At 60.0% G+C, this 54,475-nt stretch carries 57 protein-coding genes and 1 tRNA gene (1 of these 58 cut by a window edge); 37 read left to right on the top strand and 21 right to left on the bottom strand.

All coding sequences use genetic code 11. From position 1 onward, the window contains the following. The 4 genes from rpoE to ACW9HX_RS05920 all read left to right on the top strand — a co-directional run. Positions 1 to 192 carry the final stretch of an RNA polymerase sigma factor RpoE gene (rpoE, locus tag ACW9HX_RS05935; protein ID WP_003172477.1) on the top strand. The gene continues 390 nt to the left of window position 1, outside the view, so only the last 192 of its 582 coding nucleotides appear in the window; its start codon lies beyond the left edge, outside the window; its stop codon occupies positions 190 to 192. 31 nt (positions 193 to 223) lie between these two features. Further along, positions 224 to 811, top strand: coding sequence for a sigma-E factor negative regulatory protein (locus ACW9HX_RS05930; RefSeq protein ID WP_096819414.1), 588 nt, complete (start codon positions 224 to 226; stop codon positions 809 to 811). An 8-nt stretch (positions 812 to 819) separates the two neighbouring features. Next, positions 820 to 1,782, top strand: a complete 963-nt coding sequence (locus tag ACW9HX_RS05925) for a MucB/RseB C-terminal domain-containing protein (protein WP_457379844.1) — start codon at positions 820 to 822, stop codon at positions 1,780 to 1,782. Between the two features lie 206 nt (positions 1,783 to 1,988). Beyond that, on the top strand, positions 1,989 to 3,437 hold the full coding sequence (locus ACW9HX_RS05920) for a DegQ family serine endoprotease (protein ID WP_457379843.1): 1,449 nt from the start codon (positions 1,989 to 1,991) through the stop codon (positions 3,435 to 3,437). A 78-nt stretch (positions 3,438 to 3,515) separates the two neighbouring features. On the opposite strand, the gene ACW9HX_RS05915 is transcribed toward ACW9HX_RS05920, so the two are convergent. Beyond that, complete coding sequence (locus ACW9HX_RS05915) at positions 3,516 to 4,949, bottom strand: M48 family metalloprotease (protein WP_249485002.1); 1,434 nt, start codon at positions 4,947 to 4,949, stop codon at positions 3,516 to 3,518. A 97-nt stretch (positions 4,950 to 5,046) separates the two neighbouring features. On the opposite strand from ACW9HX_RS05915, the gene ACW9HX_RS05910 reads away from it, so the two are divergent. Both ACW9HX_RS05910 and ACW9HX_RS05905 read left to right on the top strand, forming a co-directional pair. Next, complete coding sequence (locus ACW9HX_RS05910; RefSeq protein ID WP_457379842.1) at positions 5,047 to 5,286, top strand: sulfurtransferase TusA family protein; 240 nt, start codon at positions 5,047 to 5,049, stop codon at positions 5,284 to 5,286. 32 nt (positions 5,287 to 5,318) lie between these two features. Then, a complete protein-coding gene (locus tag ACW9HX_RS05905; protein ID WP_096819410.1) occupies positions 5,319 to 6,389 on the top strand; it encodes an AI-2E family transporter in 1,071 nt (356 codons plus the stop codon). Between the two features lie 35 nt (positions 6,390 to 6,424). Here ACW9HX_RS05905 and ACW9HX_RS05900 read toward each other — a convergent pair whose 3' ends face one another. Together ACW9HX_RS05900 and ACW9HX_RS05895 are read right to left on the bottom strand one after the other, a co-directional pair. Further along, on the bottom strand, positions 6,425 to 6,898 hold the full coding sequence (locus ACW9HX_RS05900) for a peroxiredoxin (RefSeq protein WP_096819409.1): 474 nt from the start codon (positions 6,896 to 6,898) through the stop codon (positions 6,425 to 6,427). Positions 6,899 to 6,908: 10 nt separating this feature from the next. Further along, positions 6,909 to 7,469, bottom strand: a complete 561-nt coding sequence (locus ACW9HX_RS05895; RefSeq protein ID WP_169429258.1) for a glycine cleavage system protein R — start codon at positions 7,467 to 7,469, stop codon at positions 6,909 to 6,911. 312 nt (positions 7,470 to 7,781) lie between these two features. On the opposite strand from ACW9HX_RS05895, the gene dapA reads away from it, so the two are divergent. The 6 genes from dapA (at position 7,782) to ppk2 (ending at position 12,497) form a co-directional block, all read left to right on the top strand. Next, positions 7,782 to 8,660: a 4-hydroxy-tetrahydrodipicolinate synthase gene (gene dapA / locus ACW9HX_RS05890; RefSeq protein WP_096819406.1), complete on the top strand. Its 879-nt coding sequence runs from the start codon at positions 7,782 to 7,784 to the stop codon at positions 8,658 to 8,660. A gap of 17 nt (positions 8,661 to 8,677) precedes the next feature. Beyond that, positions 8,678 to 9,793, top strand: a complete 1,116-nt coding sequence (gene bamC, locus ACW9HX_RS05885) for an outer membrane protein assembly factor BamC (protein WP_085730009.1) — start codon at positions 8,678 to 8,680, stop codon at positions 9,791 to 9,793. A 4-nt stretch (positions 9,794 to 9,797) separates the two neighbouring features. After that, positions 9,798 to 10,556, top strand: a complete 759-nt coding sequence (locus tag ACW9HX_RS05880) for an MBL fold metallo-hydrolase (RefSeq protein ID WP_457379841.1) — start codon at positions 9,798 to 9,800, stop codon at positions 10,554 to 10,556. A gap of 28 nt (positions 10,557 to 10,584) precedes the next feature. After that, on the top strand, positions 10,585 to 11,298 hold the full coding sequence (gene purC, locus ACW9HX_RS05875) for a phosphoribosylaminoimidazolesuccinocarboxamide synthase (RefSeq protein WP_007963288.1): 714 nt from the start codon (positions 10,585 to 10,587) through the stop codon (positions 11,296 to 11,298). Positions 11,299 to 11,382: 84 nt separating this feature from the next. Then, positions 11,383 to 11,472: transfer RNA gene (locus ACW9HX_RS05870), tRNA-Ser, on the top strand. A 200-nt stretch (positions 11,473 to 11,672) separates the two neighbouring features. After that, on the top strand, positions 11,673 to 12,497 hold the full coding sequence (ppk2, locus tag ACW9HX_RS05865; RefSeq protein ID WP_457379840.1) for a polyphosphate kinase 2: 825 nt from the start codon (positions 11,673 to 11,675) through the stop codon (positions 12,495 to 12,497). 87 nt (positions 12,498 to 12,584) lie between these two features. On the opposite strand, the gene ACW9HX_RS05860 is transcribed toward ppk2, so the two are convergent. Continuing rightward, on the bottom strand, positions 12,585 to 12,776 hold the full coding sequence (locus ACW9HX_RS05860) for a YegP family protein (protein WP_064383113.1): 192 nt from the start codon (positions 12,774 to 12,776) through the stop codon (positions 12,585 to 12,587). 279 nt (positions 12,777 to 13,055) lie between these two features. Between ACW9HX_RS05860 and ACW9HX_RS05855 the strand changes: the two genes are divergently transcribed. The 7 genes from ACW9HX_RS05855 (at position 13,056) to ACW9HX_RS05825 (ending at position 19,906) form a co-directional block, all read left to right on the top strand. Beyond that, entirely contained in the window at positions 13,056 to 14,024 is a 969-nt protein-coding gene (locus tag ACW9HX_RS05855; RefSeq protein ID WP_457379839.1) for a glycosyltransferase family 2 protein, read from the top strand. A 3-nt stretch (positions 14,025 to 14,027) separates the two neighbouring features. Continuing rightward, positions 14,028 to 14,738, top strand: a complete 711-nt coding sequence (locus ACW9HX_RS05850) for a class I SAM-dependent methyltransferase (RefSeq protein ID WP_457379838.1) — start codon at positions 14,028 to 14,030, stop codon at positions 14,736 to 14,738. Further along, the gene (locus ACW9HX_RS05845) at positions 14,735 to 15,121 is read left to right on the top strand and encodes a GtrA family protein (RefSeq protein ID WP_457379837.1); all 387 of its coding nucleotides are present in this window, start codon (positions 14,735 to 14,737) and stop codon (positions 15,119 to 15,121) included. Before ACW9HX_RS05850 ends, ACW9HX_RS05845 begins: the two co-directional genes overlap by 4 nt. Next, entirely contained in the window at positions 15,118 to 17,226 is a 2,109-nt protein-coding gene (locus ACW9HX_RS05840; RefSeq protein WP_457379932.1) for a DUF6311 domain-containing protein, read from the top strand. The genes ACW9HX_RS05845 and ACW9HX_RS05840 overlap by 4 nt, the downstream gene beginning before the upstream one ends. A 70-nt stretch (positions 17,227 to 17,296) precedes the next feature. Further along, a complete protein-coding gene (locus tag ACW9HX_RS05835; protein WP_457379836.1) occupies positions 17,297 to 18,217 on the top strand; it encodes a LysR family transcriptional regulator in 921 nt (306 codons plus the stop codon). Between the two features lie 61 nt (positions 18,218 to 18,278). Beyond that, entirely contained in the window at positions 18,279 to 19,487 is a 1,209-nt protein-coding gene (locus ACW9HX_RS05830) for a low temperature requirement protein A (protein ID WP_457379835.1), read from the top strand. A 53-nt stretch (positions 19,488 to 19,540) separates the two neighbouring features. Further along, complete coding sequence (locus ACW9HX_RS05825; protein ID WP_457379834.1) at positions 19,541 to 19,906, top strand: 5-carboxymethyl-2-hydroxymuconate Delta-isomerase; 366 nt, start codon at positions 19,541 to 19,543, stop codon at positions 19,904 to 19,906. A 3-nt stretch (positions 19,907 to 19,909) separates the two neighbouring features. Here ACW9HX_RS05825 and ACW9HX_RS05820 read toward each other — a convergent pair whose 3' ends face one another. Further along, the gene (locus ACW9HX_RS05820; RefSeq protein WP_457379833.1) at positions 19,910 to 20,845 is read right to left on the bottom strand and encodes a LysR substrate-binding domain-containing protein; all 936 of its coding nucleotides are present in this window, start codon (positions 20,843 to 20,845) and stop codon (positions 19,910 to 19,912) included. Between the two features lie 211 nt (positions 20,846 to 21,056). Continuing rightward, a complete protein-coding gene (locus tag ACW9HX_RS05815) occupies positions 21,057 to 22,241 on the bottom strand; it encodes a cyanate transporter (protein ID WP_457379832.1) in 1,185 nt (394 codons plus the stop codon). Positions 22,242 to 22,548: 307 nt separating this feature from the next. On the opposite strand from ACW9HX_RS05815, the gene ACW9HX_RS05810 reads away from it, so the two are divergent. From ACW9HX_RS05810 to ACW9HX_RS05795, 4 genes are all read left to right on the top strand, one after another. Then, the gene (locus tag ACW9HX_RS05810) at positions 22,549 to 24,198 is read left to right on the top strand and encodes a phosphoethanolamine transferase (protein WP_457379831.1); all 1,650 of its coding nucleotides are present in this window, start codon (positions 22,549 to 22,551) and stop codon (positions 24,196 to 24,198) included. Positions 24,199 to 24,329: 131 nt separating this feature from the next. Next, on the top strand, positions 24,330 to 25,463 hold the full coding sequence (gene rnd, locus ACW9HX_RS05805; protein WP_085710266.1) for a ribonuclease D: 1,134 nt from the start codon (positions 24,330 to 24,332) through the stop codon (positions 25,461 to 25,463). Continuing rightward, entirely contained in the window at positions 25,460 to 25,753 is a 294-nt protein-coding gene (locus ACW9HX_RS05800) for a YcgL domain-containing protein (RefSeq protein WP_249484981.1), read from the top strand. Before rnd ends, ACW9HX_RS05800 begins: the two co-directional genes overlap by 4 nt. A gap of 106 nt (positions 25,754 to 25,859) precedes the next feature. Continuing rightward, positions 25,860 to 26,792: a D-2-hydroxyacid dehydrogenase gene (locus tag ACW9HX_RS05795; protein ID WP_457379830.1), complete on the top strand. Its 933-nt coding sequence runs from the start codon at positions 25,860 to 25,862 to the stop codon at positions 26,790 to 26,792. A 126-nt stretch (positions 26,793 to 26,918) separates the two neighbouring features. Here ACW9HX_RS05795 and ACW9HX_RS05790 read toward each other — a convergent pair whose 3' ends face one another. Next, entirely contained in the window at positions 26,919 to 27,512 is a 594-nt protein-coding gene (locus tag ACW9HX_RS05790; RefSeq protein ID WP_457379829.1) for a nitroreductase family protein, read from the bottom strand. A 282-nt stretch (positions 27,513 to 27,794) separates the two neighbouring features. Between ACW9HX_RS05790 and ACW9HX_RS05785 the strand changes: the two genes are divergently transcribed. Beyond that, positions 27,795 to 28,244 (top strand): YcgN family cysteine cluster protein, encoded by a 450-nt coding sequence (locus ACW9HX_RS05785; protein WP_025110643.1) that lies wholly within the window; start codon positions 27,795 to 27,797, stop codon positions 28,242 to 28,244. A 47-nt stretch (positions 28,245 to 28,291) separates the two neighbouring features. Beyond that, complete coding sequence (locus ACW9HX_RS05780; RefSeq protein WP_457379828.1) at positions 28,292 to 29,521, top strand: hypothetical protein; 1,230 nt, start codon at positions 28,292 to 28,294, stop codon at positions 29,519 to 29,521. Between the two features lie 134 nt (positions 29,522 to 29,655). Here the strand turns inward: ACW9HX_RS05780 and ACW9HX_RS05775 are convergent, their stop codons facing one another. From ACW9HX_RS05775 to ACW9HX_RS05760, 4 genes are all read right to left on the bottom strand, one after another. Then, positions 29,656 to 30,033 carry a YgaP family membrane protein gene (locus ACW9HX_RS05775; RefSeq protein WP_457379827.1) on the bottom strand — a complete coding sequence of 126 codons (378 nt, stop codon included), beginning with the start codon at positions 30,031 to 30,033 and terminating at the stop codon, positions 29,656 to 29,658. A gap of 81 nt (positions 30,034 to 30,114) precedes the next feature. Next, positions 30,115 to 30,585 (bottom strand): RNA methyltransferase, encoded by a 471-nt coding sequence (locus ACW9HX_RS05770; protein ID WP_007958066.1) that lies wholly within the window; start codon positions 30,583 to 30,585, stop codon positions 30,115 to 30,117. A 222-nt stretch (positions 30,586 to 30,807) separates the two neighbouring features. After that, positions 30,808 to 31,179: a YajD family HNH nuclease gene (locus ACW9HX_RS05765; protein WP_007944009.1), complete on the bottom strand. Its 372-nt coding sequence runs from the start codon at positions 31,177 to 31,179 to the stop codon at positions 30,808 to 30,810. A gap of 49 nt (positions 31,180 to 31,228) precedes the next feature. Continuing rightward, positions 31,229 to 31,915: a spermine/spermidine synthase domain-containing protein gene (locus ACW9HX_RS05760; protein ID WP_457379826.1), complete on the bottom strand. Its 687-nt coding sequence runs from the start codon at positions 31,913 to 31,915 to the stop codon at positions 31,229 to 31,231. Between the two features lie 79 nt (positions 31,916 to 31,994). Here ACW9HX_RS05760 and ACW9HX_RS05755 point away from each other — a divergent pair, with 79 nt between their 5' ends. Continuing rightward, on the top strand, positions 31,995 to 32,279 hold the full coding sequence (locus ACW9HX_RS05755; protein WP_457379825.1) for a hypothetical protein: 285 nt from the start codon (positions 31,995 to 31,997) through the stop codon (positions 32,277 to 32,279). Here the strand turns inward: ACW9HX_RS05755 and ACW9HX_RS05750 are convergent. Further along, positions 32,276 to 32,749, bottom strand: coding sequence for a cyclic nucleotide-binding domain-containing protein (locus tag ACW9HX_RS05750; protein ID WP_457379824.1), 474 nt, complete (start codon positions 32,747 to 32,749; stop codon positions 32,276 to 32,278). The two genes, ACW9HX_RS05755 and ACW9HX_RS05750, sit on opposite strands and share 4 nt — an antisense overlap. 108 nt (positions 32,750 to 32,857) lie before the next feature. After that, on the bottom strand, positions 32,858 to 34,912 hold the full coding sequence (locus ACW9HX_RS05745; RefSeq protein ID WP_457379823.1) for a S9 family peptidase: 2,055 nt from the start codon (positions 34,910 to 34,912) through the stop codon (positions 32,858 to 32,860). A gap of 99 nt (positions 34,913 to 35,011) precedes the next feature. Between ACW9HX_RS05745 and ACW9HX_RS05740 the strand changes: the two genes are divergently transcribed. From ACW9HX_RS05740 to ACW9HX_RS05730, 3 genes are read left to right on the top strand one after another with little or no spacing between them, the layout of a single operon-like run. Beyond that, positions 35,012 to 35,512, top strand: coding sequence for an MFS transporter (locus ACW9HX_RS05740; protein ID WP_457379822.1), 501 nt, complete (start codon positions 35,012 to 35,014; stop codon positions 35,510 to 35,512). Positions 35,513 to 35,528: 16 nt separating this feature from the next. Then, positions 35,529 to 36,305 (top strand): class II glutamine amidotransferase, encoded by a 777-nt coding sequence (locus tag ACW9HX_RS05735; protein WP_003222625.1) that lies wholly within the window; start codon positions 35,529 to 35,531, stop codon positions 36,303 to 36,305. A 14-nt stretch (positions 36,306 to 36,319) separates the two neighbouring features. Then, on the top strand, positions 36,320 to 36,862 hold the full coding sequence (locus ACW9HX_RS05730; protein ID WP_457379821.1) for a DUF2937 family protein: 543 nt from the start codon (positions 36,320 to 36,322) through the stop codon (positions 36,860 to 36,862). A 4-nt stretch (positions 36,863 to 36,866) separates the two neighbouring features. Here ACW9HX_RS05730 and ACW9HX_RS05725 read toward each other — a convergent pair whose 3' ends face one another. Beyond that, entirely contained in the window at positions 36,867 to 37,781 is a 915-nt protein-coding gene (locus ACW9HX_RS05725; RefSeq protein ID WP_457379820.1) for a LysR family transcriptional regulator, read from the bottom strand. 92 nt (positions 37,782 to 37,873) lie between these two features. Here ACW9HX_RS05725 and ACW9HX_RS05720 point away from each other — a divergent pair, with 92 nt between their 5' ends. The 4 genes from ACW9HX_RS05720 (at position 37,874) to ACW9HX_RS05705 (ending at position 41,640) form a co-directional block, all read left to right on the top strand. Then, positions 37,874 to 39,214 carry an MFS transporter gene (locus ACW9HX_RS05720; protein WP_457379931.1) on the top strand — a complete coding sequence of 447 codons (1,341 nt, stop codon included), beginning with the start codon at positions 37,874 to 37,876 and terminating at the stop codon, positions 39,212 to 39,214. Positions 39,215 to 39,275: 61 nt separating this feature from the next. Continuing rightward, the gene (locus ACW9HX_RS05715; protein WP_096819376.1) at positions 39,276 to 40,028 is read left to right on the top strand and encodes a 5-oxoprolinase subunit PxpA; all 753 of its coding nucleotides are present in this window, start codon (positions 39,276 to 39,278) and stop codon (positions 40,026 to 40,028) included. Beyond that, positions 40,025 to 40,729: a 5-oxoprolinase subunit B family protein gene (locus tag ACW9HX_RS05710; protein ID WP_457379819.1), complete on the top strand. Its 705-nt coding sequence runs from the start codon at positions 40,025 to 40,027 to the stop codon at positions 40,727 to 40,729. Before ACW9HX_RS05715 ends, ACW9HX_RS05710 begins: the two co-directional genes overlap by 4 nt. Then, entirely contained in the window at positions 40,726 to 41,640 is a 915-nt protein-coding gene (locus ACW9HX_RS05705; RefSeq protein ID WP_457379818.1) for a 5-oxoprolinase subunit C family protein, read from the top strand. The genes ACW9HX_RS05710 and ACW9HX_RS05705 overlap by 4 nt, the downstream gene beginning before the upstream one ends. Before the next feature lie 36 nt (positions 41,641 to 41,676). Here ACW9HX_RS05705 and ACW9HX_RS05700 read toward each other — a convergent pair whose 3' ends face one another. The 3 genes from ACW9HX_RS05700 to ACW9HX_RS05690 all read right to left on the bottom strand — a co-directional run bounded on the left by ACW9HX_RS05700 (position 41,677) and on the right by ACW9HX_RS05690 (position 44,966). After that, a complete protein-coding gene (locus tag ACW9HX_RS05700) occupies positions 41,677 to 42,855 on the bottom strand; it encodes a vWA domain-containing protein (RefSeq protein WP_007956512.1) in 1,179 nt (392 codons plus the stop codon). Between the two features lie 12 nt (positions 42,856 to 42,867). After that, on the bottom strand, positions 42,868 to 43,713 hold the full coding sequence (locus ACW9HX_RS05695; protein ID WP_007911294.1) for an AAA family ATPase: 846 nt from the start codon (positions 43,711 to 43,713) through the stop codon (positions 42,868 to 42,870). 176 nt (positions 43,714 to 43,889) lie between these two features. Further along, on the bottom strand, positions 43,890 to 44,966 hold the full coding sequence (locus ACW9HX_RS05690) for a DUF748 domain-containing protein (RefSeq protein ID WP_457379817.1): 1,077 nt from the start codon (positions 44,964 to 44,966) through the stop codon (positions 43,890 to 43,892). Between the two features lie 128 nt (positions 44,967 to 45,094). Here ACW9HX_RS05690 and cysK point away from each other — a divergent pair, with 128 nt between their 5' ends. Both cysK and ACW9HX_RS05680 read left to right on the top strand, forming a co-directional pair. Beyond that, entirely contained in the window at positions 45,095 to 46,069 is a 975-nt protein-coding gene (gene cysK / locus ACW9HX_RS05685; RefSeq protein ID WP_457379816.1) for a cysteine synthase A, read from the top strand. Between the two features lie 187 nt (positions 46,070 to 46,256). Then, positions 46,257 to 47,195: an aspartyl/asparaginyl beta-hydroxylase domain-containing protein gene (locus ACW9HX_RS05680; RefSeq protein ID WP_457379815.1), complete on the top strand. Its 939-nt coding sequence runs from the start codon at positions 46,257 to 46,259 to the stop codon at positions 47,193 to 47,195. 54 nt (positions 47,196 to 47,249) lie between these two features. Here the strand turns inward: ACW9HX_RS05680 and ACW9HX_RS05675 are convergent, their stop codons facing one another. Together ACW9HX_RS05675 and ACW9HX_RS05670 are read right to left on the bottom strand one after the other, a co-directional pair. Beyond that, a complete protein-coding gene (locus ACW9HX_RS05675) occupies positions 47,250 to 47,450 on the bottom strand; it encodes a hypothetical protein (protein WP_457379814.1) in 201 nt (66 codons plus the stop codon). Further along, positions 47,447 to 47,992, bottom strand: coding sequence for a hypothetical protein (locus ACW9HX_RS05670; RefSeq protein WP_457379930.1), 546 nt, complete (start codon positions 47,990 to 47,992; stop codon positions 47,447 to 47,449). The genes ACW9HX_RS05675 and ACW9HX_RS05670 overlap by 4 nt, the downstream gene beginning before the upstream one ends. Positions 47,993 to 48,440: 448 nt before the next feature. Here ACW9HX_RS05670 and ACW9HX_RS05665 point away from each other — a divergent pair, with 448 nt between their 5' ends. Next, positions 48,441 to 49,304: a DMT family transporter gene (locus tag ACW9HX_RS05665; RefSeq protein ID WP_457379813.1), complete on the top strand. Its 864-nt coding sequence runs from the start codon at positions 48,441 to 48,443 to the stop codon at positions 49,302 to 49,304. Between the two features lie 57 nt (positions 49,305 to 49,361). Here the strand turns inward: ACW9HX_RS05665 and ACW9HX_RS05660 are convergent, their stop codons facing one another. Continuing rightward, positions 49,362 to 50,270 (bottom strand): DMT family transporter, encoded by a 909-nt coding sequence (locus tag ACW9HX_RS05660; protein WP_192560042.1) that lies wholly within the window; start codon positions 50,268 to 50,270, stop codon positions 49,362 to 49,364. Between the two features lie 84 nt (positions 50,271 to 50,354). Then, the gene (locus tag ACW9HX_RS05655) at positions 50,355 to 51,980 is read right to left on the bottom strand and encodes a methyl-accepting chemotaxis protein (protein WP_457379812.1); all 1,626 of its coding nucleotides are present in this window, start codon (positions 51,978 to 51,980) and stop codon (positions 50,355 to 50,357) included. A 417-nt stretch (positions 51,981 to 52,397) separates the two neighbouring features. Between ACW9HX_RS05655 and aceK the strand changes: the two genes are divergently transcribed. Further along, a complete protein-coding gene (aceK, locus tag ACW9HX_RS05650; RefSeq protein ID WP_457379811.1) occupies positions 52,398 to 54,119 on the top strand; it encodes a bifunctional isocitrate dehydrogenase kinase/phosphatase in 1,722 nt (573 codons plus the stop codon). Positions 54,120 to 54,475 lie beyond the last annotated feature (356 nt).

Below are 54,475 nucleotides of genomic sequence, written 5' to 3'. Positions count from 1 at the left end.
ACCGTCCATCGAACCATTCAGCAACTGCCAGAGGATTTGCGCACGGCTTTAACTTTGCGCGAATTCGATGGTCTGAGTTACGAGGACATCGCGAGCGTCATGCAATGTCCGGTTGGTACCGTGCGCTCCCGGATTTTCCGCGCCCGGGAGGCCATCGATAAAGCCCTGCAGCCGTTGTTGCAGGAAAACTAAAGACAGCGGCGACAGCCAAGAGAGGAACGCCATGAGTCGTGAAGCCCTGCAGGAATCGCTGTCCGCAGTGATGGATAACGAAGCGGACGAACTGGAATTGCGTCGAGTGCTCAATGCACTGGACGATGTTGAAACCCGTGAAACCTGGGCTCGTTATCAGATCGCTCGGGCAGCCATGCACAAGGATCTGCTGCTTCCACGCCTGGATCTCGCTGCGGCAGTGTCTGCTGCACTGGAAGACGAAGCCACTCCAGCCAAAGTGTCCCGCGGTCCATGGCGCAGCCTGGGTCGTCTGGCCGTTGCAGCCTCGGTGACCGTTGCCGTTCTGGCGGGTGTTCGTCTGTATAACCACGACGAAATTGCCGGTGTTGAACTGGCGCAGCAATCCAATCAGCCTGCATTGGCCGTTCCTCAAGTGAAAGGTCCTGCGGTATTGGCAGGCTACAATGAGAGTTCGGAAGCCACCGGTCCTATGGCCAATGGTGTGCTGCAAGGTCAGCCAGGCTGGCACGATCAACGTCTGCCAGGTTACCTGCGCCAACACGCTCAACAAGCTGCCCTGAAAGGTACTGAAAGCGCCTTGCCTTACGCGCGTGCAGCAAGTCTGGAAAACCGTTAAGGAGGATCATGCGCGCCATACCTCTACTTTCGCTTCTGCTCAGTGGCTGGTTCATTGTTCCAGCCCACGCCGACGAGGCCCAGGACTGGCTGACCCGTCTGGGCCAGGCCGAGCAGCAGCAAAGCTTTCACGGCACATTCGTTTACGAGCGTAATGGTAGTTTTTCTACCCATAACATCTGGCATCGTGTCCAGAATGGTCAGATCCGCGAGCGTTTGCTTCAGCTCGACGGATCGGCTCAGGAAGTCGTGCGCGTTGATGGGCATACTCAATGCGTCAGCGGCACCCTGATTGCGGGGCTGGGGGACTCTCCCAACTCTGCTGCTCGTCCTCTTGATCCTCAAAAGCTGAAGAATTGGTATGACCTTGCCGTCATTGGCAAGTCGCGTGTGGCCGGGCGTGAAGCGGTGATTGTCTCGCTGACGCCACGCGATCAGCATCGCTACGGATTCGAACTGCATCTGGACAAGGAAACGGGGTTGCCGCTCAAGTCGTTGTTGCTCAACGATAACGGGCAGTTGCTTGAGCGGTTCCAGTTCACTCGGCTGGAGACCTCTGAGGTTCCGTCCGACAAAGATCTTCAAGCCGCTTCCGATTGCAAGCCTGTAAACCTTGAAGGCGACAAGGCTTCTGCCGTCAAGACCGCGCAGGTCTGGCGCTCCGACTGGCTGCCTCCGGGTTTTGAGCTCACCAGCAGTTCCTCGCACAAGGATCCCGAGACCAAGACGCAGGTCAACAGCCTGCTGTATGACGATGGTCTGGCGCGTTTCTCTGTGTTCCTCGAGCCGCTTAACGGTGCAACCGTCACCGATACCCGGACTCAGTTGGGCCCTACCGTTGCCGTATCCCGTCGTTTGACCACGCCTCAAGGTGAGGTGATGGTAACGGTTGTCGGCGAGATTCCAATCGGCACCGCTGAGCGGATTGCCTTGTCGATACGCAATGATGGCGCTGCAACCAGCAAGCAGTGAGCTGATTCCAGCTGTTTCCACCTCGTCATCGAGACGTGAAATGTTTGCTGAGCATTTTCATTTGCAAATAACCCGAAAATTTTTTATAGGTCAGAGCCTCTCGGCTCTGGCCTTGTTTGTTGTTCCCGGAACAAAAATGCCGGCCTGTGGTTTCCGGTGTTCCTTGCTCCATATCGCTTAACCCTGCTCGTCGTAACGGGAGCTGTATGTCGATACCAAGCTTGAAGTCTTATCTCTCCATCATCACCGCCGTGCTGGTGCTCGGTCAGGCTGTACCTGCAGCTAATGCGGCTGAAGCGGCCAGTCCGGCCAATCTGCCGGATTTCACCCAACTGGTCGAACAGGCCTCACCTGCGGTGGTGAACATCAGTACTACGCAAAAGCTGCCGGATCGCAAAGTGAACCAGCAGATGCCTGATCTGGAAGGCTTGCCGCCGATGCTGCGCGAGTTCTTCGAACGTGGCATGCCGCCGCAACAGCGTTCTCCGCGGGGTGATCGCCAGCGTGAGGCGCAATCGTTGGGTTCGGGCTTCATCATTTCGCCGGATGGCTACATCCTGACCAACAACCACGTGATTGCCGATGCTGACGAAATTCTCGTACGTCTGGCCGATCGTAGTGAAATGAAAGCCAAGCTGATCGGCACCGACCCGCGCTCCGACGTGGCTCTGCTGAAGATCGAAGGCAAGGATCTGCCGGTACTGAAACTCGGCAAGTCCCAGGATCTGAAGGCCGGTCAGTGGGTCGTGGCGATCGGCTCACCGTTTGGCTTCGATCACACGGTGACCCAAGGCATCGTCAGCGCCGTTGGCCGCAGCCTGCCAAACGAAAACTATGTGCCGTTCATTCAGACCGACGTGCCGATCAACCCGGGCAACTCCGGTGGTCCGCTGTTCAATCTGAACGGTGAAGTGGTGGGGATCAACTCGCAAATCTACACCCGCTCCGGTGGCTTCATGGGTGTTTCGTTCGCCATCCCGATCGACGTTGCCATGGACGTATCCAACCAGCTGAAAAGTGGTGGCAAAGTCAGCCGCGGCTGGCTGGGTGTGGTCATTCAGGAAGTGAACAAGGATCTGGCCGAGTCGTTCGGTCTGGAAAAACCGGCCGGTGCGCTGGTGGCGCAGATCCAGGATGACGGTCCTGCAGCCAAGGGCGGCCTGCAAGTGGGCGACGTGATCCTGAGCATGAACGGTCAACCGATCGTCATGTCTGCTGATCTTCCTCATCTGGTCGGCGCGCTGAAGGCTGGCGCCAAGGCCAATCTGGAAGTGATTCGTGAAGGCAAGCGCAAGAATGTCGAGCTGACCGTCGGCGCGATTCCTGACGAAGACAAGGAGCTGGATGCCCTGCCGAAATCCGGTGTCGAAACCAACAGCAATCGCCTGGGTGTTTCGGTCGCTGAACTGTCTGCCGAGCAGAAGAAAACCTACGACCTCAAGGGTGGCGTGGTGATCAAGGAAGTGCAGGACGGTCCTGCTGCCCTGATCGGCCTGCAGCCAGGCGATATCATCACTCACCTGAACAACCAGGCCATTGGTTCGGCCAAGGAGTTCTCCGAGATCGCCAAGGCGCTGCCGAAGAATCGCTCCGTGTCGATGCGGGTTCTGCGTCAGGGTCGTGCCAGCTTCATCACGTTCAAGCTGGCTGAATGATTCAATAGCGGTTGAGTAAAAAGAAACCGCCTCGAAAGAGGCGGTTTTTTTGTGTCCGGCATTTGCCTCGGGTCAGGCTTATCCCATCATGTCCTTGATCATCCGTTCCTGCTCCATCAGCTCGCGTTGACGTGCATCGATGCGCGACGATAGCGGGAAGTTGCTGCCGGCCTTGCGTTTGGCGAAGTCCAGTTGCTGGATGGCCTGGCGATAGTCACCAACCAGCGCGAAGTACTCGGCTCGAGCTTGATGCAGGCCGATGATATTGCCTGACAGGCCGCGCGTTTCAGCCACTTGATACCAGACGTCCGGATCGTTCGGGCGTGATTTCAACAAGCCTTCCAGGGCTTTTTCCGCATCAGCGGTACGGTTCTGCTTCAGTAACAGATCGACTCGCACCTGGTTCAACGGGTAGTTGCCCGGATACTGTGTCAGCATGCGGTCGACACGCGACTGCGCCTCCGCAAGACGATTGTTGGTGATATCCAGATCGACTTGCGCGAGGTTGTAGATAATCTCGTTCGGCGATTTCTCCAGCAGTTGTTTCAGGTTTTCCCGCGCCTCATTCAACTGGCCGCCCTTGATCTGGGCGATCGCCAGGCCGTAACGGGCTACGTCGTTTTTCGGGTTCTCATCAAGCTGTGCCCGGAAGCGCTTGGCGCCCAATCCAGGGGTTTCCTCATAGATCAGTTGCACCCGTGCGCGGATCAGTTGATAGCGCATGCTGTCTTCAATGCCGCCGGGCTTGGCTTGTTCGGCACGGTTGCGGGTGTCGGCGATCCGCGACTCGGTCACCGGGTGAGTCAGCAGGAATTCCGGCGGCTTGGCGTCGTAGCGGTATTGGCGCATCAAGCGCTCGAACATGGTCGGCATGGAGCGCGGGTCGTAACCGGCCTTCTCCAGGTTGAGGATACCGATGCGGTCCGCTTCCTGTTCGTTCTGACGCGAGAAGGTCCGTTGCGACTGGATCGCTGCGGCCTGGGTGCCGGCGATGGTCGCGATCCCGGCCTCGCCGCCACCGGCGGCCGCAATGACGATCCCGGCCAGCAGCGCGGCCATCATCGGCACCTGCATCCGCTGCGAAGCCTCGACACCACGAGCAAAGTGGCGCTGGGACAAGTGAGCCAGTTCGTGAGCCAGTACCGAGGCATATTCGCCTTCGGTCTGGGCATTGAGGAACAGGCCGCCGTTGACCCCGACAATTCCGCCCGGTGCCGCGAAGGCGTTGAGCTGCGGGCTGTTGATCAGGATGAATTCCAGGCGTCGGTCGTTGACCTGGCTGGTTTCCACCAGTTTATAGACGCTGGATTCGACGTAGTCCTTGAGTTGTGGATCGTTGAGCTGTGAAACCTGACTGCGCAGCAGCGCCAGCCAGGCGCGGCCCAGTTGGTATTCCTGTTGTGGCGAGACGATGGCAGAGCTGGCGTCACCGAGTGACGGCAGGTCGTCGGCGAAGCCCGGTGAGGCGAGCAGGCAAGCGAGCGTCAGCAGGGTAGGGCGCAAAAATGTCATGCACAAAGCCTTAGTCGACAAAGACCTTACTGTAGCCGGACACCGGGCTTGCGACCAGATATTCTAGGCAGTCTGACCACCTGATCCGGAGTAACGCATGACCGACGCTGTAGCCCATGACTGTGAACTGGACGCCAGCGGCCTGAATTGCCCGTTGCCGTTGCTCAAGGCCAAGATGGAATTGAACAAGCTGCCCAGCGGCGCGGTACTCAAGGTGATCGCCACTGATGCCGGCTCACAACGCGACTTTCGCACCTTTGCCCGGTTGGCCGGTCATACGCTGCTGCACGAAGAAGACGAGTCGGGCGTCTACCGATACTGGTTGAAAAAAGCCTGAAATCGACAGCGTAAAAGACCTAAGGATTATTGATGTTCAAAGTGTTACGCGACTGGATTCAGCGCTACTTTTCCGATGAGGAAGCCGTGGTGCTGGCAGTGCTGTTGTTTCTCGCCTTCACCGCCGTGCTTACCCTCGGTGGAATGCTCGCGCCCGTGCTGGCGGGGATGGTGCTGGCGTACCTGATGCAGGGGCTGGTGGTCACCTTGGAGCGCCTGCGAATGCCCGGTGGCGCAGCGGTGGGTCTGGTGTTTGCGCTGTTCATGGGTGTGCTGATGCTGTTCATCGTCGTTGTACTGCCGCTGCTCTGGCATCAATTGATCACCCTGTTCAACGAGCTACCGGGCATGCTTGCCAAGTGGCAATCGCTGCTGTTGCTGCTGCCGGAGCGCTATCCGCATCTGGTGTCAGACGAGCAGGTGTTGCAAGCCATTGAAGCGGCGCGTGGCGAGATCGGAAAGTTCGGCCAGTGGGCACTGACATTCTCGCTGTCGAGCCTGCCACTGCTGGTGAACATCATGATCTACCTGGTCCTGGTGCCGATCCTGGTGTTCTTCTTCCTCAAGGATCGGGTGATGATCGGCGAGTGGGTGCGCGGCTATTTGCCACGCGAGCGGGCCCTGATCACCCGGGTTGCCGAGGAAATGAACCGGCAGATCGCCAACTACATTCGCGGCAAGGTCATCGAGATCGTGATCTGTGGCGGGGTGACCTACATCGCCTTCGTCGCCCTCGGGCTGAACTACGCGGCGCTGCTGGCGTTGCTGGTGGGCGTTTCGGTGGTGGTACCGTATGTCGGGGCGGTGGTGGTGACTGTGCCGGTGATGCTGATTGCACTGTTTCAGTGGGGCTGGAGCGATCAATTCATCTATCTGATGGCGGTCTACGGGATCATCCAGACCCTGGATGGCAACGTGCTGGTGCCGTTGCTGTTTTCCGAAGCGGTCAATCTGCACCCGGTGGCGATCATCTGCGCGGTGCTGTTGTTCGGCGGGTTGTGGGGCTTCTGGGGTGTGTTCTTCGCGATTCCTCTGGCGACGCTGTTCAAGGCAGTGCTTGATGCCTGGCCGCGCAAGGAGCCGGTGGTGGCGCCACTGCTCTGAAAGCGATTCGGCGCCCCCCAAGGGCGCCGAAAGGATCAGGCCTTGTTCAGCGCCTGAGCAGCGGCCAGCACCGCATCCACGTGGCCCGGCACCTTCACGCCGCGCCATTCCTGGCGCAGTACGCCATTCTTGTCGATCAGGAATGTGCTGCGATCCACGCCCAGATATTCCTTGCCGTAGAGCTTTTTCAACTTGATCACGTCGAACAGCTGGCAGACGGCTTCGTCCTTGTCGCTGATCAGCTCGAACGGAAACTCCTGCTTGCACTTGAAGTTCTCGTGGGACTTCAGGCTGTCGCGGGAGATACCGAAGATTTCCGTGTTGGCAGCCTTGAATGCCGCGTACTGATCACGGAAACCCTGACCTTCGGTGGTGCAGCCCGGGGTGCTGTCCTTCGGATAGAAGTAGATCACCACTTGCTTGCCCTTGAGGGCCGACAGGCTGACGGTCTGCCCGCTGGTGGCAGGCGCTTCGAAATCGGCAACCGGTTGATCGATAGCTACGGCCATGAAAGCTTCCTTACATTGGGTTTTGTGGGCGCCACGGTTCGATCAGTGCGTCCAGGTTCATGGCATCGGCGAAGTCCAGGAACTGGTCGCGCAGCCAACTGATCTGAGTGCCGGCCGGCAGTGTCACGGTGAACGTGGCGTTGAGCATGGTGCCGCCGGTCTGTGGAGCCTGATAGGTGTCGCAGGTCAGGTTTTCCAGCTCGACGTTGTGATCCATGAAGAACTGGCACAGTTCGTTGATGATGTCCGGGCGGTAGGCCGAGGACACGTAAGCCACGTACGGCAGGGCCTGAGGACGGTTTTCAAGGGCGGCGCTGCGCACGACGTTAACGGTGAACGCATGCTTCTTGGCCAGCCCCGGCAGGCTGCCTTCCAGGCGCGCCAGGGCGTCCCAGCTGCCGGAGATCTCGAGGATCAGCGCGCTGCACTCGCCGTGACGGGTCAGGCGTGAAGTGACGACCGCGCAGCGGTTTTCATGGCTGGCGCGGCACAGGACGTTGGTCAGCTCCATGGGATTGGCGCCGAGGGCACTGATGACAAGGAATTGTTCGCGAACTGTGGGGGTGGACATGCAGCATTCCTAAAGCGATGAGCGGTCGGTAGGGTGAGGGCTTTGAGTGCCGGGACATACCTGTCCGGAAGGCCCGATTCGTGTATCGCTGCGGCTCCATTAATAATGAAGCGTATGGCGGCGACACTGGAACGGGGCCTGGGAGGCCGAAACGGGGGGCTGGAACCCGGCGTACAAGCTGATCAGTACCGATCAAAGTCTGAAGGGTAGCGAAAAGCGGCGCCAAGGGGAATGGCGGCGCAGTACTTCGCTTGTGCAAGCATCTTGGCGCCAGTACCATTACCGCTCTCTTTTTCCGGCAGGAGCGGTTTCATGATTGCGGGCAGTATGGTGGCACTGGTCACACCCATGGATGCACAAGGGCGTCTAGACTGGGACAGCCTCAGCAAACTCGTGGACTTCCATCTCAAGAACGGCACCCATGCCATTGTCGCGGTCGGTACAACCGGCGAGTCGGCAACCCTTGATGTAGAAGAACACATTGCCGTCATCAAAGCCGTGGTCAAACAGGTGGCAGGTCGCATTCCGGTCATCGCCGGCACCGGCGCCAATTCGACCCGTGAAGCCGTCGAGCTGACCCGCAACGCCAAGGCGGCCGGCGCCGATGCCTGCCTGCTGGTAGTCCCGTACTACAACAAGCCGACCCAGGAAGGCCTGTACCAGCACTTCAAACACATTGCCGAAGCGGTCGACATCCCGCAGATCCTCTACAACGTCCCTGGCCGCACTTCCTGCGACATGCAGGCCGAGACCGTGATCCGACTGTCCACTGTGCCGAACATCATCGGTATCAAGGAAGCCACCGGCGACCTGAAGCGTGCCAAAGCTATCCTCGACGGCGTGAGCAAAGACTTCATCGTGCTGTCCGGCGATGATCCGACCGCCGTCGAGCTGATCCTGCTGGGCGGCAAAGGCAACATCTCCGTCACCGCCAACGTCGCTCCGCGCGAAATGGCCGACCTGTGCGAGGCCGCGCTCAAGGGCGACGCCGAGACCGCACGGGCCATCAACGAAAAACTGATGCCGCTGCACAAGGACCTGTTCATCGAAGCCAACCCGATTCCGGTGAAATGGGCTTTGGTCGAAATGGGCCTGATGCACGAAGGCATCCGCCTGCCGCTGACCTGGCTGAGCGCTCCTTGTCATGAAACGTTGCGCTCGGCCCTGCGCCAGTGCAGCGTCCTGGTTTAATTGAGGAAGTACAACGCATGAAGCGAATGGCCGGACTTTCCGCACTTGCCTTGATTATCTCCAGCACCAGTGGCTGCGGATGGATCTGGGGCCCGGAAGGTTATTTCCGTGACCGTGGTAGCGACTACCTGGAAGCGAAACAGACTGCACCGATGCAACTGCCAGAAGGTGTCAGCACCTCCAAGCGCCTGGATCCGCTGCTGCCGATCCCGCGTAACGTAGCCGACGACACCGCCACCGGCGAATATGTGGTACCGCGTCCTCAACCGCTGTCGGCGATCGCTGACGCCAGCGACTACTCGCTGCAGAAGAGCGGTGATTCGCGCTGGGTCATGGGCCAGCATCCACCGGCCGAAGTCTGGCCAGTGGCTGTGCAGTTCTTCCAGGACAACGGTTTCCGTCTGGATGAACAGCGTCCGCAAACCGGCGAATTCACCACCACCTGGCAGCATTCCGACGAACTGTCCGCCGCCATGGCCAAGCGCCTGAGTGCCGCCGGCGTCGCCGCCGACAGCGAAACCCGCGTGCGGGTACGCATCGAGCCGGGCGTGCAGCGCAATACCAGTGAAATCTACGTGGTCAGCGCCGAGCGTCCTGCGGGCAGCACCGCCAATGTCGATTTCACCAACCGTTCGGTCAACACTGGTCTGGACGCTGCCTTGGTCGACGACATGCTCGCGAGCATGAGCCGTACTTCCGAGAAGGGTGGTTCGGTGTCGATGCTGGCTTCGCGTGATTTTGATACTCCTAGCCGTGTCAGCCTCAGCGAAGACGGCAGCGGCAACCCGGTATTGAACGTCGGTTCGGATCTGGACCGTGCCTGGTCGAGCGTCGGTCGTGCGCTGGAGCAAGGTCAGTGGCGCGTTGAAGACATCAACCGCAGCCTGGGCCTGTACTACATCAACCTGGCCGAAAAGGCCGAGAAGAAAGACGAGAAGCCTGGTTTCTTCAGCAGCCTGTTCGGCAGTGCGCCGACCAAGGAAGAAGTTGAAGCCCGTGCCGAGCGTTATCAGGTTCGCCTGAGCAAGGTTGGCGACAACGTTCAGGTCACCGTCGAGAAAAACATCAACACCGTTGCCCCGGCCGATGTGGCCCGCAAAGTGTTGAGCGTGATTCAGGACAACCTGGGCTGATCCAATGCGTTTTGCCGTTCTCGGCAGCGGTAGCCAAGGGAACGGCACGCTGATCGCCAGTGCTGATACGTATGTGCTGGTGGATTGTGGTTTTTCCCTGCGGGAAACCGAAAAACGCCTGTTGCGCCTGGGTGTGAACCCGGCGCAACTGAGCGCGATACTCGTGACCCACGAACATGCCGACCACGTGCATGGCGTGGGTTTGCTGTCTCGGCGCTACAATCTGCCGGTCTACCTCAGTCGCGGCACACTGCGCGGGATGCGCAAACCGATTGAACCCGCAGGCTTCGTGGCCGGCGGCGAGCAACTGCAGATCGGTGCACTGAACATCGGGGTCATTGCCGTGGCCCATGATGCGCAGGAGCCGACCCAGTATGTGTTCAGCGACGGTGAGCGGCGCTTCGGCCTGTTGACCGATCTGGGTTCATACTGCGAGCGGGTGCTGGACGGTTATCGGGACCTCGATGCGTTGATGATCGAGTCCAATCATTGTCGCGACATGCTGGCCCGTGGTCATTACCCGTACTTTCTCAAGCAACGGGTGGGCGGCGAGCTGGGACATTTGAACAACCATCAGGCGGCATTCCTGGTGGCCGAGTTGGGCTGGCAAGGCCTGCAACACCTGGTCCTGGCCCATCTGAGCAGCAAGAACAACCTGCCGCAGCTGGCCCGGCAATGTTTTGTCGACACCCTCGGGTGCGACCCGGACTGGCTGCAACTGGCCGATCAAGATTCAGGGCTCGACTGGCGCCACATCGCCTAGCCCATCTACTTAGCAAGCGGAGCCCATCATGGAAAAACGTGAAGAACTCTACCGCGGCAAAGCCAAATCGGTTTACAAGACCGACGACGCTGACCGCTTGATCCTGCTGTTTCGCAACGACACTTCGGCGTTCGACGGCAAGCGCATCGAGCAGCTCGACCGCAAAGGCATGGTGAACAACAAGTTCAACGCCTTCATCATGCAGAAGCTCGAAGCGGCCGGCATTCCGACCCAATTCGACAAGCTGCTGGGCGACAACGAATGCCTGGTGAAGAAGCTGGACATGATCCCGGTCGAGTGCGTCGTGCGTAACTACGCCGCCGGCAGCCTGGTCAAGCGCCTGGGCGTCGAGGAGGGCATGAAGCTCAACCCTTACACCTTCGAACTGTTCCTGAAGGACGACGCCAAGGGCGACCCGTTCATCAACGAATCCCACGTCGTGGCATTCGGCTGGGGCACCGCCGAGCAACTGGCGCGCATGAAAGAACTGTCGCTCAAGGTCAACGAAGTCCTGAGCAAGCTGTTCGACGACGCTGGCCTCCTGCTGGTGGACTTCAAGCTTGAATTCGGCGTGTTCAGCGACGGCTCTATCGTCCTGGGCGACGAGTTCAGCCCGGACGGCTGCCGTCTGTGGGACAAGGACACCAAGAAGAAGATGGACAAGGACCGCTTCCGTCAGGGCCTCGGTGACGTCATCGAAGCCTACGAAGAAGTCGCCAACCGTCTGGGCGTACCGCTTTAATCGACGCAAGCATCTGATAGCACGGAAAAAATTTCGTTTAGGGGTTTCCCATTCAACGAAAGTGTTGTTATGATGCGCGCCGTTGGAGAGATGCCAGAGTGGCCGAATGGGACGGATTCGAAATCCGTTGTACCTTCACCGGTACCTAGGGTTCGAATCCCTATCTCTCCGCCATACATGGAAAAAGCCCCGTAGCTGAGAAGCTACGGGGTTTTTTCGTTTCTGATCAGGCAACCCTGCACCCACGTACGGAGCGCAATGCTCCAACGTATCCAGGCCGCTCACATTCCGCATTAACTGACTAAACTCCTGCATTCCAGGTCCTGGGCCGCCAGCCATCCGGCGGTCCCCCCTTCAATGCATGAGGTTCGGTCATGGCAAAGGGAAAGAAGAAAGACTCGCCAAAAGACACCCCCGCAGATCGTCCGAAGCTGTCGAGCAAAGACTATCTGGCCGAGTTGCGTCGACTGCACGTTGAACTCGTCAAACTTCAGGAGTGGGTGAGGGCCGAGGGCATCAAGGTTTGTGTGATTTTCGAGGGGCGTGACGGGGCGGGGAAGGGGGGGACGATCAAGGCGCTCACTGATCGGGTCAGCCCGCGGGTCTTTCGGGTGGTTGCATTACCGGCCCCGAGCGAGCGTGAGAAGAGCCAGATGTATCTGCAGCGTTACCTGCCTTATCTGCCGGCAGCCGGTGAGGTGGTGATCTTCGATCGCAGTTGGTACAACCGCGCCGGTGTCGAGCGGGTGATGGGGTTCTGTACCGAGGATCAGGTCGAAAAATTTCTCAAGACAGTGCCTCTGGTGGAGCATGCCATCGTCGATTCCGGGGTGATTCTGCTCAAGTACTGGTTGAACGTCAGTCAGGAAGAACAGACGCGCCGGCTGGAGGAACGTATCAAGGACGGTCGAAAGATCTGGAAACTGTCTCCCATGGATCTCAAGTCGTACAGCCGCTGGTATGACTATTCGCGGGCGCGTGACGACATGATCAAGGCAACCGATACCGAATATGCGCCATGGCTGGTGGCCGATTCGAACGACAAACGGCGAGCGCGCCTGAACATCATCTCCGATCTCCTCAGCCGCATTCCGTACAAGAGTGTCTCGCGCGAGAAGGTTGAGTTACCCAAGCGGCAGAAGCCCGGGGGCTACAAGGAGTCGGATTATCCCTTCCGGCACATCCCCGAAAAATTCTGAAGACAGGTGTCCGCGTCAGTATCGCAAAGGCCCCGCAGATGAAAATCCGTGGGGCTTTTTCGTTTCTGCAGGGTTGTCAGCCAGCCCTCAAATCTCCTTGACCGGCGTATCCCCCTGCACACCCTTGATCAACTCGATCACGTGCAGACAATCCGCCTTGTTCACATACGACTCTCCACTGGCAACCGTCTCATGGTTTCCCGCCCGCAGGCGCCAGCGCCATTGGCCCTTGCCGGTGCTTGGGGTGCCCTTGGATTGCCTGTAAATCTCGAAATACATTCAGTTCGCTCCATGCGATGGGATATTGCGACAACCTGTTTGGCGCATGGTCGCAAGCCTAGCGGAGCCTTGTCATTTGGCTATCGGGGATGTGTTTCCAATCGTTGGCTAATGTTTCTGCGACATGCGGGGCAGAGCGTCGGGATCGGCCTTTTGATTGGCGAGTACGTCCTTTTTTCACCCTTGCATGACCTTCAGTGGTGCTGCTTAATACGGTGCGGCTCATGGCGTCGAATTTCGTTCGGCGACCGACAAACACTATAAGAAAAGAGCACTCCATTGACCCATTCGCACGGAACGCAACACGCGGGCCCGGTGACCTTGTCGCTGGTGGTGCCCGTATTCAATGAAGAGGACAGCCTCGACGGCTTTCTCCTGCGCATTCGTCAGGTGTTCGAGCGAGAGGAACAGATCCGCCTCGAACTGGTGTTCGTCAACGACGGCAGCACCGATACGACGCTGGAACGGCTGCTGCACTGCCAACAGAACGATGCGCGCATCCGTATCGTCGATCTGAGCCGCAACTTCGGCAAGGAGGCAGCGCTTTCCGCCGGTTTGCAGATTGCCACCGGGCAGATCGTGGTGCCGATCGATGTCGATCTGCAGGATCCGCCCGAGGTCATTCTGCAAATGATCGAGCGTTGGCGTGAAGGTTATGAAGTGGTGCTGGGGCATCGCCTCAGTCGTCGCAGCGATTCCTGGGCAAAACAGACGTCTGCCAGTTGGTTCTACCGCCTGCACAACAAAATCGCCGATCAGACATTGCCGGAAAACGTCGGCGATTTTCGGCTGATGGATCGCTGCGTGGTGGACGCGCTGCTGACGCTGCCGGAGTCGCGGCGCTTCATGAAAGGCCTGTTTGCCTGGGTCGGGTTTCGCACCACCCAGGTCGAATACGAGCGCCCGGAGCGGGCGGCGGGGCACAGCAAGTTCAATGGCTGGCGGCTGTGGAATTTCGCGCTCGAAGGCATCACCAGTTTCAGCACCGAGCCATTGCGGATCTGGACGTACCTGGGGGCGCTGGTGTCCCTGGTGTCGTTTGCTTTTGCCATGTTCATCGTGGTCCGCACGCTGATGCACGGCGTCGATTTGCCCGGCTACGCATCGCTGATGGTCGCCGTGACATTCCTCGGCGGCTTGCAATTGATCGGCATCGGCGTGCTGGGTGAATACCTGGGCCGCACTTATATCGAAGCGAAGCGCCGGCCGGTTTTCCTGGTGCGCCGCATTTACGAATCCAAGGACTGAAGCATGGATCTCAAGGAAACCGACATCCTCGGCGACAGCATCGGCGAGCATTGGTATTACTGCTCCAAAGCAGCGGCGACCCGCCGATTGCTGGGGGAAGCACCCATCAAGCGGATTCTCGATGTGGGTGCCGGTTCAGGGTTCTTTTCCCATCATTTATTGACCCACACGGCGGCGCGTGAGGCGTGGTGCGTGGACATCAGCTATCCGGCCGACTCCAGCGCCACCACCGCCGGCAAACCGGTGTATTACCGCCGCTCGATCGATACCGTGGACGCTGATCTGGTGCTGCTGATGGATGTGCTGGAGCACGTCGATGATGATCTCGGGCTGCTCAAATCCTACGTCGACAAAGTGCCGTCCGGCAGTCGGTTCCTGATGACAGTGCCGGCGTTTCAGTTCATGTGGAGCGGGCACGATGACTTCCTCGAACACAAACGCCGTTACACCCTCGGGCAATTCGAAACCCTGATCCAAAAGGCCGGATTGACGGTCGAGCGGGGCGCCTACTATTTCGGAGCAGTGTTCCCGATTGCCGTTGCGTCGCGCCTGATGCCCGGTGGTCCACGCGGTTCGGCACCTCGTTCGCAACTGAAAAAACATCACCCGCTGGTCAATACGCTGCTGAAAACCCTGTGCAGCCTCGAACTGCCCTTGATGGGCATGAACCGCCTCGCCGGCTTGAGTGTCTTCGTGCTGGCGCGCAAACCATGATGGCAACGCAACGGTCCGCACTGATCCAACGTGGTTTGCGCTTTGCCGTGACAGGGTTGTTTGTCACGGCCCTGCATGCGCTGGTGGCGGTGTTGTTCATCAACTTCGTGAGCCCTCAACCTCCGCTGGCCAACGGTGTGGCATTTGTCGTGGCGACGGTGGTGTCCTACGTGATCAATACCACTTGGAGTTTTTCCGCAAGGTTGCATGGCAAGACCCTGCTGCGCTTCCTGATGGTCTCGGCGGGAGGATTCGTGTTGGCGATGTTCGTGGCCTGGGCTGCCCAGGTGGCCGGTCTGCACTATCTGCTGGGCATCGTGGCCGTCGCGTTGACCATTCCGGCATTCACTTTTGTACTGCACAACTTCTGGACGTATCGATGAAGGATTCGGCAAAGCGCCTGGCTGTCACTCTGTTGCCGTTGATCATCGGCATTCTGGCCTTTTTCATCGTGGTCGGGCCCCGTGCGCTCAATCCGCAAAACATTGCCTGGCTGGGGCAGGGGGATCCTGCAACCCATTACCTGGGGTGGGTGTTCTTTCGCCAATCGCCCTGGACCTTTCCGCTGGGTCTGAACCCGACCTATGGGCTGGAGTTGGGCAATGGCCTGATCTTCTCCGACTCCAATCCGTTGTTGGCGCTCCTCTTCAAGCCTTTTGCCGGGCTGTTGCCTGAAACGTTCCAGTATTTCGGGCTATGGTTTCTCGGCTGTTTCATGCTGCAGTCCTGGTTCGCCTGGAAACTGTTGGGGCTGATCACGCCAAACGTGACCTTGCGCGCATTGGGCGCTGCGCTGTTTCTGTTTGCACCGCCGATGATCATGCGTATTCCGGTGCATCTGTCGCTGGCCGGGCACTTCGTGATCCTGGCGGCGCTGTACCTGGCGCTACGCCCGGGAGATGAGCGCCGGCGTCTGGCCTGGGGTGCGTTGCTGGGATGTACCGCGCTGATTCACGCCTATTTGCTGGCGATGGTGGCGCTTATCTGGCTGGCGGATCTTGCTGCCCGTGTCTTCAAAAGCAAATTGACCCTGCGCAACGCGGCGGTCGAGCTGGTTATGCTGTTTGCTCTGGTCAGTTTCTGTTGCTGGCAAGCCGGTTATTTTTCAGTAAGCGGATCTGACACGGCAGCCGATGGTTTTGGTATGTACCGTGCCAATGTCCTGACCCTGTTCAATGCCAATGGCTGGTCCTACGTACTGAAAGATCTCTCGAGTGCGGTGGGGGATCTGGAAGGTTTCAACTATCTGGGGCTCGGGCTCGTGCTGTTGGCCATTTGCGGTCTGACAGGCTGGCTGCAAGGGCAGACCGGATTGGGTCTGCGTTTGCGTCGGTATGCATTTTTGCTGGTCGCCTTGTTCGGGCTGATGATGTTCTCGGTCTCCAACAACATTGCGCTGGGATCGTTGACCTTTTCCTACCCGCTGCCGGAAAAAATCATCGCGATCGCCAGTGTTTTTCGGGCGTCAGGGCGAATGTTCTGGCCGGTTTACTATGCCACCATTCTGCTCATCCTCTTTCTGGTGATTCGAGCCAACAAGGTGCGCACGGCAGGTTGCCTCCTGGCGTTGACACTCGTGGTTCAGGTGACCGACACGCGTAGCGGATGGGCTGTCGGGCGCAAGCAGTTGATGGCGGAGCCGGCCGCTCAATGGGCCACGCCTTTTGTTGATCCGTTCTGGCAAAGTGCGGCTGCACATTATCCAAAGGTCCGCTGGATCTTCCCGCAAAACTATTCTGCGCAATGGTTCAATATCGCTGCTTTTGCGGCACGTCATGGGTTGTCGACGGATGCGATTTACCTCGGGCGAATCGGCAGCGATCAGTGGCGTCGCCTGGATGAGCATACGTCCGAAATGTTGAATTCAGGAAAGTACGAGGCCGATTCGCTGTACTTGCTCAGTGACCAGGCGCTGTTGCGAGCGGTGACGAGCATTGATTCCCGAACCGACCTGCTGACCCGAATCGACGGCTTCACGGTGCTGGCGCCAGGCTGGAAACAGTGTGGCAAATGTCTGCAAGCGTCTGTTGAAAAGGCACCGCAACAACTGATTCCTGAAATACCGTCCGGTCAGAAGACGCCGTTCGGCTTCGGTGCTGCCGGCTACGGGTTTCTGGCGCGTGGCTGGTCGGTGCCGGAACCTTGGGGCGTCTGGTCCAGTGGCCCTGAAGCTGAACTCGTGTTCCGGATCCCGGAGTCGGCTCGCTCCTTGCGGCTTGAGACTACCGCGTTCCTCGCACCGTCCCATGCCCGGCAGGGGGTTGTGGTCAAGCTCAATGGCCTGGAAGCATTGAGCACCACGCTGGACAAACCCGATGGCAACACACTCGAATTGACGTTGACCCCGGTAATCCGTCAACGCATCAGGGAAGAGGGGCTGCTGCGGCTGCAGCTGCAGTTCGCCGACGCCATCAGCCCTCAAGAACTGGGAATGAGCAAGGATCCCCGGCAACTGGCCATGGGGTTGAAGACGCTGACCGTCAACTGATCCATGGGCGCATAGACGATAGCGACGGGGCTTTCTACACTGCCCGCAATCTGGGGATGGGGGGCGATGGATGAACCGCAATGAACTTCGCAAGGCCGACATCAACCTGATGGTGGTGTTCGAAACCTTGATGCTCGAACGCAACGTGACCCGGGTCGCCGAGAAACTGTTTCTCGGCCAGCCAACCATCAGTTCGGCGCTCAATCGCCTGCGCACCATGCTCAACGATCCGCTGTTCATCCGCGTCGGTCACCGCATGGAGCCGACGGCCCGCGCCGAAGACATCTATCGCCATCTGAAACCCGCACTGGACTCGTTGTCGGTGGCGCTGAGCCTGACCCGTGATTTCGATCCCGCCGTCAGCACCATGACCTTTCGCATCGGTCTGTCGGACGATGTCGAATTCGGTCTGCTGCCGCCGCTGTTACGCGCCTTGCGCCAGGAGGCACCGAACGTGGTGTTCGTGGTCCAGCATGTCGATTACTGGCGTATTCCCGACCTGCTGGCCGCCGGCGACATCACTGTTGGCATCAGCCAGACCCGTGGTCTGCCGGCCAACGCCAAACGCAAATTGCTGCGGCATATCCAGCCGAGCATCCTGCGCGCCGACAAGTCCGCCACACCGCTGACCCTCGATGAATATTGCGCAAGGCCCCATGTGCTGGTTTCCCATACGGCCAATGTCAGTGGCTACGCCGATGAGTGGCTGGCGGACATCGGTCGCACCCGTCAGGTGGTGCTGTCGGTGCCGCAGTACAGTTCGTTGCCGGCGCTGCTGGCCGGCACCGACCTGATCGCCAGCCTGCCGGATTACACCGCCGAAGCCATGGCGGCCTCGGGCCTGCTGTTCAAGGAACCGTTCCCGTTCAAGACCCCGACGCTCGACCTGTCGATGGTCTGGCTCAGCCATGTCGACAGCGACCCGGCCGAGCGCTGGCTGCGTTCGCGGCTGGAGCAGTTCATGAGTGAGCGACCGCACACGCCGTTCTGACTTGCCGACCCGTTGTCCGGCTGCTTTGCTGAGTACACCTGAACTCGGCGGAGCTCCTCCCATGAGCATTACCCGTGGTTTGCTGCGTGGGCGCGGCAGTCTCGACAGCGGCAAGGTCGGCATGGTCGAGCTGTTTTTCGATCTGGTGTTCGTGTTTGCCGTGACTCAGCTGTCCCACACGTTGCTTGCGAACTTGTCGATTCAAGGCGCGGTGCACGTGGCGCTGCTGATGGTCGCGGTGTGGTGGGTATGGATCTTCACGTCCTGGATCACCAACTGGCTCGACCCGGAAAAACTGCCGGTGCGCCTCGGGTTGTTCGGCCTGATGATCGCCGGTTTGCTGCTCTCTTCCTCGATCCCCAAGGCATTCACCGAGCGCGGTCTGATGTTCGCGGCTGCGTTCGTGTTCATGCAGGTCGGGCGCACACTGTTCGCGATCTGGGCGGTACGCGGCGAGTCATTGAACATGACGCGCAACTTCCAGCGCATCCTCGCGTGGCTGACGTTGTCCGGGGTGTTCTGGATCGCCGGGGCGTTTGTCGAAGGCGAACAGCGGCTGTTCTGCTGGGGGCTGGCGCTGCTGATCGAACTGATTTCGCCGTCGCTGTATTTCTGGGTGCCGGGGCTGGGGCGCTCGTCGCTGAGCGACTGGAATGTCGAAGGCAACCACATGGCCGAGCGTTGTGCGCTGTTTGTGATCATCGCGCTGGGTGAATCGTTGCTGGTGACCGGCGCCACTTTCGCCGAGCTGACGCCGGGCCGCGATGGATTGCTCGCCTTTCTGGTGGCGGTGCTGGGCAGCATCGCCATGTGGTGGGTGTACTTCGACAGCGGTGCGGAGCGCGCGCATCATCGCATCGCCCACTCCACCGACCCCGGGCGTCAGGCGCGAATTGCCTACACCTATCTGCATGTACTGATCGTCGCGGGCGTGATCGTCAGCGCAGTGGCCGACGAACTGGTGCTGGTTCATCCGGATCACGCCAGCGACGCCGGCATCATCGTGATCGTTGCCGGACCTTGGTTGTTCCTGCTCGGTAATGCACTGTTCAAATGGGTCATGGCTGACCGACCGTTTCCACCGCTGTCGCATGTGGTCGGGCTGATTGCACTCACGCTGCTGTTGCCGCTGGCATTGAATCACTGGTTTTCCGCGTTGGCGCTGGGGGCGTTGACCACGGCAGCCGTGGTGCTGGTGGCGATCTGGGAAACCCTGGCACTGCGTCGGGCGTTACCCGCTCCAGGGGCGGAAAAAGCCGCAGGAGAGTAGGGCTGTGCTGTGTTATATGTACGACCTTTCTGCCGAATGACTGGAGTCCCCCGATGCCACACCTGCACATGGAATACACCGCCAACCTGCCGCAACTGAACGCCGATGTGGCGTTGATCCGGCTCAACAACACCCTGGTGGGTTCCGGTCAGTTCATGGCAGAGGCCGATATCAAGAGCCGTGCGCTCAAAGTGGAAACCTTCAAGGTCGGCACTGCCATGAGCGAGCGGGCCTTTGTGGCAGTGAGGCTGGCGCTGCTCAGCGGTCGTTCCCCGGAGATCAAGAAGCAACTCTCGCAAAGCCTGCTGGCGGTGTTGCAGGACCTGTGCGAATGGCCGGCCGGTGTCGAAGTGCAGTTGAGTGTGGAACTGCTCGATATCGACCGCGAGTCCTACAGCAAAGTAGCCATCGGCGTTTAGGAATCAAGCCGCTTCCAGCTCTGCGCAGGTCTTGATGACCTGCTCGCGCAGCCAGAGGTTGGCGCTATCCTGATCGACGTTGTGGCTCCACTGCATGTCGAGGGTGAACCCCGGCAAGCCGTTCGGTGCTTCGCAGTGATTGAACACCGCGTCATTGGTCAGCAAACGCTGGATCCGCCGGGGCAGGGTGAGGATGAAATCGGTGCCGGTGATCATCTTCAAGGCTGCGCTGTAGCTGTTGGAGCGGGCGACAATCTGGCGCTTCTGCGCCTGACGCGCCAGCCAGCCATCGACCATGTTGGTGGTGGATGTCCAGGGCGTCGGGAACACATGCCGGCGTTCGGTGAAAGCTTGCAGGCTGAGGCGCGGCTCCAGCGGCGTTGCGCGTTTGTCGAAGACGCAGACCAGATCATCCTCCAGCAGCATCCGGGATTTCAGATCGGTATGGCTGCGATGGAAATTGGGGCCGAAGCAGACCACCAGGTCGAGGCTGCCATCGCGCAGTTCTTCAGCCGGCACGTCGGTTTCGAACTTGTGCATGTTGACCATCACCGGCAGATCGTCGAAGTCGAAACGCTTCAACAGTCGCGGCAGGATCAGTTGCTCGAAGTATTCCGGTGCGCAGATGTTGAAGGTCACCGGTTGCGCCATCGGATCAAAGGTCGGGGCGCCGGCGTGGCACAGGTTGATGCTCTCGAGGATCTTCTGTACATGGCCATACATGCTGCTGGCCTTGTAGGTCGGGCGCATGCCGGTGCGGGTGTTGACGAACAATTCGTCTTCGAAACTGGTACGCAGTTTTTTCAGGCAGTAACTGACGGTGGACTGACTGACAAACAGCGCCTCCGACACATCGGTGACGCTGCTTTGCTCATACACGGCCACAAACACCATGAGATCCTGCATGTCGAGCTTTCTAAGCAAGTTACTGTTCAGCATCCGTTCTGTCTCGCTGTGCTCCTTGCGCTGAATCCGCGCAAACGTGTGCGCATGATCGTAACGGAACGATGGTGCCAGGAGAAAGCCCTGTAGGATTTTTCACGGACAGTTGTGGGACAGAAAGTTTTAGTAATACGACGTGCCGAATCAAACCTGGCAAAGATGGCCAGAAGCCTTTAGCTAGAGGGGTGAGTCCGTGCACAACGGCCGATCAGCGAAAATGCCGGGCGTAATGCCGAGGGTCGAAGCGCAGCATGATCAGCAACATCACGCCCATCACCGCCGTCAGTGACCACCAGGCCCATTCGAAGCTGCCCAGTTGGTCGCGGATCATCCCGGCCAGCAGCGGCGAAAGGCCTGCAATCAGATAGCCGATGCCTTGCACGAAGGCCGTCAGACCGCCGGCTCGCTGCGGATTGTCGAGGTGGTCGAGAGAGACGATCAGGCTCATCGGGAACAACCCGCCAATCCCCAGACCCAACAGGCACGGCCAAAGCAGGCTCAGATGTTGCGGGCTGAGAATCAAGCCGCAGAAACCGCCAATGATCAGCACCAGCAGGGCACCCAACACCAAGCGTCGGTCACGGCTGCGATTGGCGATAGCGGGAACCACCAGGCCGGAAATCACCTCCATGGCTGTCAGAAAACCCAACAGCAGACCGGCATTCTGTTCACTCCAGCCGTTTTCCACGTAGTACGGCGCGAGCCACGCCAGTACGCAGGTGTAGGACGCTGTCCCGAGACCGAAGAAGATTGCGAGTAGCCAGGCGCGGGAATGGGTGAAGAAGGTTTCTTTCTTTGCCTTGGTGGCTTTGACTGGCGCTGTGTCGTTGCCTTGCAACAACCAGAACAGCAGCGCGAGCAGCGCCAATACTGCCCAGATCGCCAGACCTGCCCGCCAACTGTCGGTATAGAGCATCACCCGTGGCGCAAAGGAGGCGGCCAGTGCGGCACCGCCCATGATCGAGGTGACATACAGACCCATGCACAGCGACACGTTGTCGGCAAAACGCGACTTGATCAGTGCTGGCATCAACGCCTGAATCAGCGCGATGCCGATCCCGGCAAGCACGGCGCTGACGATCAGTTGCGCCGCCGAGTCGAGAAACAGCCGCGACAGCGTTGCCAGCCCGATGATCAGCAACGACAGCACCACCGTGCGCCGCTCGCCCAGACGCTGGCTGATGCCGATCCCGAAAAACATCGCCAGCCCCATGGCCATCACCGGCAGCATGGTCAGCAGCGAGGCGAGGCTGAAACTCAACGGGATATCGCCGCGAATCGCCGACAGCAAAGGCCCGACGGCGGCCATTGAGGGGCGCAGATTAAGGGCGACAAGGACGATACCGAGCATCAGCCAGACAGCGGGGCGGGCAGTGGCGCGAACGTTTTCCATCTTCAGACCTTTGAATCAGAGGCTGTCGATTAGGCGGGTGTGGTGCGGGGGCCGGCAAATCAGAAAATCCCGAGGGGTATTTAAAAAGTCGATACACCTCCGAGCCCTCTGCCAGTGCGAGCTGTAATTTTTACTGAATCACGCCTGACACCTTTTCAGATTTCATGGTTATTTCATGAGCCAACTAATCGTTGGCGTCTTTTTCACAAAATATTGATGGTTTTCTGCGTAGAGTTTTTGTCGCCTTAGTCAATGAAATTTTCACAATTGGCGAAGGCGCTTCTTTTCAGGAAATCGCCTCTTCATCATGTTCAAGTTAAAAGCCGTGCGCCCGGAATGGGTGACGTTGTTTGCCAGCGCCTTTCTTTTGGCCGGATTCAATTTCGTACTCTGGGAACACCTCTTCGAGATCACCACTGCCGATGGCAAGGGCATCGCCATGCGCATTGCGTTCGGGGTGATGATCTTTGCGGCGTACAACATCGTACTGACGTTTCTGACCTTCCGCCGGGTATTGAAACCGGTGTTGACGGCGCTGTTTCTGATCAGTGCCGGCGTGGCTTATTTCATGAGCCAGTATGGCGTGATGATAGACGCCGGCATGTTTCGCAACTTCGCTGAAACCAATGCCACGGAAGTTCGTGATCTACTGTCGTTGAAGTTGTTCGCTTATATAGTGTTCCTGGGTGTCTTGCCGTCCTGGTTGTTGTGGAAGTTGCCCGTCAACTATCGTCGCTGGCACCGAGAGTTATTAAGCAAAGTTGTGGTGTGTGCAGCATCGGTCGCCGTCATTGGCGGTGTGGCGCTGGCCAACTATCAGGGCCTGTCCTCGCTGTTTCGCAACCACCATGAATTGCGCCTGATGCTGGTGCCGAGCAATTACATCGGCGCGTCGGCCGGCTATTTGCGTGAACAAGTGGTTTCCGCCCAGCAACCGTTCATCAAGATCGGCGAAGACGCCCAGCGCAGCCCTGCGCTGCAAAACCGTCCGCGCAAGTCGCTGACCGTGCTGGTGGTGGGCGAAAGTGCCCGGGCGGAGAACTTCGGCATCCTCGGTTACGCCCGTGACACAACGCCGAAACTGGACAAGGAAGCCGGTTTGATCGCGTTCACCGATGTGCATTCCTGCGGCACTGAAACGGCCGTGTCGGTGCCGTGCATGTTCTCAAACATGGGCCGCAAGGATTACGACGCGAGCAAGGCGAAGAATGAAGAAGGGCTGCTGGACGTGCTCAAGCGTGCCGGCATCGATGTGATCTGGCGCGACAACCAGTCGGGCTGCAAAGGCACCTGCGATCGCGTCACCCTGCAGGATGTCAGCAACCTGAAAGATCCGGCGCTGTGCGCCAACAGCGAGTGCCGCGACGAAATCCTCCTGCAAGGGTTGCAGAACTTCATCGAACACCTGGACAAGGACACCGTGTTGGTCCTGCACCAGATGGGCAGCCACGGCCCGGAATACTTCAAGCGTTATCCCAAGGAATACGAACACTTCACGCCGGTGTGTGAAAGCAACGCGCTGAACAATTGCAGCCGCGAAAGCATCGTCAATGGTTACGACAACACGCTGGTGTACACCGACCATGTGCTGTCGAGCCTGATCGATGTCTTGCGCAGCAATCAGGACAAGGTCGATACCGCCATGTTGTACCTCTCCGATCACGGCGAGTCGCTGGGCGAGTACAACCTGTTCCTGCACGGCACACCGTACATGCTGGCGCCGGAGCAACAGAAACATGTGGCGATGCTGGCCTGGTTCTCCGACAGCTATCAGAAGGCCTACTCGGTCGACACCCATTGCCTGCAATTGAGCCGCGACAAACCGTTGAGCCAGGACAATCTGTTCCATTCGATGCTCGGTTTGCTGGAAGTGCAGAGCAAGGTCTATCAGCACGATCTGGACCTGTTCGCCGGCTGCCGTGGTGCGGTCATTGACGGGGTGCTGGCCAAGGACTGAGTCTGCGGAATCTTTCTGTAAGACTATTCTTGCTCTCAAGCAGGAGATTTCATCAAAGCACTTGCCCTGCGGAGGCGCGGAAAGCGCCGGTGGCGATATATACTGCGCGCCATTCTTGAAGGGAGAGCCGTGTGGCCATCGATATTCACTGGATTCGCGACAACGATAGCCTCGCGCAGTTTTGCGCCGAGTGGCAGCAGCTGCCTTTCGTTGCCCTCGACACCGAATTCATGCGGGTCGACACCTTCTACCCGATTGCCGGCCTGTTGCAGGTCGGCGACGGTAAACGAGCCTATCTGATCGACCCGCTGACCATTGACGCCTGGCAACCGCTGGCTGCGTTGCTGGAGAACCCGGCGGTGCTCAAGGTCCTGCACGCGTGCAGCGAGGACCTCGAAGTCCTGCTGCGCCTGACCGGCAGCCTGCCGGCGCCGCTGTTCGATACACAACTGGCCGCTGCCTACCTGAACCTCGGGTTCTCGATGGGCTATTCGCGTCTGGTGCAGGAAGTGCTCGGCATCGAACTGCCGAAGGGCGAAACCCGTTCCGACTGGTTGCAGCGTCCGTTGTCCGACACGCAAATCAGCTATGCCGCCGAAGACGCCGTGCATCTGGCGGAGGTATTCGTACAACTGCGTCCGAAACTGTCTGACGACAAATACGCCTGGGTGCTGGAGGACGGCGCTGAACTGGTCGCCAACCTGCGCCGCGAGACCGACCCGTACGAGGTGTATCGCGAGGCCAAACTGGCGTGGAAACTGTCCCGCGCCCAACTGGCCGTGCTGCGCGAACTGTGCGCCTGGCGTGAGCGCGAAGCCCGTGCCCGCGATCTGCCGCGCAACCGCATCGTCCGTGAGCATTCACTGTGGCCACTGGCTCGCACGCAACCGGACAACCTCAGCGCGCTGGGCAAGATCGAAGACATGCACCCGCGTACCGTGCGTCAGGACGGCGAGTTTCTGCTTGATCTGATCAAGCGCTCTGGCAGTGTGGGGCCTGATCAATGGCCGCCAGCCGTGCCGGAGCCGCTGCCGATCGAAGCCGCCGCGCTGATCAAGCAACTGCGCGCCCTGGGCCAGGCCGAGGCTGAACGCCTGGGCATCGCGCCGGAACTGATGCTGCGCAAGAAAACCCTCGAAGCGCTGGTCAAAAGCGGCTTCCCCGAGGGGCCTTACCAATTGCCTGATTCGCTGCGTGGCTGGCGCCGCGAATTGATGGGCCAGAAGCTGCTCGACAGCCTGGCCACCGCCGGAGAACAGCCTTGAAACGTATTTGCTCGATTTACCAAAGTTCGAAACGCAGCGGCATGTACCTCTACGTGCTCAAGAGCGATGCGCTGGAGCGTGTGCCGGAAGCCTTGATGCTGGCGTTCGGCAAGGCCAAGCACTCCTTCGACCTGGTGCTGACTCCCGAGCGCAAGCTGGCCAGCGAAGACATCGTCGTTGTGCTGGAAAACCTCGACAAGCAGGGTTACCACCTGCAAATGCCGCCGGCCGAGGACGAGTACATCGAACACCTGCCCGAAGAGTTGCTGCGACGCAACGACCCGGTCTGACCTGCGAGGCCCTGTCCTGGGCCTCCTGTAATCCCTGGAACTGTTTTTACGGCGACGACCGCCACGAAGTGGGCGGTCGTCTGCACGATTTGCGAAAGGTTTGAACATGCGCGTTCTGATTGCTGAACACGACCACGCGGTATACGCCCGACTGTTGCGTCAGGCAGCCCCGGAGCTTGAAGTGCTGACCAGCGGCGACTCCGCCGAACTGGCTCGCCAGGCGGTCGATTGCCCGGTGTGGCTGGGGCAGCCGGATCTGTTGGCGACGCTGCTGCGTCAGGGGCATCAGCCCCAATGGCTGCAATCGACCTGGGCTGGTATCACGCCGCTGCTGGCTGACGGCCTGCGCCGGGATTACCGCTTGACCCGGGCGGTCGGCATTTTCGGTCAGGTGATGGCCGAGTACGTGCTGACCTACATGCTCGGTCACGAGCGCGAAGTGCTGGCCCGGCTGGTCAGCCAGGTCGAGCGCAAATGGGACAACCGCACCGGTCAGAGTCTGGTCGGGCGCAAGGTGCTGATTGTCGGCACCGGTGACATCGGCCAGAGCGTGGCGCAGTTCCTGCTGCCGTTCGGCGTCGAGTTGTACGGCATCGCCAGCAGCGCTCGCGAACAGGCGCCGTTTGTCGAAGTCGGATCGATGGCGGATCTGCCACGGCTGGTGGGCGAGGTGGATTACGTGGTCAATCTGCTGCCCAACACCGAGCACACCCACGACATCTACGACGCAGCGCTGTTCAAGCAATTCAAGCCGACCGGATTGTTCATCAACGCCGGGCGCGGTGTGGCCGTCGTCGATGCGGATCTGGTCGAAGCATTGAAGGAAGGGCACCTGGCGGGCGCGGTGATCGACGTTTGCCGTCAGGAACCGCTGCCGCAACGTCATCCGTTCTGGACCGCTTGGGGCTTGCTGCTGACCGGGCACAGTTCGGCCCCGACATCGCCGCCGATGATGGTGCAGTTGTTTCTGGATAACTTGCGGGCGTATCAGGCGGGAGAGGCGTTGCGTGGGGAAGTGGATTTCGCACGCGGTTACTGATTCACCGCAGTAAAAAATGTGGGAGCGGGCTTGCTCGCGAAAGCGGTTTATCAGTCAGCCAAGACGTCGACTGGTAAGCCCTCTTCGCGAGCAAGCCCGCTCCCACATTTCATTATGCGCCATGGCTTAAAGGGTGAAGTCGCCTTCAGCCGCCAGTTCGCTCAGCGGACGACGCGGGCTCGGTGTTTCCCGCGCTTGCAGGTAATCCGCCAAGGTTGCCTTGTCACCCAGCTTGCCCACCGCAACGGCGGCATGCAGCGCATAACCTTGCGGAATGTTCAGCTCCTTGCGGGTCAGCTCCTGATCGAAGCCGGCCATGCCGTGGGTGTGCCAGCCGCTCAGGCTCGCTTGCAGCGCCAGATGGCCCCAGGCGGAACCGGTGTCGAAGGTGTGCCACAGCGCCGGGGATTCTTCGGTTGCACCCGGTGCGGTGAAGGTGGTTTTCGAAATCACGATCACCAGGGCCGAGGCGTGCTGCGCCCAGCTGCGATTGAATTCGTTGAGCAGGCCCAGGTAACGCTCCCAGTTTGGCGTGTCGCGACGGGCGTAGAGAAAACGCCACGGCTGCGAGTTGTACGCCGATGGCGCCCAGCGCGCTGCTTCGAAAAAGCTCAGCAGGGTTTCCTCGGAAATCGCTTCGCCGGTGAAGGCGCGGGGCGACCAGCGATCGGTGAACTGCGGGTGAATGGCGTATTCGGCAACGCGAGGGTTGGCACTCATCGAGAGATTCCTTGCTACGTTTGAGGATAGGTTTGAAGCAAAACCCGGCGGGATCAGTTGGGCTGAACGATGGGGGCTGTATCTGAAGCCGTGCAGTTCACCGGAATGCAACGCGGTCGAGCGTTAATGGCACCCAGCCAAGGCTTCTTGAGACTGGCAAAGCTACTTGGCCACGCAAAAACTGACAAGCCCTGAACAACCGGCAGTCGCCAGCGCTTGGCCCACGGGGTCTTGGGCACTAGACTGGCGGCCTTTTCACCACCTGATGTTGATGCTTGAGCCATGGCCGCCAAAGTCGAACCGTTCTGGATACGCAAAACCCTCGATCAACTGGATCACGAGGAATGGGAATCGCTGTGCGACGGATGTGGCCTGTGCTGCCTGCAGAAGCTCGAGGATGAAGAAGACAACAGCGTCTACTACACGCGCATCGCCTGCAAACTGCTGGACCTGAAAACCTGCCAGTGCAGCGATTACCCGAACCGCATCAAGTTTGTCCCGGACTGCATCCAGCTCACCCCGGGCCAGGCCGAAGAATTCAAATGGCTGCCGCCGACCTGCGGTTATCGACTGGTCAGCGAGGGCAAGGACCTGCCGTTGTGGCACCACCTGGTCTGCGGTGATCGTGACGCGGTGCACCATGAACGGATTTCCCAGTCCGGTCGCATGCTCGCCGAAGGCAGCGTGCCGGAAGACGATTGGGAAGATCACCTGATTTTCCGGGCCGGCTAAGCGCGAGAATCCAAGCCTCGAGGATCGATTTTCAGCAAGGAGTGTGTATGGCTGTGGAGTTGCGCCGGACGCTGATCGTCGGACTGCTGATGCTGAGCGCGCCGGTGTGGGCGGCGAAGAAGGTCGATCTGGATTACCACGTGCGTCTTTTGCCGCAAAGCGATCAGGCGGAAGTGCGCCTGACCCTGGCCAGGGGCGAGGCCGTGCGCAGCCTGGATTTCGACCTTGGCGACGGCAGCCACTACAGCGATTTCAAGGCTGACGGCCAATGGCAGCTGACGCCAGGCCAACAGGCTCGCGGTGTGTGGCGCCCGTCGGCAGACAAGGCCAGCCTGACCTACCGCGTGCGCATCAGCCAGAGCCGCAAGAACGGCAGTTTCGATACGCGCATGATCCCGACCTGGGCATTGATGCGCGGCGATGAACTGGTGCCGCCGGCCAAGCTCGATCAGCAGGACGGCACCGAACTGGTTTCGCGCCTGCATTTCGAATTGCCCGACGGCTGGAAAAGCGTCGAAACCGCGTGGCCGCGCATCGGCAAGAACAAGTTCCGCATCGACAATCCGTCCCGTCTGTTCGACCGGCCAACGGGCTGGATGCTCGCTGGCCATCTCGGCAGCCGTCGCACGCGGCTGGGTGAAACCGAAGTGACGGTGGCTTCGCCCCAAGGGCAGGGCATGCGCCGGATGGACGTGCTGACGCTGCTGACGTTTGTCTGGCCGCAGGTGCAAGCCGTGTTTCCCCGCCACCCGACCAAACTGCTGATCGTCGGCGCCAACGACCCGATGTGGCGCGGCAGCCTGGCGGCGCGGGAATCGATCTACCTCAACACGCGGTTGCCGCTGGTCAGCGAAAGCGGTAGCAGCCCCTTGGTTCGCGAGCTGGCGCAGGTGTTCGGTCGGATCAACGACGAGCAGCGCAGTGACTGGATCAAGGAAGGGTTTGCCGAGTATTACGCCGTCGAGCTGGTGCGCCGCGCCGGGGGCATGAGCGATGAGCGTTATCAGGCATTGCAGGTGAAACTGGCCAAGGACAGCCAGAAGGTCAGCACACTGCGTGGCGAGCAGATCAACCCGGCGCAGGTGTCCAAAGCGGTTTTGCTGTTACAGGAACTGGATCGCGAGATCCGTCTGAAGACCCGCAACAAGCGCTCGCTGGATGATGTGCTGCGCGGGGCGATGCATTTGGGGACGGTGGATACCAAAGCGTTTGTGCAACTCGCCGAGAGTGTCATCGGCGAGTCGTCCAAGGTCCTCGATACCGCTTTATTGCAGTAATACCGCCTTCGCGAGCAAGCCCGCTCCCACATGTGATCGCATTACAACTGACGTAGAGCGGTTCAATGTGGGAGCGCGCTTGCTCCGGGCGGCGATCCGACGAAGAGGCCAGACGCCTCAACGCAAATTCAGGCTCAAACCCCGGTCTTCGGTGATTTCACCGAATCATTGCCGGTCACGGTGGCGGTTCTGGTCGCCGCTTCGGCATTGGCTTTCAGCTTGCTCAGCTCTTCACCCGCGCGCTCGATCTTCGTGCGCACGTTGTTCATGTCCTGACGGCTTTTCTCCAGCAGGCTTTTCACCGAGCTGTGGCCGGTGATGCCACGGGCCATGGCCACGCCGCCAATCGCCACCTGAATCAGACCGAACACGCCGCCACGGCGCAGGCCCTTGCCGACCATGATCACGCCGCCGGCCAGCGAGCCGATGCGCTCCCAGCCTTCGACGTTCTGCTCGGAACGGGTCTGGAACGGGGTGGATTCGATACGCTCGACGCGTTTGAGCTCGGTCATGATCTTTCTCCAGGCAATGAGTAATGGATAAACAAGCTGACTGCGTGGGCGGTCAGCTCGTTCCATCGGATGTGCGGCGTTTCAGCGGAATTTCGGCCCGGAGCGGGTGTTCAGCCCTTTGGCCATGCGGTCGTAAAGCACGACGTTGACCGTGGCGGCGAGGTTCATGCAACCGGTGGTCGGGATGTACACGACGTCTTCGCACCAGTCGCGGATCTCTTGATCCAGCGAGCCGTCTTCGGGGCCGAAGATGTACAGGGCGCGATCCGGATGCGTGTATTCCGGCAGCGGGCGGGCGCCATCGACCAGTTCCACGGCGACGGGTACGCAATTGAGCGGCAGGATCTTTTTCAGGTCATCGATGCCGATCAGCGGGATGTCGTAGTGCACGCGCTTGGTGTCGGTGACGAAATCGGCGGCGCGTTCATAGCGCTTGCCGGTGTAGAACACGGTCGACACGCCGTAGCAGCCTGCGGCGCGCATCACCGAACCGACGTTTTCCGGTGATTTGGGGTTATACAAACCAATGCAGCTGTACCGTTTGTCTGCCACGAGCGGGGTGCCTTCGGGAAAAAGAGGGCGATTATACGGGGATTGGGGGAGGGCGGGCAGATTCAAGACTTGCGGTGTCTGTCCCGGCCCATTCGTCGGATCGCCGCCCGGGGCAAGCACGCTCCCACAGTGATCTCGATCGTTCACAAATTCTGAGTACGCCAGAGAAACCTGTGGGAGCGGGCTCGCCCGCGAAGAGGCCGGTGTGGCCAATGAAGATGGTCAGTCTTCTTTTTTCATGAGGCCGGCCAACGCCGCAAACGGATTGTGCGTGGCCTTGGCGATTTTCGGCGTGCTCAGGGAGCCTTCGCCGAAGTACTGCTGATCCGTGTAGCGCGAGTGTTCGTTGTCGTGGCAGTACAGGCACAGCAGTTCCCAGTTGGAACCGTCCTGCGGGTTGTTGTCGTGGTTGTGGTCACGGTGGTGCACGGTCAGCTCGCTCAGGCGCTTGCCGGAAAACTCACGGGCGCAGCGGCCGCACACATGCGGGTACATCTTCAGGGCCTTGTCGCGGTAGCCCATTTCCTTGTCGCGCTGGTTATCGGCGAGGATGCGATCCAGCTTCGAAGTGTTGGTCGGGGTGGACGAACTCATGGGTTCACCTTTGCAGAAAGACTAATGACGGTTATGACGCAAGTTTAGCTCAGCCCTTGAGCTTCTCGGCAATCCAGATCGTGTGGCGGGTGCCCTTGTTACCATGGGCGAAGACCTGCACTTCCTCGGCCTTGAAACCGGCTTTCTTCAATTTGTCGGAAAACTGCCGGTCGGCGCTGGCCGACCACACCGCCAGCACACCTTTGGGCCGCATCGCCTTGGCGCACGCGGCGAGGCCAGCGGCGGAATACAGCCAGCTGTTGGCCTTCTGGGTCAGGCCTTCGGGGCCGTTGTCGACGTCGAGCATGATCGCGTCGAAACCGTTCGGCTCGCTTTGCAGCACCTTGGCCACGTCTTCCTGACGGATCACCGTGCGCGGATCGAGCAGCGGGCGCCCGGACTTTTCACCGAGCGGGCCGCGATTCCACTCGACCACGCCGGGCACCAGTTCGGCGACCACCACTTCGGCGGATTTGCCCAGATGTTTGAGTGCGGAGGCCAGGGTGAAGCCCATGCCAAGCCCGCCGATCAGCACCCGCGAGTTCGGCCGGCCGGCGACCTTGCGGCACGGGATCTCGGCCAGCGCGTCTTCGGAACCGTGCATGCGGGTATTCATCAATTGCCCGCCGTCGCCGCCCTGGATCTTGATGACAAAGTCCTCGCCATACTCGAACAGGCACAGGGCTCCGCCGTTTTCAGGGATCGGCGTGGTGTCGAGCAGAACGAAACGTTTCATGGAAATCTCTAAAGAGGGGAAGGCAAGCAGGCGCGTTGGGAGTAGCCTGAACGCAGACTTCAGGCCAACGGAGCCCTTGATGAAGCGCACCATTCTAACGGTCATTACCCTGGCCGCGCTCTCGATAACTGCAGTGCAGGCCCAACAGACGATTCCCGTCAGCCCGACGCCGCAACCGGGTTCGCCCGGCACCGCGACGCCAACGCCGTATCCGCAAATCAGTCCGGTACCAATTCCCAAGAGCGGTTCCGGCAGTGGCGGGCCACCGCTGGTGCCGATCGAGATGCCCAGCCCGCCGTCCAAGGATCAGCCGGTGCCGGGTATCGAACCCAGCGACGGCAAAGCCAAATCTCCCGGCGGCTAGATCTGCTGCGCCGCCAGTTGGCCGTCGGCCATGCGCAGGCGTTTGGACAGGGAAACGGCGAGGGCACGGATGATCTTGGCGGCGATTTTCGGCGCGTCGTTGAGCATTTTTTCCAGCGAATCCTTGCCGAGGTTGAGCAACTGACAGTTGCTCGCCGCCACGCAAGTCGCAGAACGGCGTTCGCCATCCAGCACGGCCATTTCGCCGAACGCGCGGCCGCTGCGCAGGGTGGCCATGGTCACGACCTGACCGTCGTTGCCGGTTTTCTGCACGGCCACCTGGCCGGTGTGGATGATGCACATGAAACTGCCGGCATCGCCTTCGCGAAAGATCGCTTCGCCTTCGGCCACGGTGCTGATGCTGAAGTAGCCCGAAGCGGCGGCAAAATCCGCCAGTTGCAATTGATCGAACAGGCCGCAGTCCATCAGCCAGTCGCGGATTTCGTTGTTCAGTAGAGTCGGTTCTGACATGTCGTGCGGTCTTTTTGTTGTGTCGGGTGGCAGGCTCGCCACCGGGGGCCGATCTGCTTATCGGCTCCCGGTGCCCGGAATTAAGACCTGACTGACCGGCGGAGTTCCTCAGGCGATGCCCAGAACCTTGAAAACAAATGCATATTCGAGGGCTACGTCACGTAATCCCTGATAACGACCACTCATGCCGCCATGGCCGGCGCCCAGTTCGGTCTTGAGCAGCAGCGGGTTGTCGTCGGTCTTGGTCGCGCGCAATTTCGCCACCCACTTGGCCGCTTCCCAGTACTGCACGCGGCTGTCGTTATAGCCGGCGATCACCAGCGTCGCGGGATAGTCCTGCGCGGTGACGTTTTCGTACGGCGCGTAGGCCTTGATCCGCTCGTAGACGTCCGGCTCCTCGGGATTGCCCCACTCGTCGTATTCGGTGACGGTCAGTGGAAGATCCGGGTCGAGCATGGTGTTGAGCACATCGACGAACGGCACTTCGGCAATCGCCACGCCGAACAGCTCCGGACGCTGGTTGAGCACCGCGCCGATCAGTAAACCGCCGGCGCTGCCACCGCTGATCGCCAGTTGTGGCGCGGTGGTGATGCCGTTGAGGATCAGGAATTCGGCGCAGGCAATGAAATCGCTGAAGGTGTTGTGCTTGTGTTCCTGCTTGCCGGCGCGATACCAGGCTTCGCCCAGTTCACCGCCGCCGCGCACGTGGGCGATGGCGAATGCCATGCCGCGATCCAAAAGGCTCAGGCGGGCGTGGGAAAACCACGGGTCAAGGCTTGAACCGTAGGCGCCGTAACCGTAGAGGTACAGCGGCACCGGTTTGCCGACCATTTCCCGCTTCATCACCAGGCTGATCGGCACCAGCGTGCCGTCCGGTGCGCTGGCCCACAGGCGTTGGCTGACGTAGGCGTCGGCGTCGAACTGGCCGAGTACCGGGGTTTCCTTGAGCACTTCCTGCGCGCCGGTGGCGAGGATCAATTGCCGAACCTGAGCCGGACGATTCAACGCCTCGTAGCGCAGGCGGATACGGTCGCTTTCGAACTCCAGGCTGTTTTGCACATAGAGGCTGTAGGCCGCGTCCGGCAATTGCACGCGATAAGGCGCCAGACCGTGTGGGCGAACTTCGATGATCGGCAAACCGCCTTCGCGCAGGCTCAGGGTCAGAGCTTCGGCGTTGAGGGTCACGCCATCGAGCATCACCGAGTCGCTGTGGGGGATCAGGTTCTGCCAGTCGGCTTCGCTCGGTGCAATACCGGTGTCTGGCGCCTGATACAGGGCGAAGTTGATGCCGTCACGGTTGGTGCGGATGAACCAGGTCCATTCGCCGTCGAGCTTGCCGTGGTCGACGTCGTATTCGTGATCTTCTACCCGTGGCGCCAGGCAGGTGAATGGCTGGTGCGGCTGATTGGCATCCAGCGCCCAGACTTCGCTGGTGGTCTTGCTGCCCAGGGAAAGCAGCAATTGCTGTTCGGAGCTGGCGCGGTAGCAATGCAGGAAGAAACGCCCGTCCGGCTCGTGGAACACCTCTTCGGCAGCGGTGCCGTCGAGGCGGTAGCGGAACAGCTTGTGCGGACGATGGGTGTCATCCAGCGTGCTGAAGAACAGGGTCAGGCTGTCGTTGGCCCAGGTCATGCTGCCGTCGCAGTCCTGGAATTCCAGTTCACTGACACGCTCGCTGGACAGTTCCTTCACGAACAGCGTGTAAATCTCGTCGCCCGAGGCATCGATGCTGTAGGCCAGGCGCTGGTGATCCGGGCTGATGCTGAACGCGCCGAGGGAGAAAAAGCCGCCATTGGCCAGGGCGTTCGGGTCGAGCAGCAGCTGTTCGCGGCTTTCGTCGAGGGTCAGACTGTCGTCGGACGGACGCGGGCAGCGGTAGTGGCGGGGGTATTCGTCACCCGCCGTGGTGCGGGTGTAATACAGATACGGGCCCCACGGTGACGGCAGGGACAGGTCGGTTTCGAGAATCCGGCCCTTGATCTCTTCGAACAGGGTTTCGCGCAATTCGGCCTGATCGGCGGTCTGCGCCTGCTGATAGTCGTTTTCGGCCTTGAGGTAGTCGAGCACCGCGTCGGTGTCGCGTTCCTGCAGCCAGGCATACGGGTCGTGACCGGCATCCTGGTGGGCAATCGGGGCGCTGGTGACGTTGGCGGATACGGGCATGGAGGGCTCTCGAACATGACAAATGAGGACCGCACGGACGGCGGGGAAGCCTGATGTGCGAAAAGTCGTTACTATAAGCGCCTCTTTGCCTGCCTTGCCATGGACACCATGACCGAGAACGACTATCTGATCGCCTGGGGCCTCTACGCCTTTGCCGCCGTGGGCTGCCTGTTGGTATGGATGCGCATGACCCGCTGGATGTGGCGCTGGCTGCGCGAGCCGCTGCGTGTGCTGATGGCGGTGCTGCTGTTCAGCCCGACCATCATCGACCCAGTGAAGGAAAAATTTGCCCCGTCCATCGCCATCACGGCACTGGATCTGGCGTTCAAGGTGGGCAACAACGCCTTTCGTGCGATTTCCGAATTGCTCATGTACGCCATGATCGCGTTCGGCCTGTACCTGATTTTCGTGTTGATCCGCTTCCCGATCGAACGCGCCTCGAACGCTCGCAAGGAGCAGGCCGAAGCCGCTCGTGCAGCCGCCCGGGCCGAAGACGAGCGCGATGGCGATCAACCGTTCGGCGGTGCAGGCGACGATCGTTACGGCCGTCCACCGTTGCCGAACAACCCGCAGCGCATGCGCGTCGAGCCGCGTCTGTAATCACGAGAGTCCGCACATGTGTGAACTATTGGGCATGAGCGCGAACGTGCCGACCGATATCGTGTTCAGCTTCACCGGGCTGATGCAGCGCGGCGGTCGCACTGGCCCGCACCGTGACGGCTGGGGCATCGCGTTCTATGAAGGTCGCGGGTTACGGCTGTTCCAGGACCCGGCGGCCAGCTGCGAATCGGAAGTCGCCAATCTGGTGCAGCGTTACCCGATCAAGAGCGAAGTGGTGATCGGTCATATCCGTCAGGCCAACGTCGGCAAGGTCTGCCTGTCCAATACCCACCCGTTCGTCCGCGAACTGTGGGGGCGCAACTGGTGCTTCGCGCACAATGGCCAGCTTGCCGACTTCACCCCGATCAAGAGTTTCTACCGCCCGGTCGGGGATACCGACAGCGAAGCGGCGTTCTGCGATTTGCTCAACCGCGTGCGTGCAGCGTTTCCGGAACCGGTCGATATAGAGGTGCTGCTGCCGGATCTGGTCGCCGCTTGCGCCGAATACCGCAGCAAAGGCGTGTTCAATTGCCTGCTCAGCGACGGCGACTGGCTGTTCTGCTATTGCTCGACCAAACTTGCGCAGATCACCCGCCGCGCCCCGTTCGGCCCGGCGCGGCTCAAGGACGTCGATGTGATCGTCGATTTCCAGGCGGAAACCACGCCCAACGACGTGGTCACGGTGATTGCCACCGAACCCTTGACCGAAAACGAAACCTGGACCCGCTATGAACCGGGCCAATGGAGCCTGTGGCGACGCGGCGAATGCGTCAGCCAAGGCACGACCGAATAAAGGATCTCTCCTCGATGTTGCTCAGTTATCTACGGCTGGTGTTGTTTGCGGCGGGCCTGTTGATTGGTGTCCAGGTGCCGGGATTCATCAACGATTACGCCAAGCGGGTCGAAGCGCATCTGATCGAGGCACAGACCGGTCTGCGCGGCTTTCAGGGCACCGCCGAGCAGTTTTTCAAGGGGGATCTGCAGGCGCTGGTCGGCCATTATCGCGCCAGTGAAGACCCGGTTTTTCGCAGCGATGCCGACAGCCTGAGCACCTTGCTCGCGCGTCAGACCGCGCTGGATAAGCAGTTCCAGGCGATGCAGGGCCCGTGGTACATCCGTGTGCTGCAAGTGGCGCTGGCCGCTGATCCGGATATCCGCAAGGAGACCTGGAACGGCTACAGCTACCAGATTCTGTTGACGCCTGAGGCAATGATCTGGGGCATGAGCGGTGCGATGCTGCTGTCGTTCGGTCTCGAATGCCTGTTCCGTCTGATCGACTGGGTGGTGCTGGGCGGCAAGCGCCTGCGCCAGAGCCGGCCGATCGAAGACCGGGATGTGCGCGGGCTCTAACTGATCAAGGGGCGAGGACGACGTAGTTCTCGCCCATTTTCTGCGCGTACCCCTCCAGCACTTGTCGACACAGCGTCACAATCTCCTCGACCCATTCCACACCCACCCGCCAAGACACCACGACCTGCAAGTTCGGCGGACGCTGTTCGATATCGAGCAGGGTCAGTTCGCCCCGCGCCAGTTCCTCGGCCACCAGCACTGGCGGCAGTGCGCCAATACCGAAGCCGTCACGCAACAACCGGGTGATCGCCGACACTGAATTCACACAGTTCAAACGTGGCGCCAGCACGCCCTGGGCCTGCATCAGCGCCAGAATGTCCTGATGCGGCCGGGAGTTTTTCGAGTAGGTGATGATCCGTTCCTGCGCCAGGTCGGCGAGGCTTTGGTAATCGCGGTTGTAGATCGAGTTGCTGGCGACGATCCAGCCGATGGGGTGGCTGGCCAGTTCCAGGCTGCGCACGCTTTCATGGCGCACCAGGTCGGTTTGCAGGATCAGATCGAGAAAGCCTTTTTGCAGCTGATCGCAGAGGTTCAGCGACGTATCCGCCACCAGTTCGATTTCCACCCGTGGGTACAGATCGGTCATCTGCGCCACCAACGGGCTGAGCCAGGTGTGAATCACCGTGTCCATCACCCCGATGCGCACCCGGCCGACCTTGCTCGACCGGGTCTCGATGGACTGCTTCAGCGCCTGCATCGTGTCGAGCATCTGCTCGGCATATTCCAGCACTTTCAGGCCTTCGGGCGTCAGGCTGACGCCGCGTGAATCGCGCAGGAACAGCTTCACCCCAAGCTCGCCTTCCAGCACCGCGATCCGGCTGGAGATCGAGGCCTGGGTGGTGAACAGCTTGTCGGCGGTCAGGCGAAAACTCTTCAGCCGGGCGACCCAGACAAAGGTCTCGAGAAACTTCAGGTTCATGGCAACAAATTTTTCTTATGGCTTGGGCGGGTTTTTATTCGTTGGACGCGACCGGGTGACGCACCCAAAAATCGACGCATCCGGCCCCCACGATAGGCGTCGTCGGGGCTACGAACAAGACCAATAAAAAACTGCGGAGATTTGCCATGAGTGCTCCCGACACCCTCGACTTACCCAAGGCAACGGTGCGTCCCGGCCCGTTCGACTGGTATCGCAACATCAATCAGCAGGAGCGCCGCACCTTCTGGAGCTGCAAGATCGGCTACGGTCTGGACGGCATGGACACCCAGATGCTCAGCTTCGTGGTCCCTACCCTGATCGCAATGTGGGGCATCACCACCGGCGAAGCCGGCCTGATCCACACCAGCACCCTGATCGCTTCGGCCATTGGCGGGTGGGTGGCGGGGATTCTCTCCGACCGCATCGGCCGCGTGCGCACTTTGCAACTGACGGTGTTGTGGTTTGCGTTTTTCACCTTCCTCTGCGGCTTCGCCCAGAACTACGAGCAATTACTGATCGCCCGCACCTTGATGGGCTTCGGTTTCGGTGGCGAATGGACCGCCGGCGCGGTGCTGATCGGTGAAGTGATCCGGGCCAAGGATCGCGGTAAAGCGGTGGGCATGGTGCAATCCGGTTGGGCCTTGGGCTGGGGACTGACGGCGATTCTCTACGCGTTGCTGTTCTCGGTGCTGCCACCGGAAGATGCCTGGCGCGCATTGTTCATCCTTGGCATCGTGCCGGCGGTGTTCGTGATTTTCGTCCGCCGTCTGGTGAAAGATCCGGAGATCTACCGCGAAGCCAAGGCCAGGCAAACTCCGGAAAGCCCGTCGAAGTTCTACGAGATCTTCGCCCCCGGCATGCTCTTCACCACATTCCGCGCCTCGTTGCTGACCACCGGCGCTCTTGGCGGTTACTACGCGATCACCTCCTGGCTGCCGACTTTTCTGAAGAACGAACGTGGCTTGAGCGTACTCGGCACTGGCGGTTATCTGGCGATGGTGATTGTTGGTTCCTACGTCGGTTACGTGATCAGCGCCTATTTGACTGACCTGCTGGGTCGCAAGAAGAACTTCATCCTGTTCGCGGTCGGCTCGTTCACCATTGTTCTGCTCTATACGCAGTTGCCGGTCAGCAACGGCGTGATGCTGTGGCTGGGCTTTCCACTGGGCTTCTTCGCCTCGGGGATTTTCAGCGGCATGGGCGCGTTTCTCACCGAGTTGTTCCCGACGCGGATTCGCGGTTCGGGGCAGGGCTTCTGCTACAACATCGGCCGGGCGCTGGCGGCGATGTTCCCGCTGCTGATCGGGCTGCTCAGCCAGAAAGTACCGCTGAGCGTAGGCATCGGTGCCTTTGCGGCAGTGTCCTACGGCGTGGTGATTCTTGCGGCATTGAGTCTGCCGGAAACCCGTGGCAAGCAACTGGACGCGCAGTAACTGATAACCTGCGACAACTGTCCTACAGCACAAAAAGATAACAGCTACAGGAGTGTTCACCGTGAGCCGCCTGCTATTGAACTGTGACATCGGCGAGAGCTTCGGCAACTGGACCATGGGTCTGGACGCGGAAGTCATGCCCTTCATCGATTGCGCCAACATTGCCTGCGGTTTCCACGCCGGCGACCCGAGCATCATGCGCAAGACCGTCAGCCTGGCCCTGAGCCACGGCGTGCAGATCGGCGCGCATCCGGCCTATCAGGATCTGGTGGGTTTCGGTCGGCGCTCCATGGCTTATACCGCCCAGGAACTGCAAGACATCCTGCATTACCAGATCGGTGCCCTCGACGGCATTTGCCGTGCCCAGGGTGGCAAAGTCAGTTACGTCAAACCCCACGGCGCGATGTACAACGACATGATGGCCAACCCGGCGCAGTTGCGGGCGGTGATTCAGGCCGTCGCGGCTTACGACCGCAGCTTGCCGCTGATGCTGATGGCCACCCGCGACAACACAGCGGCGCAACAGCTTGGCGACGAATACGGCGTGACTCTGTGGTTCGAAGCCTTCGCTGACCGCGCCTACGACAGCGCCGGCCGACTGGTCTCGCGGCAACTGCCGGGCGCGGTGCATCACGACGCCGAAACCATCATCGGTCAAGCACTAACCATCGCCCGGGGCGACAACCTCACCGCCAGCGACGGCAGCGCGTTGCACCTGCAAGCCAACACCTTGTGCGTACACGGCGACAACGCCAGTTCGGTTGCGGCCGTGCAGCGCATTCGTCAGGCCTTGAACGAGCAGAGCGCGCCATGAATCCGCGGGTGGAAGTGGTGGCACTGGATTGCCTGATGCTGCGTCTGTTCGATGAAATCGCCGAAACCAACATGCCTTGGATGCTCGCCACCAGCGAGCGACTGCGCACAGTGTTCGGCGAGCATCTGATCGATCTGGTGCCGTCGTACACCACGTTGATGGTGCATTACGATCTGACCGAATTGAATCCGAGTCAGGCCCGGGAATTGATCGCCGAAGCCTTGATCGACCTGTCGCCGAATGTGCGAACCGGTGGCCAGTGCCATGTGCTGCCGGTGTGGTACGACTTGAGTGTCGGCCCGGAGTTGAGTTTGCTGTCACAACGCAGCGGGCTGGCGGTGGAAGAAGTGATCCGCCGCCACAGCGCCCGGGAATACCAGGTGTTCGCTCTTGGTTTTGCACCGGGATTTGCCTTCATGGGGCTGGTCGAAGAAGTCCTCGCGGCACCGCGTCTGAATACCCCACGCAAGAAAGTCGCCGCCGGCAGTGTCGGCATCGCCGAGCGGCAGACGGCCGCGTATCCGGTGGTGTCTCCCGGAGGCTGGAATCTGATCGGTCGCACGCCGGCAAAACTGTTCGACCGTGAGCGCGATGGCTACAGCCTCATGCAGCCTGGCGATACCGTGCGTTTCGAAGCGGTGAGCCATGCCGAGTTCATCCGGCTGGGCGGTGACGACACGCCTCTGGAGGCCCAGGCATGAGCCGACTGACGATTAAGGCGAGCACGCCGCTGTGCCTGTTGCAGGACGCCGGGCGGTTTGGCGTGCGCCATCTGGGTGTAACACAGGGCGGCGCGGCGGACTGGCGTTCGATGGCCTGGGCCAACTGGCTGCTGGGCAATGGCCTGGACTTGCCGGTGATCGAAATCACCCTCGGCGGGTTTACGGTGGTGGCTGAAGAAGATTGCTTGCTGGCGTTGGCTGGCGCCGATCTTGGCGCGCAGATCGACGGCGAGGCGCTGGCGCCGTGGCGCAGCTTCAAACTGCGCAAAGGGCAGACCTTGCGGTTCACCCAGCCGTTGCTGGGGGCGCGGGCCTATCTGGCGGCGCCCGGCGGTTTCAGTGCGCCGAAAGTGCTGGGCAGCAGCGCCACTGTGGTACGTGAAGAGCTCGGCGGTCTCGATGGTTTTGGCTTGCCATTGGCCAAGGGCGCTTCGCTGAGTTATCAGGGTGAAACGCTGTTGGTGCGTGAAGTGCCGGCACAGCATCGGCCGGACCTGCGCCTCGACGCGCCGCTCGATCTGGTGCTCGGCGCGCAGATCGGTCAGTTCAGCGGGCAGAGCCTGTTCGATGCATTCAACAGTGCCTGGACGCTGGACAGTCGTGCCGACCGCATGGGTATTCGGTTGTTGGGGACGGCTTTGCAGTATCAGGGCAAGCCGATGATATCCGAGGGCATTCCACTGGGCGCGGTACAGGTGCCGCCGGACGGACAGCCGATCGTGTTGCTCAATGATCGGCAGACCATTGGCGGTTACCCGCGATTGGGCGCGTTGACGCCGTTGGCACTGGCTCGATTGGCGCAGTGTCTGCCGGGGGCGAAGGTCAGATTGCGCCCGGTGGTGCAGGACATCGCGCACCGGGAGCATGTCGAGTATCTGAAGCGCTTTTGATCGTTCCCCCGCCGATGGCGGGGGAGCCATTGCGGATTACTTGGATAGAAACCGCATCCCTTCTTCGAGCCCGCGCAACGTCAGCGGATACATCTGATCCTCGATCAAATCACGCACGATATTGGTCGACGAGGTGTAGCCCCAGGTGTCTTTCGGGTACGGATTGATCCAGATGAGCTTCTTGTACTTCTCCATGAAGCGTTGCATCCACACGTAGCCAGGCTCTTCGTTCCAGTGCTCGACGCTGCCGCCGGCCTGGGTGATTTCATAAGGCGCCATCGCCGCGTCACCGATGAAAATCACTTTGTAGTCAGCGCCGTATTTGTGCAGCAGGTCTTGGGTCGACGTGCGCTCGGAGGTGCGGCGCATGTTGTTCTTCCACACCGATTCATAAATGAAGTTGTGGAAGTAGAAGTACTCCAGATGCTTGAACTCGGTCTTGCAGGCCGAGAACAGTTCCTCGCAGATCTTCACGTGGGCATCCATCGAGCCGCCGATGTCGAACAGCAGCAACAGCTTCACCGTGTTGCGTCGTTCCGGGCGCATCTGGATGTTCAGCAGGCCGGCATCCTTGGCGGTGTGGTCGATGGTGCCGTCGATGTCCAGTTCTTCCGCCGCGCCCTGGCGAGCGAATTTGCGCAGGCGGCGCAGGGCGACCTTGATGTTGCGGGTGCCCAACTCCACGGAGTCGTCGAGGTTCTTGTACTCGCGCTGATCCCAGACTTTCACCGCTTTGCCCTGGCGCTTGCCGGCATCGCCGACCCGGATGCCTTCCGGGTTGAAACCGCCGGAGCCGAACGGGCTGGTACCGCCGGTGCCGATCCACTTGTTGCCGCCGGCGTGGCGTTCCTTCTGTTCTTCCAGGCGCTTCTTGAACTCTTCGATCAGCTTGTCCAGGCCGCCGAGGGACTGGATCTGCGCGCGTTCCTCATCGGTCAGCGAGCGCTCGAACTCCTTGCGCAGCCAGTCTTCGGGGATCAGCGCCTGCAAGTGATCGTCGAGCTTTTCCAGGCCGTTGAAGTAGGCGCCGAACGCACGGTCGAACTTGTCGAAATGCCGTTCGTCCTTCACCAGAATCGCCCGGGACAAGTAGTAGAACTCGTCCATGTCGGCGAAGGTCACGCGCTGTTTCAGCGCGTTGATCAGGTCGAGCAACTCGCGCACCGACACCGGCACCTTGGCTGCACGCATTTCATTGAACAGGTTGAGCAACATGGCGTCAGCCTCTTAGCGGGTGCCGCGGCGGCTCATGAACGCCAGGCGCTCAAGCAGTTGCACGTCCTGTTCGTTCTTCACCAACGCACCGGCCAGCGGCGGGATGGCTTTGGTCGGATCGCGTTCGCGCAGCACCGCTTCGCCGATGTTGTCGGCCATCAGCAGTTTCAGCCAGTCCACCAGTTCCGAGGTCGATGGCTTCTTCTTCAGGCCCGGCACCTTGCGCACGTCGAAGAACACATCCAGCGCTTCGCTGACCAGGTCCTTCTTGATGTCCGGGTAGTGAACATCGACGATTTTCTGCAGGGTGGTGCGGTCGGGGAAGGCGATGTAGTGGAAGAAGCAGCGGCGCAGGAAGGCGTCCGGCAGCTCTTTCTCGTTGTTGGAGGTAATGATGATGATCGGGCGCTTCTTGGCCTTGATGGTCTCGTCGATCTCGTAGACGTAGAACTCCATCTTGTCGAGTTCTTGCAACAGGTCGTTGGGGAACTCGATGTCGGCCTTGTCGATTTCGTCGATCAGCAGGATGACCCGCTCTTCGGACTCGAACGCCTCCCAGAGCTTGCCTTTCTTCAGGTAGTTGCGCACGTCGTGGACTTTTTCATTGCCCAGTTGCGAGTCGCGCAGACGGCTGACCGCATCGTACTCGTACAGACCCTGATGGGCCTTGGTGGTGGACTTGATGTGCCAGGTGATCAACTTGGCGCCGAACGACTCGGCCAGCTGCTCGGCGAGCATGGTCTTGCCGGTGCCCGGCTCGCCCTTGACCAGCAGCGGCCGCTCCAGGGTGATGGCGGCGTTGACCGCCAGCTTCAGGTCATCGGTGGCGACGTAGGCCTGGGTGCCTTCGAACTTCATCTGCTAATCCTCGAACGGTAACGCCGACCTGATCGGGCAGGGCGGGGGCGAAATAATCGGATGCCCGACTATAACGCGCAGTCCGGTCGACTGTGAACGCAGACGGCTTATTCAGTCTCTGAATGGGGCGTCACATGTTGACTCAGTTTCGGCCGAGGGCCAGTTGAACAAGTGCGCTAACCCGCATCCGGCTTCGGCCGTTCATACCGGGCATTGAATGCCTGAATGAATCCGTTGCGCAATATCTGCAAAAACGCTTCGAACCCGTTTATATCTTGCTGATGGACGCTGCCGCTGAGTTCGACCTTGGTCGCGAACTGGTTTTTGGCCTGGTTTTTCAGCACGGTTTCAGTACCGCCGACCAGTGCCTCCCAGACTGAGCGGAAGATGCTTTTGTTCTTGTTTTCCACGTCCTGCTGCCAGTTGAACACTTCAACGTCGCGCAGCAAGGGCTTGATATAGCCCGTCAGTTGGGCCTTTTTGGCTTGAGCTTCTATAACCACGTCGCCGTGGCCGGCGTTGAAGTCGAATTTTCCGTAGGCCGAGGCGAAGTCGTTCATGCGTTTGAGTTCGAGGTCGCGGGCACGCAGGCGGAATTCGAAGTTTTCGAAGTTACTCATCGGGTCGAACGTGGCGGAGGTTTCCAGTGGCGCCTGGCCCAGCAACAAGGCCTTGCCTTCGAAGCGGGCATCGCGCTTGCCCCTGGTGTCGACGACGTTGGTCAGGTTGTAAATGCTCGCTTCGACGTTTGTAGCGTTCATATTCACTGGCGGTTTCGAGTTGAAGTTGCGAAAGCTGATGCGACCATCGTTGATCTGCACTTCGTCGAGGGTGATGGGGAGCAGCTTGCCCAACTGGGCGCGCCAGTCGGTGCCCTTACCTGTCTGGGAGTTTTGCTTGTTGGCGCCACCATCGACGAAATTGACTTCTGGATTGATGAACTTCACCTGAGCCACCACCGCATGCTCGTACCACAGCGAATGCCAGCTGACGGACAGGTCGATCAATGGTGCATTGACGAACGGCACCGGCACCTTGCCGTCGACTTTGACGATCTTCAGTCCGTTGATCCTGTAGGCGCCTCGCCACAGGGCCAGGTCGACGTCGGTGACCTGCCCGCGGTAGTCGCCCATGTTCGCCAATTTGTCATTCAGATAGTCGCGCACGAGATAGGGCAGGGCGATGTGCAGGGCGACCAGCAGTACAACGACGGTGGCGAAAATCCACAACGGCCAGCGGTAGCGACGCTTCATGGCGGTAATTCCCGAACGATGTAAAGCGGTTGACTGCCGGCAGTAGCAGACGTTCGACCCGACTGGACTGCCAGCGGCAACAGGCTTACCTTGGAGAGCTGAATTCAACGCTGCATAAGGACCCAGCCATGAGCCGTATTTTTGCTGACAACGCCCATTCCATCGGCAATACGCCGCTGGTGCAGATCAACCGCATTGCGCCCCGTGGCGTGACCATCCTGGCCAAGATCGAAGGTCGCAACCCGGGTTACTCGGTGAAGTGCCGGATCGGCGCGAACATGATCTGGGATGCTGAAAGCAGCGGCAAACTCAAGCCGGGCATGACCATCGTCGAGCCGACCTCGGGCAATACTGGCATCGGCCTGGCCTTTGTGGCGGCCGCTCGCGGTTACAAACTGATGCTGACCATGCCGGCCTCGATGAGCATCGAACGGCGCAAGGTGCTCAAGGCACTGGGTGCGGAGCTGGTGTTGACCGAGCCAGCCAAAGGCATGAAAGGCGCCATCGAAAAGGCCAATGAAATCGTAGCCAGTGACACGGGCAAATACTTCATGCCGGCCCAGTTCGACAACCCGGCCAACCCGGCCATCCACGAAAAAACCACCGGTCCGGAAATCTGGAACGACACCGACGGTGCCATCGACGTGCTGGTGGCGGGGGTTGGCACCGGCGGAACCATCACCGGTGTGTCGCGGTATATCAAGAATACGGCGGGAAAACCGATTATCTCGGTGGCGGTGGAGCCCGTGTCTTCGCCCGTGATCACCCAGGCGCTGGCCGGTGAAGAGATCAAGCCGAGCCCGCACAAGATTCAGGGCATCGGCGCCGGCTTCGTACCAAAGAACCTGGATTTGTCGATGGTCGACCGGGTCGAGCGCGTGACCGACGAAGAGTCCAAGGTCATGGCGTTGCGCCTGATGCAGGAAGAAGGGATCTTGTGCGGTATTTCCTGCGGTGCGGCGATGGCCGTTGCGGTACGCCTGGCGGAAACGCCGGAAATGCAGGGCAAGACAATCGTGGTTGTGCTGCCGGACTCAGGTGAGCGTTACCTGTCGAGCATGTTGTTCAGCGATTTGTTCACCGATCAGGAAAACCAGCAGTAAGCGTCCCGTTGACTCAGGTCAGCCAGGGTTCAGGATCGTTATGTTAATTAATGATTTGTTGCGCAATTCTTAACACTGAATCTTGGGTCGGGCGGGTTTTTCCCGGAGCCGGTAGTGTTTATCATGGCCGGCCGCCATGTCGGGTAAGTGGCATTGCGTGGCGTTGTCTTTTTTCAAGGAGTTGTTGATGACCTTTTCGTTAGCCGCCAAGGTGTCGGTGTTGCTGCTGTTTGTGGGCAGCATCCTCTACGTGCATTTGCGCGGCAAGGCGCGTTTGCCGGTGCTGCGTCAGTTCGTCAACCATTCGGCGCTGTTCGCTCCGTACAACGCGTTGATGTACCTGTTCTCCGGCGTGCCGTCCAAACCGTATCTGGACCGCAGCAAATTCCCGGAGCTGGACGTGCTGCGCGATAACTGGGAAACCATTCGCGACGAAGCGATGCACCTGTTCGACGAGGGCTACATTCGCGCCGCCGAGAAGAACAACGATGCCGGTTTCGGCTCGTTCTTCAAGAAGGGCTGGAAGCGTTTCTACCTCAAGTGGTACGACAAACCGCTGCCATCGGCCGAAACCCTGTGCCCGAAAACCGTGGCGCTGGTCAGTGCCATCCCCAACGTCAAGGGCGCGATGTTCGCGCTGTTGCCGGGTGGCAGCCATTTGAACCCGCACCGTGATCCGTTCGCCGGATCCCTGCGCTATCACCTGGGCCTCTCAACGCCGAACTCCGACGATTGCCGGATCTTCGTCGATGGTCAGGTCTACGCCTGGCGCGACGGTGAAGACGTGATGTTCGACGAGACTTACGTGCACTGGGTCAAGAATGAAACCGAAAAGACCCGGGTCATCCTGTTCTGCGACATCGAGCGTCCGTTGAGCAACCGCCTGATGACTCGCATCAACCGCTTTATCAGCGCTTGGCTGGGCCGCGCCACCGCGCCGCAGAACCTCGACGACGAGCGTGTCGGCGGGATCAACCAGGCTTACGCCTGGAGCAAGAACTTCAGCGACAAGTTCAGCGGCGTGGTCAAACAGTGGAAACGCCGCAATCCCAAGGCCTACCGCGTGTTGCGGCCGGTACTGGCGGTGGTGGTGTTGACGCTGCTGGGGTATTGGCTGTTTGGTTGAGGCCGGATGCAGAAATGAAAAACCGCTCACTTGAGCGGTTTTTTGCTTTCTGAATCAGGGACGGCCAGCGAGTAAGCTTGGTTCATCGATAGCGGTACCCGTTGCAATGATCTGCAGGAGCCGCCGTTGACTGGCTGTCAGTACCGTCGGATCAGCTTCACCCTTCATTGCGTGCGCTTTTTTCTTTCTGGGGGATTTTTTTATTTCTTTGCGCATATTCCCACCTTGGTTGATCAATATTTGAGCGTTTTTCACAATACTAGGCTCCCTACTGTTTTGACAAGGCGACCATCGCTATCCAGACCGAAGCCGAGCTGTTCGTAAATTGGTATTGCTCCTTGGAATGGTTCTTGAGCCTCGATCGAGCTACTGCCAATGATGCGGGCGTATTGCTCAATTGCCAGAACGGATAGCGGTGCAACACGGTTCTTCAATGGATGTGTTTCTCTTGGCCGCCCCTCCAGTCGTACGATTCGAATGCGTCGTCGACTTTTATTCGGGTTGGCAAAGCAAAGTCCGCACAGTTCAGATTCAAACCAGATTGCGATGTCGAGAGCGAGAGGTTCGCGTGCTTTCCATCCAATGACGTCTACCCATGAAAAGTGCGGGCTCTCCCAACATTCAAAAGCGCTCAGCGCCAACGAGTCGATAGGTTCGAAACGTACTTTCGATAGGTCAAGAGTTGTGGGGCCAGCCATCTCCAGATCAATCTGGAGTTGAGTAGTGGCAGCGCGGGCAAGTTTTCTTGCCTGCGACTTGTACAACTGATACCGCAGATGATTCCGTTCCCTTGGCATGTGATCTCGCGCATTCCATATCCCCATCAATGGTCGTTGCAATTGCAAACGAGCCTATGCGCCTGCCCTCATCCTGTCGCTACTGGCCCTTTGTCCAACTCATTGCAATCCATGTCACAGGCTGGTTATAGTCGGCGCTCGTGAGTTCTACGGCTCACCTTTCAACCCTTCAAAAAAGATCCGCCCAATGCCTGCATCCCTCATCAACGCGGTAGTCGATTCAGCGTTCAACGCTGGCGTCGTGCCGTGCGGGAATCAGCAGCCTGTGCAGATCAGTCATTACCCCCCACCTGTCAGTAGCACGCCGGTGTGCGCAGTCGTATCACCGCCGGGCGTTGGCGTTTCGGGCTGATCAGCGTTTTCTGCTGACCCCTGTGCCCGCCTGAAAAAACCTACTGAATTTCAGCTTCGGCTGAGTTGGCTATTTGCCTGACTACAGGTGGTATTCATGTTTGTCCTTTCGAAAAAGTCCGCGCTCGCGGCTGCGTCCACGAGCCTGTTCGTTCTGCTGTGGAGCAGCGGGGCGATCTTCTCCAAGTGGGGGCTTGCCCACGCTTCGCCTTTTGCCTTTCTGCTGATCCGTTTTGTGATTGCCCTGTGCGGGCTGGTGCTGCTGGTGCCGTTGCTCAAGTTGAAACTGCCCAGGGGCGGCCGGCCGATGCTGTATGCGATGGCCACCGGCGTGGTGCTGTTGGGGGCTTATCAGATCTTCTATCTGCTGGCACTGGACCTGAAGGTCACACCCGGCGTGATGGCGACCATCATGGGTGTGCAACCGATCCTCACGGTGGTGATCATGGAACGGCAGCGCTCGGCGAGCCGGATCTTTGGTCTGGCGCTGGGATTGGCCGGTCTGATCATGGTGGTCTACCAGGGCATCGGCCTGGCCGGGGTGTCGCTGGCGGGGATGCTGTTCGGTCTGCTGGCGCTGGCGAGCATGACGTTCGGCTCGATCATGCAGAAGCGCATCACCGACAATCCCCTCGGCACGCTACCGGTGCAATACCTGGCCGGTCTGCTGCTGTGCGGGATCTTCGTGCCGTTCCAGCCGTTCCACTTCGAGCACAGTGTCGGCTTCATCGTGCCGGTGCTGTGGATGGGACTGGTGGTGTCGGTGCTGGCGACGTTGCTGCTGTACCGACTGATCGCCCGGGGCAATCTGGTGAATGTCACCAGCCTGTTCTATCTGGTGCCGGCCGTGACGGCGGTGATGGACTATCTGATCTTCGGCAATCGTCTGGCCGCTTTGAGTGTGCTGGGGATGCTGTTGATCATCGTCGGTCTGGTGTTCGTGTTCCGTAAATCGGCGTAGCAGCCGCGCATGAAAAAGGCCCGGGAGGAAACTCCCGGGCCTTTGTGCATCTGCGAATCAGCGAGTCGCGACTTCTACCGGTTTCACCGCTGCCGGCTTCAACACCAGCCATAGCGCAATAGCGATCAACACCCCGCCATATACATGGGCCATCGACAGCGGCTCATCCAGAAACAGTGCGCCCCACAGCACGCCAAACGGCGGGATCATGAAGGTCACGGTCATCGACTTCACTGGCCCGATGGAACTCAGCAGGCGGAAGTAAATGATGTACGCGAACGCGGTGCAGCCCAGACCCAGGCCCAACAGCGACAGCCAGACATTCCAGCCACCCCAGCTCACTGGAGGCTGGGTGATGACGCTGTAACCGAACAGTGGCAGCAGGAACAGGGTAGCGCCAAGCATGCTGCCCAGCGCCGAAAGACGGCTGTCGAGCCCGCCGGCCTGATCCAGCCAGCGCCGGGCGAGGAATCCGGCGAAGCCGTAGCAGGTCGTTGCGAGCAGGCAGGCGACAGCGCCCATCAACAGCGGCAGGTCGAACGCGACCGGACCCGCACGCGTCAGCACGCCCACACCGAGCAGGCCAAGGAAAACCCCGGCCAGCTTGGCCACCGTGAGTTTTTCACTGAAGAACAGCCCGCCGATCAACACGCCCATCAATGGCGTTGTGGCATTGAAGATTGCGGAGTACCCGGCCGGCAGCACCTGGGCGGCGACGGAATACAGGGTGGCCGGAACGCCGGAGTTGATCACACCGAGCATCATCACGGTCTTGAGTTTGCCTTTGAAATCCCAGCTGATGCGCATCAGGCCGAGGATCACCAGCAAACCGACCGCCGCGATCGAGACCCGGAAAAATCCGGTCGGAACGGTGCCGACCACTGGGGCGATGATGCGCATGAACAGGAAGCTCGCACCCCAGATCGCAGCCAGCGACAACATGCGGAAAATATCGACAGGGCTCACGGGTCACTCCTTCCTTGATGGGGACGAGAGTGTTGCCGAGCGCCCTGACGATGGCAACCGCTAAACGGGCAATTAATTTCTCCGTCAGAGCACGAAGCGCGTCACCAGACCGTTCAGGTCGACAGCGAGGCGCGACAGTTCCTGGCTGGCGGCAGACGTCTGGGTCGCGCCGGCGGCGGTCTGGGTCGACAGGTCGCGAATGGTCACCAGATTTTCGTCGACTTCCCGGGCCACCAGCGCCTGCTGTTCGGCGGCGCTGGCTATCACCAGGTTGCGCTGGTTGATCTGCGAAATCGACGCGGTGATCTTCTCCAGCGCATGGCCGGCGCTGTTGGCCCGGCGCAGGGTCTGGCTGGCCTGCTCGGCGCTGCTTTGCAACGCGCCGACGGTGGCGTCGGTGCCTTGCTGGATGCTGCTGATCATCAACTCGATTTCTTCGGTGGAATTCTGCGTGCGTTGCGCTAGCGAGCGGACTTCATCGGCGACTACCGCAAACCCACGCCCGGCCTCGCCGGCCCGCGCCGCTTCAATTGCAGCGTTGAGTGCCAGCAGGTTGGTCTGCCCGGCGATGCCGCGAATCACTTCCAGAACCTTGCTGATGTCCTGAGCCTGGGTCGCAAGGCCCTCGGCCTGCTCGGACGCACCCAGCACCGCACTGACCAGTTCCTGAATCGAGTTGATGGTTTCGCTGACCTGCACATGCCCGTGCTTGCTGTCCTCATTCGAAGCTTCGGATGCTTCAGCGCTGGACACTGCATTGGCGGCCACTTCATCGACGGCCGTGCTCATTTCGGTAACGGCGGTCGCGGCTTGCTCGATCTGATCGTTTTGCTGTTGCAGGCCGCGGGTGCTCTGTTCCATCACCGAACTCATTTCCTCGGCGGCGGAGGCCAGTTGCTGGGCCGATTCGCTGATGCCGCGAATGGTCGAGCGCAGGTTTCCCTGCATCTCAGCCAGCGCGGTGAGCAACTGCGCGGCCTCATCCCGGCCCTCGCTGTCGATGCGACCACTGAGGTCTCCGGAGGCTATGCGTTGCGCCACATTCAGCGCCTGATTGATCGGTGCGGTGATGCTGCGGGTCAGCAGCCAGGCCAGCAACAAGGTGGCAATCAGGGCGATGACGATGATCGTGGCGACAATCCACAGCGCCTGCTGGTACATCGCCGCCGCGGACTCGGCCGCAGCGTCCGCGCCTTGCTGATTGAGGCTGATCATTTGCTCCAGAGTCTTGTCGAGCACCGTGCCCTGGGGCGCCAGTTCGTTGGTCAGGCGCGCATAGGCCTGATCGTTTTGCCCGGCATCAATCTGTTTGAAGATCTGGTCGAGAATGCTCAGGTATTTGGCCGTGTCTGCGCTCAATCCTTCAAGCATTGCCCGTTCCTGGTCGCTTGCGAGCAGAGCCTTGTGGTCGTCGAGGCGCTTGAGCAGCTCCTGTCGCTGCGCCGTGAGAATGCCTTTGCTTCGCTCGCGCACGGCAGCCTGGGTGCTGGTGATCAAGCGCAGGGATTCGAGGCGGATGCTGGCGATGTTCGCCGCCGCGTCATGGATGCTTTCGATGCTGGGCATCCACGATTCTTCGATCACAGCGGCGCTCTCACGCAGGGTTTTCATCTGGCCCAGACCGAACAGGCCAACTATCACCAGCAGGCCGGCCAGAACTGCAAAACTCAAACTCGCGCGCAAACCTATGCGCAGATTCCGGATAGACATCAATGTGCTCCTTGGGCGTTGAGGGAGAGGTCGTCCTCGTGGGCCGAGGATCTTGTTGTGAGGCGGGTGATGGCGGGCTGTATATCAAAGTGCCACTATCTTGGTAAGGCCAGTCTGTGGTCGGCAGTTCCGGGAATGGACAGGAGTGAACGCGTCGAGCAAAGACGCGGACTAGAGATGTCGTTGATGAATTGGATCCGAAACCTAGAGAAAACACGGGCTCGCGCCGAGCAGCGGGAACAGCCGTTCGTGATGTTTACTGACCGAACGGTCGATTAAAAAAACTTTGATAAAAACTGTGTCGTTGTACAACCCGGTCGAGGATTTGGCAGAAATTGCGCTTCTCCTGCGCGCCGTTCCGTGGCTAAGCTCAGGCCTTCGAGCACAGATTCTTCAATTCCCGCAGAGGTCTCATCTATGCCGCAGCAATGGCCAGCCACCGACATCGCCCGCATGATCCTCGATGGCTTTGACGATTACCGCGAGCACTTCCGGCGGATCACCGATGGCGCCCGGCAGCGCTTCGAGCAGGCGCGCTGGCAGGAGACGCAAACCGCCTCGGCGGCGCGAATCAACCTGTATGAAGACAAAGTCGGCGAAACTGTCGCGCGCCTGCGCGAGTATTTCGAGCCGGACACGTTGATGGAGGTCAGTTGCTGGCCGCTGGTGAAAAGCGCCTATATCAGCATCATCGACCTGCGCTTCGACGATGAGCTCTCCGAGACCTGGTACAACTCGATTTTCTGCGGGTTGTTCAGCCACGATCTGATCAGCGACGGCTGCATGTTCATTCACACCACCCGGCCGAGCCTGCGTCGAGCCCGGGCTGCGCAGACCCGTACCTACAAACCGCAAGGGCAGCTGTCGGGCATGCTTGCGAGCATCTTTGCCGATTACCGATTCAGTGAGGATTACGCCGATCTGCCCCGGGATTTGCAGCGGCTTGAAGCGCAACTGCGCGAGAACCTGCCGGACTGGGTGTGCAAGGACCCGGAGCTGAGCGTCGAGCTGTTTTCCTCGGTGCTGTACCGCAACAAGGGCGCGTATCTGGTGGGGCGCATCTACACCCGTGACGAGCAGTGGCCGCTGGTGATTCCGCTGCTGCACCGCGAGGGGCGCGGGATTCAGATCGACGCGTTGATCACCGACGAGGCCGATGTGTCGATCATCTTCTCGTTCACCCGTTCGTATTTCATGGTGGATGTGCCGGTGCCGGCGGAATTCATCGGCTTCCTCAAGCGCATCCTGCCGGGCAAGCACATCGCCGAGCTGTACACCTCGATCGGTTTCTACAAACACGGTAAATCCGAGTTCTACCGTGCCCTGATCAACCACCTGGCCAACACCGACGACCAGTTCATCATGGCGCCGGGCGTGCGCGGCATGGTCATGAGCGTGTTCACGCTGCCGGGCTTCAACACGGTGTTCAAGATCATCAAAGACCGTTTCTCGCCATCGAAAAACGTCGACCGCGCCACGGTGATCGAAAAGTACCGACTGGTAAAAAGCGTCGACCGCGTCGGGCGCATGGCCGATACCCAGGAATTCGCCGACTTCCGTTTTCCGCTGAGCAAATTCGATCCGGCCTGTCTGGCGGAGTTGCTGGAAGTCGCACCGTCCACGGTGTCGCTGGAAGGCGAAACCGTGTTGATCCGCCACTGCTGGACCGAACGCCGGATGACCCCGCTGAACCTCTATCTGGACAACGCCAACGAAGCCCAGGTGCGCGAAGCGCTGGAGGATTACGGGCTGGCGATCAAGCAACTGGCGGCGGCGAACATTTTCCCCGGTGACATGCTGCTGAAAAACTTCGGCGTCACCCGCCATGGCCGGGTGGTGTTCTACGATTACGACGAAATCTGCTTCCTCACCGAAGCCAACTTCCGCCACATCCCGGCGCCGCGCACGCCGGAGGACGAAATGGCCTCCGAACCGTGGTACTCGATCGGGCCGCTGGATGTGTTCCCTGAAGAATTTCCGCCGTTTCTGTTTGCCGATGCAGCGCAGCGCAAACTGTTCGATCAGTTGCATGGCGAGTTGTACAACGCTGATTACTGGAAGGGGTTGCAGGAGGCGATTCGGGCGGGGAAAGTGATTGATGTTTTCCCGTATCGGCGCAAGGGTCTTGATAACGAGTAACCCCCAAAAAGCAAGCCCTCACCCCAGCCCTCTCCCGGAGGGAGAGGGGGCCGACCGAGGTGTCTCGGGTCAAACATCGACCTGAAAGACCGTGGCGATTATGGATTCGGAGGAGTTCGTGCAGTCGACTCATTCGGTCTCCTCTCCCTTTGGTACATACACTCCCGGAGGAAGAGGGAGCCGACCGAGGTGTTTAGCGTTGTACATCGACCTGAAAGATCTTGGCGATTATGGATTCGGTGAGGCTCCTTCAGGTCGGCGTAGCTCTAGAGCAACCCCCGATCAGTCCCCTCTCCCCCCGGGTGTATGTACCGGGGACATGGTGGACAGGTGTTCGGGGACATGGTGGACACTTT

Source organism: Pseudomonas sp. SDO52101_S400 (assembly GCF_054071635.1).
This window is presented reverse-complemented; position numbering and strand designations above follow the sequence as displayed.

Excerpts from the sequence above, each read along its gene's own strand:
- ACW9HX_RS05930 (WP_096819414.1), top strand. The coding sequence starts at position 224 with ATGAGTCGTGAAGCCCTGCAGGAATCGCTGTCCGCAGTGATGGATAAC.
- ACW9HX_RS05925 (WP_457379844.1), top strand. The coding sequence starts at position 820 with ATGCGCGCCATACCTCTACTTTCGCTTCTGCTCAGTGGCTGGTTCATT.
- ACW9HX_RS05920 (WP_457379843.1), top strand. The coding sequence starts at position 1,989 with ATGTCGATACCAAGCTTGAAGTCTTATCTCTCCATCATCACCGCCGTG.
- ACW9HX_RS05915 (WP_249485002.1), bottom strand. The coding sequence starts at position 4,949 with ATGACATTTTTGCGCCCTACCCTGCTGACGCTCGCTTGCCTGCTCGCC.
- ACW9HX_RS05910 (WP_457379842.1), top strand. The coding sequence starts at position 5,047 with ATGACCGACGCTGTAGCCCATGACTGTGAACTGGACGCCAGCGGCCTG.
- ACW9HX_RS05905 (WP_096819410.1), top strand. The coding sequence starts at position 5,319 with ATGTTCAAAGTGTTACGCGACTGGATTCAGCGCTACTTTTCCGATGAG.
- ACW9HX_RS05900 (WP_096819409.1), bottom strand. The coding sequence starts at position 6,898 with ATGGCCGTAGCTATCGATCAACCGGTTGCCGATTTCGAAGCGCCTGCC.
- ACW9HX_RS05895 (WP_169429258.1), bottom strand. The coding sequence starts at position 7,469 with ATGTCCACCCCCACAGTTCGCGAACAATTCCTTGTCATCAGTGCCCTC.
- dapA (WP_096819406.1), top strand. The coding sequence starts at position 7,782 with ATGATTGCGGGCAGTATGGTGGCACTGGTCACACCCATGGATGCACAA.
- bamC (WP_085730009.1), top strand. The coding sequence starts at position 8,678 with ATGAAGCGAATGGCCGGACTTTCCGCACTTGCCTTGATTATCTCCAGC.
- ACW9HX_RS05880 (WP_457379841.1), top strand. The coding sequence starts at position 9,798 with ATGCGTTTTGCCGTTCTCGGCAGCGGTAGCCAAGGGAACGGCACGCTG.
- purC (WP_007963288.1), top strand. The coding sequence starts at position 10,585 with ATGGAAAAACGTGAAGAACTCTACCGCGGCAAAGCCAAATCGGTTTAC.
- ppk2 (WP_457379840.1), top strand. The coding sequence starts at position 11,673 with ATGGCAAAGGGAAAGAAGAAAGACTCGCCAAAAGACACCCCCGCAGAT.
- ACW9HX_RS05860 (WP_064383113.1), bottom strand. The coding sequence starts at position 12,776 with ATGTATTTCGAGATTTACAGGCAATCCAAGGGCACCCCAAGCACCGGC.
- ACW9HX_RS05850 (WP_457379838.1), top strand. The coding sequence starts at position 14,028 with ATGGATCTCAAGGAAACCGACATCCTCGGCGACAGCATCGGCGAGCAT.
- ACW9HX_RS05845 (WP_457379837.1), top strand. The coding sequence starts at position 14,735 with ATGATGGCAACGCAACGGTCCGCACTGATCCAACGTGGTTTGCGCTTT.
- ACW9HX_RS05840 (WP_457379932.1), top strand. The coding sequence starts at position 15,118 with ATGAAGGATTCGGCAAAGCGCCTGGCTGTCACTCTGTTGCCGTTGATC.
- ACW9HX_RS05835 (WP_457379836.1), top strand. The coding sequence starts at position 17,297 with ATGAACCGCAATGAACTTCGCAAGGCCGACATCAACCTGATGGTGGTG.
- ACW9HX_RS05830 (WP_457379835.1), top strand. The coding sequence starts at position 18,279 with ATGAGCATTACCCGTGGTTTGCTGCGTGGGCGCGGCAGTCTCGACAGC.
- ACW9HX_RS05825 (WP_457379834.1), top strand. The coding sequence starts at position 19,541 with ATGCCACACCTGCACATGGAATACACCGCCAACCTGCCGCAACTGAAC.
- ACW9HX_RS05820 (WP_457379833.1), bottom strand. The coding sequence starts at position 20,845 with ATGCTGAACAGTAACTTGCTTAGAAAGCTCGACATGCAGGATCTCATG.
- ACW9HX_RS05815 (WP_457379832.1), bottom strand. The coding sequence starts at position 22,241 with ATGGAAAACGTTCGCGCCACTGCCCGCCCCGCTGTCTGGCTGATGCTC.
- ACW9HX_RS05810 (WP_457379831.1), top strand. The coding sequence starts at position 22,549 with ATGTTCAAGTTAAAAGCCGTGCGCCCGGAATGGGTGACGTTGTTTGCC.
- ACW9HX_RS05795 (WP_457379830.1), top strand. The coding sequence starts at position 25,860 with ATGCGCGTTCTGATTGCTGAACACGACCACGCGGTATACGCCCGACTG.
- ACW9HX_RS05790 (WP_457379829.1), bottom strand. The coding sequence starts at position 27,512 with ATGAGTGCCAACCCTCGCGTTGCCGAATACGCCATTCACCCGCAGTTC.
- ACW9HX_RS05785 (WP_025110643.1), top strand. The coding sequence starts at position 27,795 with ATGGCCGCCAAAGTCGAACCGTTCTGGATACGCAAAACCCTCGATCAA.
- ACW9HX_RS05780 (WP_457379828.1), top strand. The coding sequence starts at position 28,292 with ATGGCTGTGGAGTTGCGCCGGACGCTGATCGTCGGACTGCTGATGCTG.
- ACW9HX_RS05775 (WP_457379827.1), bottom strand. The coding sequence starts at position 30,033 with ATGACCGAGCTCAAACGCGTCGAGCGTATCGAATCCACCCCGTTCCAG.
- ACW9HX_RS05765 (WP_007944009.1), bottom strand. The coding sequence starts at position 31,179 with ATGAGTTCGTCCACCCCGACCAACACTTCGAAGCTGGATCGCATCCTC.
- ACW9HX_RS05760 (WP_457379826.1), bottom strand. The coding sequence starts at position 31,915 with ATGAAACGTTTCGTTCTGCTCGACACCACGCCGATCCCTGAAAACGGC.
- ACW9HX_RS05755 (WP_457379825.1), top strand. The coding sequence starts at position 31,995 with ATGAAGCGCACCATTCTAACGGTCATTACCCTGGCCGCGCTCTCGATA.
- ACW9HX_RS05750 (WP_457379824.1), bottom strand. The coding sequence starts at position 32,749 with ATGTCAGAACCGACTCTACTGAACAACGAAATCCGCGACTGGCTGATG.
- ACW9HX_RS05745 (WP_457379823.1), bottom strand. The coding sequence starts at position 34,912 with ATGCCCGTATCCGCCAACGTCACCAGCGCCCCGATTGCCCACCAGGAT.
- ACW9HX_RS05740 (WP_457379822.1), top strand. The coding sequence starts at position 35,012 with ATGGACACCATGACCGAGAACGACTATCTGATCGCCTGGGGCCTCTAC.
- ACW9HX_RS05735 (WP_003222625.1), top strand. The coding sequence starts at position 35,529 with ATGTGTGAACTATTGGGCATGAGCGCGAACGTGCCGACCGATATCGTG.
- ACW9HX_RS05730 (WP_457379821.1), top strand. The coding sequence starts at position 36,320 with ATGTTGCTCAGTTATCTACGGCTGGTGTTGTTTGCGGCGGGCCTGTTG.
- ACW9HX_RS05725 (WP_457379820.1), bottom strand. The coding sequence starts at position 37,781 with ATGAACCTGAAGTTTCTCGAGACCTTTGTCTGGGTCGCCCGGCTGAAG.
- ACW9HX_RS05710 (WP_457379819.1), top strand. The coding sequence starts at position 40,025 with ATGAATCCGCGGGTGGAAGTGGTGGCACTGGATTGCCTGATGCTGCGT.
- ACW9HX_RS05705 (WP_457379818.1), top strand. The coding sequence starts at position 40,726 with ATGAGCCGACTGACGATTAAGGCGAGCACGCCGCTGTGCCTGTTGCAG.
- ACW9HX_RS05700 (WP_007956512.1), bottom strand. The coding sequence starts at position 42,855 with ATGTTGCTCAACCTGTTCAATGAAATGCGTGCAGCCAAGGTGCCGGTG.
- ACW9HX_RS05695 (WP_007911294.1), bottom strand. The coding sequence starts at position 43,713 with ATGAAGTTCGAAGGCACCCAGGCCTACGTCGCCACCGATGACCTGAAG.
- ACW9HX_RS05690 (WP_457379817.1), bottom strand. The coding sequence starts at position 44,966 with ATGAAGCGTCGCTACCGCTGGCCGTTGTGGATTTTCGCCACCGTCGTT.
- cysK (WP_457379816.1), top strand. The coding sequence starts at position 45,095 with ATGAGCCGTATTTTTGCTGACAACGCCCATTCCATCGGCAATACGCCG.
- ACW9HX_RS05680 (WP_457379815.1), top strand. The coding sequence starts at position 46,257 with ATGACCTTTTCGTTAGCCGCCAAGGTGTCGGTGTTGCTGCTGTTTGTG.
- ACW9HX_RS05670 (WP_457379930.1), bottom strand. The coding sequence starts at position 47,992 with ATGCCAAGGGAACGGAATCATCTGCGGTATCAGTTGTACAAGTCGCAG.
- ACW9HX_RS05665 (WP_457379813.1), top strand. The coding sequence starts at position 48,441 with ATGTTTGTCCTTTCGAAAAAGTCCGCGCTCGCGGCTGCGTCCACGAGC.
- ACW9HX_RS05655 (WP_457379812.1), bottom strand. The coding sequence starts at position 51,980 with ATGTCTATCCGGAATCTGCGCATAGGTTTGCGCGCGAGTTTGAGTTTT.
- aceK (WP_457379811.1), top strand. The coding sequence starts at position 52,398 with ATGCCGCAGCAATGGCCAGCCACCGACATCGCCCGCATGATCCTCGAT.